This window comes from Rhodanobacter sp. A1T4, from assembly GCF_014207185.1.
Classification (GTDB): domain Bacteria; phylum Pseudomonadota; class Gammaproteobacteria; order Xanthomonadales; family Rhodanobacteraceae; genus Rhodanobacter.
Genome location: NZ_JACHCP010000010.1, coordinates 1 through 57,671, shown reverse-complemented (window position 1 = coordinate 57,671; position 57,671 = coordinate 1). Strand labels below are relative to the sequence as shown.

Here is a 57,671-nt window from a genome sequence, read left to right as displayed (position 1 = left end):
ACGAGGAAATCGGCGTGCTGCTGCTGATTGGCGCCAGCGGCGCATTCGTGCGCCGCCCCTATCTTTATGCGGGTATCTGGTATGGCCTGTTCAGCGGTATCCTCGCAGCCCTGCTGGCGATAGCGATCGAATTCGCCCTGGCCGATCCCGTGGCACAGCTGAGCCAGGCTTATGATGGCAAGCTGCAGGTCGGCGGTTTGCCGCTGTGGCTGCTGCTCGCGGTGCCGCTGGCAACGGCCGTGTTGGGCTGGTTTGGTGCGCGGCTGGTCAGCGCGTGGCAATTACGCAAGGCAGCTTGAAACGCATGCGTTTGGCAGGGTGGCGCGCGTCGCAGGTCATCGCACGGCATTCGGTACACCATCTCCAAACAAACCGTGGTTTAGGCCGGGCATGATTGCGCGCTATTAGCGGACATGCAGAGATAGTAGGGTTGAACGACGAAGTGGCGAGTAAGGCAAGTTGAATAACGCAATGAGTGCGACCATCAGCAATCGTCTCATCACGACAGCACCGCGCGTGCTCGTGGTCGATGGCTCGCGCGTGGTGCGGCAACTGCTGACGCGCGTACTGCTGGCCGAATTGCCCGATGTCGAGGTGATCGGCAGCGGCAGCGGTGCCGATGCACTGCAGCTGCTGGAAAACGGTGCGTTCGATTTCATCACTATCGCGCTGCGCCTGCCGGACATGGACGGGTTGGAGCTGGCACGTGCGGTGCGCGAAACCGCATCGCAGACCTATGTGCCGATCGTGGTGGTTTCCGGCGACGTTGACGATCGTCTGCACCGGCGTTCATTGGGCGAAGACGTCACCGATTACTTCGACAAGGCGTTGGGTTTGCAGGCGCTGGCCGAATTCATCCGCGGCTACGTCAGCCCGCAGATGCACGCCGAAGGCACCGTGCTCTACGTCGAGGACAGTCGCGTGGTGGCGTTGGCGACTCGCCGCATGCTGGAGAAGATCGGCCTCACCGTGCGCCACGTGGTCAGCGTGGAAGATGCGCTGGCGATGCTGGAAACCGATCGCGCACTCGGCTGGACTGGCGCCGATGTGGTGCTTACCGACGTCAGTCTGAAGGGTGAGCTGACCGGCGGCGATCTGCTCGAGCGCATCCGCAACGAATTCGGTTATGGCAAGGGCCGGCTGCCCGTGCTGGTGATGACTGGCGATGAAAACCCGGCCAATCAGGCCGCGCTGATCAAGGCCGGCGCCAACGACCTGGTCGAAAAACCGGTCGAGGAAAAACTGCTGATAACCAAGTTGCTGTTTCAGCTGCGCGTTGCCCAGCACTTGCGCAGTCGCGCGAGCGGGGCACTTTGAGCGCGGAGCCGGTCAAGCTGGAACATGTCAGATTGGAGCCGTCGTGGAAGATGCGTCTCGGCGAGATGTTGCTGAGTCCGCCGATGCAGTCGCTGGCGGCCTTTCTGCGCACAGAAAAACAGGCTGGCAAAAAGATCTATCCGCCCGGCCCGGAGATTTTCGCCGCTTTCGAGCACACGCCCTTCGACAAGGTGCGGGTGGTGATTCTGGGCCAGGATCCTTATCACGGCCCGGGCCAGGCGCACGGCTTGTGCTTCTCGGTGCGACCCGGCGTGCGTGTGCCGCCGTCGCTCGAAAATATCTTCAAGGAAATCCAGCGCGATCTCGGTATCGCGCGGCCCGATCATGGTTGCCTGACGTCATGGGCAGATCAGGGCGTGCTGCTGCTCAACAGCGTGCTGACGGTGGAAGATAGTCATGCCAATGCACATCAGGGGAAGGGTTGGGAAGATTTCACCGACAAGGCCATCGACGCACTGAATCGCGAGCGCGAGGGCGTAGTCTTTCTGCTGTGGGGTTCGTACGCCCAGCGCAAAGGACAGCTGATTGATACTCGACGGCACTGCGTGCTGAAGTCGGTGCATCCGTCACCGCTGTCAGCCCATCGTGGCTTCATCGGCTGCGGACATTTCTCGGCGGCCAATCATTACTTGGAAGAACGTGCAGCCGATCCGATCGACTGGTCGCTGCCGCCAAGAGCGGCATTGGTTTAATCGCTTCGTTGCAAGCCGCCGGGATTACGGGTGCTCCAAGCGGAGCAATAGACCGGAAGCGGCCATGCAACTGCGCCGATTCTGTATCTCGCACTGTGGCGAAATAGGGACACTTTGCGGCTTCGTGCTGCAGCTAGTCCGCGGCAAAAATTCTTTATCTCACTGATTGGATTGAGCTTTCACTTGGGACGCCTTTAAGCGCGCACGGTTGGCACGTCGCCTGCTCATAAACAGCATGCATCACCGCCAGCAGGGGCCGACATCAAAGGCTTTAACGGCACCGGCTTTCAACCGGATTTACGCCACCAAGGGAGTCGATTCATGACCAGCAAATCACTACGTACCGGGCTCTGTCTGCTTGTTGCAGGCTTCGGGCTCACCGCATCATCCGGCATTCTTGCCGACGACGAGTTGCAACAGATGGCGCAGGATGCCAATCACTGGGTGATGCCCGCCGGCAACTACACCGCCCAGCGTTACAGCGCGCTGGATCAGATCACCGCCGACAACGTGAAGAACCTGCACGTGGCGTGGACCATGTCGACCGGCTCGCTGCGCGGTCACGAAGGACAGCCGCTGGTGGTCGGCGACATGCTGTATGTCGAAAGCTCCTATCCCAATCATGTCTATGCGGTTTCGCTGAAGGACCCCGGCCACATCGTCTGGAACTTCACGCCGGACCAGAACAAGTTTGCGCCCTCGGTCGCGTGTTGCGACGTGGTCAATCGCGGTGTGGCTTATGGTGACGGAAAGATTTTCGCCAACGCGCTCGATGGTGGCCTCTACGCGCTCGACGCGATGACCGGCAAGGTGGTGTGGTCCGCCAAGAACGCCGACCCGATGATGGGCCAGACGCAGACGATGGCACCCATCGTAATCGGCAACAAGGTGATCACGGGTGTCTCAGGCGCAGAGTACGGGGTGCACGGTTACGTGACGGCCGACGATATCAAGACCGGCAAGCAGTTGTGGCGCGCGTACAGCACTGGTCCCGATGACCAGATCATGTTCAACCCAGACAAGACCATCGACGGCGCCACCCAGAAGGTCGTCGGCAAGGACTCGAGTCTGAAGAGCTGGCAGGGTGATCAGTGGAAGCTCGGTGGCGGCACGACCTGGGGCTGGTATAGCTACGATCCCAAGCTCAACCTGCTGTTTTACGGCACCGGCAATCCGGGTACCTGGAATCCCACACAGCGCCCGGGCGACAACAAGTATTCCATGTCGATCATGGCCCGCGATCCGGATACCGGTGAAGCCAAGTGGGTGTTCCAGATGACGCCGCATGACGGCTGGGACTACGACGGCGTCAACGAAAACATTCTCACCGACACCACGATTGACGGCAAAAAGGTTCCGACGCTCACCCACTTCGATCGCAACGGTTTCGCTTATGTGTGGGATCGCCGCAACGGCAAGCTGCTTTCGGCGAAGAAGTTCGATGACATCGTCAACTGGGCCAGTGGCATCGACATGAAAACCGGTCGTCCGATCGTCAACGCCGACAAGATGACCAAGGAAGGCGAGAACACCAAGGACGTCTGCCCGTCTTCGCAGGGATCGAAGGATCAGCAGCCGGCTGCCTATGATCCGGCCAGCGGCCTGTTCATCGTACCGACCAACCACGTTTGCATGGACTATCAGGCGTTCAACGTGAAGTACAAGGCCGGCTTCCCGTTCGTCGGTGCGCTGGTGAGCATGTATCCCTACAACCATGGCGAAGTGGGTGGCCGCTTCATCGCCTATGACCCGATGTCCGGCAAGACCAAATGGGCGATCAACGATCGTTTCCAGGACTGGTCAGGTGCACTGACTACCAAGGGCGGTATTGCCTTCTACGGCACACTCACCGGCTGGTTCCGTGCCGTGGATCTGAAAACCGGCAAGGTGCTGTGGCAGTTCAAGTGCCCATCGGGAATCATCGGCAACCCGATGACCTACACGCATGACGGCAAGCAGTACGTGGCTATCCTGAGCGGCGTGGGCGGCTGGGCCGCGATTGGTCTGTCGAACAACCTCAGCAAGGCGAGTGAAGGTCTCGGCGCGGTTGGCGCCACCGCCACCCTCAGCGACTACACCAATCTCGGTGGCACGTTGATGGTGTTTGCCCTCGACTGATCACAGGTCACGTTGACGCGATGTCTCGACAGGGGCATCGCGCCAATGACTTTTCTTTTCAGGGTTTTATTTATAGCGGCAGTGCGCGGAGAGCTTCATGAAAATCAGCGACGTAATGATCAAGACCCCCATGATGATGTTTGTCATGGGCGCACTGATGTGCACCACGGCGGCGCCAGCCGCGCATGCTGCGGATACGCCGAGCGGTGGCAAGCTCAAGGTGTGTGCCGACCCCAATTACCTGCCCTACTCGAATCGTGACGGCAGCGGTTTCGAGAACGATGTGGCCGAGTTCGTTGCGCAAAAACTCGGTGCAACGGTGGACTACACCTGGGCGGATTCCCGCGGCCACGGCGGCTTCGACGAATATCTGTCGCGCAATCTCGACAGTGGTCATTGCGACGTCGTGATGAACATGCCATACGGCAATCAGGAAGAGCTGACCACCGACCCGTACTACGTGTCCTCGTACGTCTTCATTTCCAAGAAGGCCAAGGGCTACGATCTGGATAGCCTCAACTCGCCGGACCTGCGCAAGCTCAAGATCGGCTTCGAGGCGGATACGCCGGTCGAGGACGGCTTGCAGATCCGTGGCATGGTCTCTACAGCCAAATCCTATGACGTGGGTGGTGATAGCGGCACCTCGCCGCGCAGCGTGCTGGAGGATGTCGAAAACGGCACCATCGACGTGATGATCACCTGGCAGCCGGCGATCGGCGCCTATCTCAAGGATTTTCCGGACCTCACCGTCAGCGCTCTGCCAAACACGCGCGCCACCGGTTCGCCGGAAATGTATTCGTTCCCGATGTCGATGGCTGTGCGCAAGGACGACCAGGCGCTTAAGGGACGTCTGGATGCATTGATCAAGAACAACGGCCCGCAATTGCACGCCATTCTGAAACGGCACGGCGTGGAAATCTTCGGCGAAGGCACGACCGGCACGCCAGGCGATACCGCCGGTTTGTGATGCCAGCTACCTGGACGTAAAGCCTCTTACGGAGTAATCGCGAATGTCCCATCTGTTGAAGCCATCCCGGGCCATGTTGGGCCTCTTTTTGGGTGTGGCCGCACCGCTTTTATTGCACGCTACTGCAAGCCAAGCCGCCGATACCAAGATGTCGGAAGGCGAAACCAAGGCTCGTGCCAGCAACTGCTTTTCCTGTCACGCCATCGATCACAAACTGGTCGGCCCGGCCTACGACGAAGTAGCCAAACATTATGCAGGCCAGGGTGATGCGATCGTCGCCACGCTGGTGAAGAAGGTAAAGATGGGCGGCGCCGGCAATTGGGGTGAGGTGCCGATGACGGCGCACCCGGAACTCAGCGATGCAGACGCCTCGCTGATGGTGAAGTGGATACTGTCGCTCAACGGCAGTGCTGCTGCCACGACTGGTAGGGGTACAAAAGCAGCCGCTCCGGCTGCCATGCACACCTACAGGGACACGTTCGGCAAGAGCGTGCAGACCGATGTGGCGGTGTTCACCGGTTCCGATCAGAAGAACGTAACGCCCGCCGTTTTCAATGGCTACGAGCAATACAACTCCTACTGCTTCCGCTGCCACGGTGGCGACGCGGTCGGCGGCGAGTACGCACCGGACTTACGCAAGTCGATGGCCAACGGCATGACTTACGAGCAGTTCCTGAGCACCGCAATGGCGGGCCGTCAGGACAAAGGCATGCCGTCATGGGCGGGCTTCTTCGAGGAGAAGGACATTCACGCAATTTATGATTACATCAAGGCACGCCAGCTCAATTTGATTCCCGAAGGTCGTCCACCATCGGGATGATTATGGATGTCTAGCCGTCTAAAAATTTTACGAACCACTTTTCAATATTTTGCAAGGAACTGTACGCATGAAGTCACGAGCCGCGGTCGCGTGGGAAGCCGGCAAGCCGCTAAGCATCGAAGAGGTGGACGTCGCTGGCCCGAAGGCCGGCGAGGTGTTGGTCCGCATCGTCGCCACCGGCGTCTGCCACACCGATGCGTTTACGCTGTCCGGTGCCGATCCCGAGGGGATGTTCCCGGTGATCCTGGGTCATGAAGGCGGCGGCATTGTCGAGGAAGTGGGCGAAGGCGTGACCTCGCTGAAAGTCGGTGATCACGTCATTCCGCTGTACACGCCCGAATGTGGCGAATGCGAATACTGCCTCTCCGGCAAGACCAACCTGTGCCAGAAGATCCGCGTGACCCAGGGCAAGGGCCTGATGCCCGACGGCACCAGCCGCTTCTCGATCAATGGCAAGCCGATCCTGCACTACATGGGCACCAGCACCTTCAGCGAATACACCGTGCTGCCGGAGATCTCGCTGGCAAGAATCAACCCGGCCGCGCCGCTGGAGAAGGTTTGCCTGCTCGGTTGCGGCATCACCACGGGCATCGGTGCGGTGCTGAATACGGCCAAGGTCGAAGCTGGCGCCACTGTGGCCGTGTTCGGCATGGGCGGTATTGGCCTGTCGGTGGTGCAGGGCGCGGTGATGGCCAAGGCATCGCGCATCGTCTGCATCGACATGAATCCCGACAAGTTCGAGATGGCCAAGCTGCTGGGCGCGACCGACTTCATCAATCCGAAGGATTATCCGGATACGCCGATCCAGCAGGTGATCGTGGACCTGACCAATGGCGGTGTGGACTATTCCTTCGAGTGCATCGGCAACGTGCATGTGATGCGCTCGGCGCTGGAGTGCTGCCACAAGGGCTGGGGCGAGTCGATCATCATCGGCGTGGCCGGCGCGGGGCAGGAGATCAGCACGCGTCCGTTCCAGTTGGTGACCGGTCGCGTATGGCGTGGCAGTGCGTTTGGCGGCGTGAAGGGTCGCAGCCAGCTGCCGGGTTACGTCGACCGTTATCTGAAGGGCGAGATCAAGATCGACGAGATGATCACCGAGGTGTTGCCGCTCGAGCGCATCAATGACGCGTTCGAGTTGATGCACGCCGGCAAGGTCATTCGCTCCGTGATTCAGTACTGAGCAATGCCACGCTTCGCGCCCGTGTTTGAAACCTGGCAAGCCGGCGCCAGCCAGATACTGGGCCGCACGCATCAGCGTGGCGATGGTGTCATGAACTTTTTATTTGTACGCAATCGATTCGCAATGGCATCGATGCCGGGAATGCCCGCAGGATTTTTGCATCGGATACACCGGTGGCAATTAACTGTCAGCCGCACCACCGCTGGCTCAAATAAATCAGGTCACTTCAAATCTGGCGACATCATTCGAGGAGACACACCATGACAACGCACATTCATCCCGCCGTCGATCAGGGCGTCAAGCAGGGCAAGAGCAACTTTGCCGGTGGCACGCTCACCTGCAAGTGCAGCGACAAACCGGTCAAGGTCACGGTCGGCGCACAGACTGCGCACAATCACGTCTGCGGTTGCAGCAAATGCTGGAAGCCAAAGGGCGCCACCTTTGCGCAGATTGCTGTTGTGGCGCGCGACAAAGTCAGCGTGCAGGAGAATGGCGACAAGCTCGCCATTGTCGATCCGAAAGCCGCCATCCAGCGGCACGCCTGCAAGGTGTGTGGCACGCACATGATCGGTCGCATCGAGGACACCGGTCATCCATTCCACGGCCTCGACTTCGTGCATACCGAGCTGTCGTCCGAGGAGGGCTGGTCGGCGCCGATCTTCGCTGCGTTCGTCTCATCGATCATCGAGCAGGGTTTCGATCCGAAGAAAATGGATGCCGTACGCGGTCGCCTGAACGAATTGGGCCTGCCACCGTATGACTGCCTGTCGCCGGTATTGATGGACGTCATCGCGGCACATGTGGCCAAATCCAAAGGTACAGCCTACGCCGGCTGAGGTGTGCCAATGGGTAGCAGCATCAAGCCAATGTTGAGGGTCGTCATTGCTGACGACCATGCCGTCGTGCGCGCCGGATACCGGCGATTGCTGGAGCTGGAACCGGGGCTGCAGGTTATCGCCGAATTTGCCGATGGCGAAAGCGCCTACCTGTGGCTCGTGGAACATCCGGCGGATGTGCTGATCCTTGATCTGTCGATGCCAGGCCAGGGTGGTCTGGCGACCTTGCAGCGATTGCACCAGCGACTTCCGCGATTGCGTGTGTTGATCTTCACCATGCACGACAGCCCGGCCTTGGCAGCGCAGCTGCTCAAGGCCGGCGCGAGCGGATACCTGACCAAGAGCAGCCCGCCGGAGTCATTGATCGACGCAGTGCATCAAGTCGCGGCCGGTGAGCAGGTGCTCTCTGCCGACATTGCAGCGGCGATGCGTAAAGGTGAAGGCGATCTTCCACATCAGCAACTTTCGCCGCGGGAGTTCGATGTCTTTCTGCTGCTTGCCCAAGGCATGGCGGTGGAACAGATTGCCAGTCAACGCTGCCTTAGCATCAAGACAGCCGCCAACTATCAGACCATCGTTCGCCACAAACTCGGCTTGAATAGCGCGCTTGAAATGTATCGTTACGCGCAGACCTGTGGATTGCTTACCCAGGTTTCCTGAAGCCTTCCGTTTGCAAATGCAGCCCGTTTACCAATGTAAAGGTAGGAGCGGAAGTGGTTCACGGTTCGGCGTGTCGATCTTCTGTGGATGTCGCCACTGACATGTCATGCAGTGGCAATCGCGCTCGTATGGACAAGCCTTGCCGAGTGTTGTCCGGATGGGTGGCAAACATCTCGATTTCGCCATGCAGTGCCCATACCCGTTCCCGCATGCCTACCAATCCACTGCCTCGATAGGCTGCTGGCCCCGGATCGGTCAGACCGTTGCCGTCATCGCAGACCGACCACTCAAGCCGGCCGTCCTCAAGCAACGCCAGCCGGATATCGACGCGCGTCGCCTGGGCATGGCGCGCGATATTGGTCAGAGCCTCCTGGGTCAATCGGTAAATGGTCAACGCAACGTCGCTCGCGATCGCATGTTCGTCGATGTCGATTTCCAGTACGAAACGCGTCTGCTGATCGGGTCGTTCACGCCAGCTTTCAAGAAGCTCCTGCAGCAGGCGATGCAACGGCAGTGGCTCATCCTCATCTTCATACGGCTTGCGCGCGTGCAGACGTTGCAGCAGGTCGCGCACCGCGTGTTGTACCTGCTCACAGTGGTCAGCGAGCGCCTCGGCGACATCGCGCAGTGGCGGCTGGCCAAGACTGCGGCGGATCAGCCATGCCGTATCGGCGCGCATCGCGGTGAGTCGCTGGCCGAGTTCATCATGCAGCTCGCGCGCCAGCTTGCTGCGTTCGTCCTCGCGCATGCTGCGTAGTTGCAGATCGAGCCGACGGCGCGCTTCCTGCGAGGTCGCCAACGTCTGCGCCATGTGGTTGAGTGCCTGTGCGATCGTGTGCAGCTCGAGCAGGCGTAGTGGCGGCAGCCGGTAGTCGTAGCGATCGCGCTGGTACTGGCCGATGGCGTAAATGATCTTGCGCATCGGCCGCAGTGCGAGTCGCAGCGCGACGTAAACAGCCAGCAGCGTCAGCGCGCCATAGCCGAGCAGGATGCCAAGCAGGCCGGCGATATCGGTCAGCGATTCGCTGCGTTCGCTGCCAGGATCGAGTAGCAGGGTCACGTGATAGCGCAGGCCATCAGCGCGTTGCAGATTCCATTGCGGCGTGTTCGGTTTTGCGCCGCCATAGGCTGGTGGTAGCAGCCATGCAAAGCCGCGGTGCAGCAGGGTTGGCACTGGTTGCACGACCGGCAGCAAGTCGTTGCCATGCATATCCTGCAGGCGCAGTTGCAGATGTCGCAGGCGTCCCTCACGGCTGATTTGGCGCAATGCGTCAAGGTGAGCGGGGATGTCTCCGGCTGACCCGCTTTCCAGGCCGTCGAGCTGGTCAAACAGATGCGCCGTTTCGGCGGCGCCCTGTTCCTCGCGCGCAATGTTGAGTCGTGCCTGCCACAGTGCCAGCAGCAGCGCGCACGCCATGATGGCGACGGAAACAGCCGCGATACGCCACATCAGAAATCGTGAAAGATGCATGCCGCGATCACCCGTGATCAGAGACTCATCGCATGGTAGCGGGTCGGCATTCGGGAGTTCTTCCCGTAGTCAGCGCACACTGCGCTGCTCTAGCTTTAGCGCTTGAATGATGGCGGTTTTGCGTTGCGCGTTATCGGAAAGGATTTGCCGGGAAAATCGATCGGCCGGGGTGTCAGACACGATGGATCATTTCAAGATGGATGGATGGAGTCGCTTGTGCATTCTCCCTCGGGCACTGCTGTTCGTTGCGCTCGTCAGTGCAGGGCTTCTGCATGCACAGGAGGCCCCGAACGCTGCCGAGGTTTCTCCTGCTGCGCCAGCGCCACAGGCAACAACGCAAAATACGCCCGTCAATGCCAAGCAGCTGGCGACCGTAGTGGTCCAAGCCACCGCCGTCCCGGGCGGAGCGGTGCTGGATGCCGACAAGGTTCCGGGCAATGTGCAAAGCCTGTCGGCGTCTGATCTCACGCGGAATGGCTCTGCGAGCATGACGCAAGCGCTGAATGCGCAGCTGGGCAGTATCAGCATCAACGACAATCTCGATGACCCGTTTCAACCCGATATTCTGTATCGCGGCTTCGAAGCTTCGCCGGTGCTCGGCACGCCCCAGGGTCTGGCGGTCTACCAGAATGGCGTGCGTATCAACGAGGCGTTCGGCGACACGGTCAACTGGGATCTGTTTCCCGACATGGCGATCAATCGCGTACAGGTCGTCAGCTCGAACCCCGTTTATGGGCTCAATGCGCTGGGTGGGGCCATCTCGGTCGACATGAAAAACGGCTTCAACTACACCGGCGGTGAGCTTGAGCTGTCAGGTGGTTCCTTCGGTCAGCGTTCCGCGGCCGCGGAGTACGGCGCCAACAACGGTACCTTCGGCATCTACGCTGCGGCCAAGACGCTGGACGAAGACGGCTGGCGCGACTTCTCCTCCGACTCGCTGCGCCAGTTCTATACCGACTTGAGCGCACGCACGGACCGGCTCTCACTCGACCTCAGTTACACGCATGCCGAGAACCAACTGGACGGTCAGGGCTCTGCGCCAGCGCAGGAACTGGCGATCAGTCGGAGACTCGTTTTCACGGGCCCACAGGCGAACGACAACAAGCTGAATTTCGTCGCCTTGAACGGTACCTACAAGGCGACCGATAACTGGTCAGTGCAGGGCGTGCTGTATTACCGGCAGTTCTCACAGAGCGTCGCCAATGGCAACACCACGGATTACACCGCCTGTACCAGTGCGGCTGCTTCGGGCTCCCTGTGCCAGTCCGACGGACTTACGCCGGTTACTAATGCGGCTGGGCAAAACCTGCCGGATATCTCCGATGGCGGAGCAGTTCCGATCGGCGAAAATGATTTCGAGACGATCAATTCCTATGGTCGCGGTGCGACCTTGCAGGCGAATAACGATCAGTCGATTTTCGGGCACGACAATCAGTTCGCCGTTGGCGCCACGTTCGACTACGCACATACGAATTTCTATTCGGGCGCGCAGATCGGTGTCATCAATGCGCAGCTTTCGGTGCTGCCATCCGACCTGATTGTCGACACGCCGGAGAGTTCACCTTTCGGTGCGGTGCCGGTGATTCTTGGCGCGAATAACAGGGAAGCCGGCGGTTACGTCACCGATACTTTCAACGTGACGCCGGACCTTGCACTGACTGCGAGCGGGCGCTACGACGTAGCGCACACCGATCTGCAGGATCAGCGTGGTACCAGTCTCACCGGCAACAGTCGCTTCAGCCACTTCAATCCCGCCATCGGCGGCACGTACAAGCTGACACCGACGCTCACCGCGTATGCAGGCATCTCTACCAATACACGTACGCCGACCGCAAGCGAAATCGAATGCTCCGATCCGACGAAACCGTGTCTATTACCGTCGAATCTGGCGGGCGATCCGCCGAACCTGCGGCAGGTGGTTGCGCATACGGCGGAACTCGGTTTGCGCGGAAAGATTCCCGATGGGTCCTCGGCCGGTGACGGTATTTCGTGGAACCTCGGCGCGTTTCGAACCAATTCGTTCGACGACATCTACGGCATTTCCACCTCGGTCAGCAGTGGCTTCTACCAGAACATCGGTTCGACGCGGCGCGAAGGTCTCGAGGCTGGTTTCAATTATCAAACCGATCGGTGGTCGGCTTACGTCAACTACAGCTACATCTACGCCACCTTTCAATCGGCCATCCAACTGCCCTCACCCTCGAACCCTTACCAGGATGCGGACGGCAATATCGAGGTGCGACCGGGTGACCGCTTGCCGGGCATACCGAAGAATCGCGTGAAAATCGGTGTGGATTACGCTTTTACACCGCAATGGAAGCTCGGCGCGTCGATGATTGTGGTCAGCAGCCAGTTTTATTTTGGCGATGAGTCCAACCAGAATCCGCAGATGCCGGGTTATCACGTCGTGAACCTGCACACCAGTTATCAGGTCGCCAGGAATGTCGAGGTATTCGGTTCGATCGACAACATCTTCAATGCCAAATACGCCACATACGGGATTTACAGCGACCCGACCGGCATTGGTGCCCCCGGTGTTCCGGGCGACGGCGTGACCAACGGTCCGGGCGTCGACAATCGGTTCTACAGCCCGGCCGCACCAACGGCGGTTTACGGTGGTGTGCGGGTTACCTTCTGATCACCCGGGCAGGGCGATATTGTGCTTGCGCATCTTGCGGTAAAGCGTATTGCGACTGACGCCCAGCGCACTCGCGGCGCGACTGATATTCCAGTGCAGGCGTTCGAGTTCGCGCAGCAGCGCATCGCGTTCGGCGGATTGCAGCGGTGCCGCTGCATCCTTGATTGCATGACTTGTGATTTGAGATGCACTGCCATCGGTGATTTCATGCGGCAGGTTGCCCACACGGATCATGCTGTCGCTGCACAGCGCGGCCGCGGTACGCAATGTGTTGCGCAGCTGGCGGATATTGCCTGGCCAGTGATAGTCCAGCAGCCGCTGCATGGCATCGTCGTGGATCACCGGGATCGGCTCGTCGTTATCGTCATCGGCCAGCAGGGCCTCGATCAGCTCGCGCTTGTCGGTGCGCTCGCGCAGCGTCGGCAACTGCAGGGTGATGCCATTGAGGCGATAATAGAGATCCTCGCGAAATTCGCCGTTCTGCACCATTTGCAGCAGATCGTGATGCGTGGCGCTGATGATGTGCAGATCCACCGGCACGGCCTGTTCGCCACCCAGTGGCACCACTTCGTGTTCTTCCAGCACGCGCAGCAAGCGCGTCTGCATGTGCAGTGGCATGTCACCGATTTCATCGAGGAACAGCGTGCCGCCGCTGGATTGGCGGATCTTGCCCAGATGACCTTCGCGTGCAGCGTCGGTGAATGCGCCACGGGTATAGCCGAACAGCTCGCTTTCGATCAGTGCTTCGGGAATCGCCGCGCAGTTCACGGCCACGAACGGGCGCTCCGCCCACGCACTGGCCAGATGCAGCGACTTGGCGAACGCCTCCTTGCCGGTGCCGGTTGCGCCCTGCAGCAGCAGTGGCACCTTGCGCCCGAACAGGTGGCGGCCGCAGTGGATGTTGTGCTGCATCCGCGCATCGGCGACCACGTGCTGCCGAGTGGTCGTCTGCACGCCGCTGATTTCTTTCTTCGGTGTGCGGGAGGTGGTGGTGGACTGCGCGGTGGGCGTGCGCACGCGTGCGAAGAATCGACGTCCGTAAGCAAGATCGCGTACCGGCCACAGCAGCGATGCATCCGTGGCGGCGCGACGTTCCACTGTTTCGAAGTCGAAGGGGAAAATCGAAGTCAGCGATTTGCCGACCAGCTGCGCGCGCGACATGCCCAGCTGCGCCATCGCGCTGTCGTTGACCGCGCGCACGATGCCATCGCTGCCAACAGCGAGCAGTGCTTCGTGCAGCAGGCCGACGAACTCCGGGCGGCTGTGGAATCGCAGTACCCAGGTGGTGGCGCATTCGCGCATGAAGCGGCAGCGCGAAATCAGATTGGCCGACATGTTCACCAGCGCCATCGTGTGGCGCTGGATCAGTCGCGTATCGCCGGCGTTGACGGTGGAGGCATCGAGTACGCCCAGCACCTTGCCCTGCGCATCCAGCACCGGTGCGCCCGAGCACGACAGCCCGGTATTGAAACGGCGAAAATGTTCGTCCCGATATACGGTGACCGGCACACCTTCGGCGAGGCAGGTACCCAGCCCGTTGGTGCCTTCGTACTGTTCGCTCCATATAGCGCCGATGCGCAGGCCGGCGTCGCGAAATTCGCGGGTGAGGCTGGGGTCGGTAATGGCACCGAGAATCACGCTTTCGGTATCGCTGAGAATGACTGCGTAGCCGGAACCGGCGATCATCTCGTACAGACTTTCCATCTCGGCGCGCGCCACATTGAGCAGTTCGCCGAACTGCTGCTGCCGTTCGCGTACGGCTTGAGCATTGAGCACTGGCGTATCGCGTACCGCGTCCGGTGCTGTGCCAAATTCGTCGACGCAGCGTTGCCAGGATTTGGTGACGTGTGGCGCCACTTCGCCGCGGCCCAACCGCTCCCGCAGCAGACCATCGACATGCGATACCGCGTGCGTTATCTGCAGATTGCTGCTCATGCTTGGCTCTCTCGACGATGGACTGCCGTGTCCCGTGGGTACGCCGTCAGTCCCCAGATGTTGGTCGTTTAGATGGTTGTCATTTAAGAATGGTCCCGGTGTCTGCGGTAATCAAACTGCAGCGCAACATTTGGCACGGACTGTCACCGACCTTTGTGCCAGAACAGCGACAGTGCATCGGACCGCCATCGCTGCAGCTGGCTAGGCATTGAGGCTGTGCCAGGCCGACGTCGTTGGCTCGGCTCTTGCCTGACTTTTCCGTAGCCTGTTTTCTAATCTGTCTGTTTTGAAACGGAGTCGACAGATCGGAAATGTCGATGACGCGCCTGGTGATTCGAAGGAGATAGGGACATGACGGAGGTGCGGGTCGTGCAACGCCTGGCCAACCCGGCCGATCTCGTGTGGGCCATGATCGGCGACTTTGGCGGTCTGCACCGCTGGCATCCGCAAGTGAGTAGGGTGGATCTGTCGTGGGAGGGACGTATCCGCACCGTGCATTACGTCGATGGCAGTCGTGCGGTGGAGCGGCTGGAAGCACGCAGCGATGCGATGCGCCGTTATGTCTACGTCGTGGTTGATAGCAAGGTGCCGGTCAACAATTGCCGGGCCACGTTGCATGTGCGGGATAGCGAAGGTGGGAGTGCGGTGATGTGGTCATGCGAGTTCGAACCACTGGGCGATGGTGAGGCCGGCGCTTGCAAGACGCTGCAGGCGCACTATCACGAAGGCCTGCTCGCGCTGGTGTCAGCGCTGAATGGCTGAGTTCTCGATGTAGCTATATGCGACTGATCGCTCGAGTAGCGGCTTCGACATCAATGCCTGGTCGAGGATTTTCCCGGATCGCCTAGCGCGCTGGCCGTCCAGTCGCCGCCCATGTCGCCGATGAGCGACACCGTGTCGAGCAGACGCTGCTGCTGCACGCTCAGTGCACTTTGCTGGGTACTCAACTTGGTTGCCTGCGCGGTGGCGGCGGTGGTGTAGTCGACCGTGCCGGCCTGATATTCATTGAATGCAATGTCGGCTCCGCGGCTGGCGTCACGCACGGCCGAGTCCAGCACGTCACCCTGCTGGGCGAGGATGCGCAGCCCGGAAAGATCATCCTCCACGTTCTGGAATGCCGTCAGTACGGTGCCTCGATAGTTGGCGACCGACGCCTCATAGGCTGCTTTGGCCGCAGCGACCTCGGCATGCCGTGCGCCGCCATCGAACACGGTTTCGCTGACGTCGGCGCCGAGCGACCAGATGTGATTGGCGACGTGCAGCAGGCCGGCCAACGGCGATTGCGAAAAGCCATCGGCGCCCGACAGCGAGAGGCTTGGGTAGTAGGCTGACACGGCGACGCCGATCGCCGCGTTTTCCGCGGCCATCTGCCGCTCGGCCACGGCGATGTCCGGCCGACGCTGCAACAGGGTCGACGGCACGCCAGCGGGTACCAAGGGTAGTGTGGGCAAGGTCGTGCTGTGCGGGATGTCGAGTTCTTCCGGATTTTTGCCGACCAGGACGGCAATGGCGTGCGCGTACTGCGCACGCGACACGCCCAGCGCGAGCAGACTGGACTGCGCATTCTCCAGCTGGGTACGCGCGCTGATGACGTCGGAGGGCGGTGTGGTACCAGCAGCGCCTTGATTACCAACCACGCGCAGAGACTCCTTGTACGCATCGACGGTTTTCTGCAGCAGGTCGATATTGGCGTCGGCCACACGCAATTCGATGACGGCGGTTGCCAGGGCGGTCTGCTCGGACAAGGTGGCATTGGCCAACGTCGCTTCACTGGCCTGCGCGGTCGCTTTGTTTTCTTCAATGGTGCGGCGGACCTTGCCCCACAGGTCCGGGGCCCAGCTGACGTTGCCTTCGAGCGAGCCGGAGTTGATCACGCTGCCGCGTGTGCCACTGGCCGCGCTCGTGCTTGAGCTGCCGCTGCGTTCGCGCGTGCCCGAGCCGGTAACGCCGATAGTCGGGAACAGCCCGCTGCGGGCCTGCTGCACTTCGGCCAGCGCTTCCTGGTAGTTGGCGTAATCCTGCCGCACGGTCTGGTTGGATACCGACACCATGGGTTCGAGTTGGTTGAGCAGCGGATCGTCAAAGCCAGTCCACCAGTCAGCCTTCGGCGCGGCGGCGGAAGGTTCGGCTACCGTCCACCCGGGCAGTTCCTTGTACTGGGTGGGTACGGCAACTTTCGGACGCTGGTAATCGGGGCCGACCATGCAACCGCCGAGCAACAGGGCCAGCGAAGAAGCGAGGACTGTGAGGGATATCTTCATGTTCATGCGCTTGCGTCCGATCGTCTGTTCCACGGCAGCGTTTCCGACCACCTGGCGAGCCTGGCCCGCAGGCGGTCGAGATAGAGGTAGATCACCGGCGTGGTGTAAAGCGTGAAGACCTGGCTGAGAATCAGGCCGCCCATCACGGTAATGCCCAGCGGCTGGCGCAGCGACGCGCCCTGACCAATGCCGATGGCCAGCGGCACGGCGCCAAGCACGGCGGCGGCGGTGGTCATCATGATCGGCCGCAGGCGCACGACGGCAGCGTCGTGGATCGCCCTCTGCGGTTCATAGCCTTCGTCGCGCTGCAGGTGAATGGCGACGTCGATCATCATGATCGCGTTCTTCTTGACGATGCCGATCAGCAGGATGATGCCGATCATCGCGATCACCGAGAACGGCGTGCCGAAGATCAGCAGTGCCAGCGTGGCACCGATGCCCGCCGATGGCAGGGTGGAAAGAATGGTGATCGGGTGCACGGTGTTTTCGTAGAGGATGCCGAGCACGATATAGACCGCCCCCAGCGCCGCCAGAATCAGCAGCGGCATGGTCGACATGGATTGCGCGTACACCTGTGCGGCGCCGGCAAAGCTGCCGTGGATCGATGCCGGCAGGCCCAGCTGCTGAGATACTTGATCGATTTCTTCGGTAGCCTTGCTCAGCGAACCACCGGGCGGCAGGTTGAACGAAATCGTGGCGGCAACCAGGCCGCCCTGATGGCTGACCTGCGTCGCGGTGTGATTGCTGACGTAGGTGGCCAGCGCGGGAAACGGCACCAGCGTCTCGGTTGAAGTGCTGTCCGCGCTACCGCTGGAGCTGCCGCCCTTGGCGTTCGAGATGGCGTTGGTGAGCTGGTTGGCCTCGGCGTTGGCGTTGAGCGCATTGGTGGACGAGGAACTTTGCGTCGATGTTTCCGCCGACTCGGCAGTCACGCCTGTCACTAGCGCGCTCGACATCTGTGTCTGCGCTGTACCGCTTGCATTACCCGCAGCGGTGCTGAATTTGATACGGTCGAGCATTTGCGGGTATTGCCAATATTTCGGTGCAACTTCCATGACGACGTAATACTGGTTGAGCTGATTGTAGACGGTCGACACGGTACGCTGGCCGAAGGCGTCGTAAAGCACGCTGTCCAGCTGATTTGGTGCAAAACCATACCGGGCCGACGTGGCGCGATCCATGTTGACGTAGATCTGCAGGCCGTTTTGCTGCAGGTCCGAGTTAACGTCCGACATCTGGCTGCGGTCTTTACCCAGCGCGGTCACCAGTTTGGGCACCCAGGTGAACAGCGCATTGGGGTCATCGCTGGTCAACGTGTATTGATATTCGGCCGCCGATGAGCGGCCGCCGATATGCAGATCCTGCGCCGCTTGCAGAAACAGCTTGGCGCCGGACACGCCATTGAGCTTCGGGCGCAGGCGATCGACCACTTCGGTCGCTGAGAGCTTGCGCTCTGCCAGCGGCTTGAGCTCGATGAAGACGTTGGCAGTGTTCAGCGCGCGCCCGCCGGTGAAACCGGCTACCGAGGCGACCGCAGGATCCTTCTTCACGATCGCCTGCAGCTGTGCGAGCTTTTTCTCCATCGCCTGAAACGAGATGCTCTGATCGGCGATGATCTGGCCTATCAGGATGCCGTTGTCCTGTTCCGGAAAGAACGTGGACGGCAGCAGCTTGATCAGGAACACGTTGAGCACGATCAGGCCGATCAGCGTCAGGCCGACCAGCAGCGCGTGATCGAGTACCGTGGTCAGCGTACGCGAGTAGGCGTTCTGGAAGCGCTCGAACTGCCGCTCGTACCACAGTGCCCAGCGTGCCTTTGAATGCAGCGTTTTGCGATTCAGTACGAAAGCCGCCATGGTCGGCGTGATGGTGAGCGAAATCACCAGCGAGATCAGAATCGCGATGGACAGCGTCACCGCGAATTCGTGGAATAGCAGGCCGACAATGCCGGGCATCAGCAGGATCGGCAAAAACACTGCGATCAGCGACAAGCTCATCGAGATCACCGTAAAGCTGACCTCTGCGCTGCCGACCAGCGCGGCCTCCTGTACATCCATGCCGGCCTCGACGTGGCGCACGATGTTCTCCAACACCACCACCGCGTCATCGACCACGAAACCGGTGCCGATGGTCAGCGCCATCAGCGATAGATTGTCGATGCTGTAGCCGAGCAGATACATCGGCCCGAAGGTGCCGACGATCGACAGCGGCAGCGCCACCGCCGGCACCAGAATCGCGCGCGGCGACTGCAAGAACACAAACACCACGCCGATGACCAGCAGCACGGCGATGAACAGCGTGCGTTCGGTATCGCCCACCGCCGCGTTCACCGACTGCGAGCGATCCACAGCGATGCCGACATGCACATCGTGTGGCAGCGTCGCTTCGATCGATGGCAGCACTTTGCGGATCTGCGCGACGGTCTTGACGATATTGCCGCCCGGCAATGGAAAGACGATCACCAGCACGGCGTCCTTGCCGTTGTAGAGGCCGGCGTTGCGGATGTTTTCGGCGGAATCCTCGACATCGGCAACATCGCTTAATTTCACCGCGGCGTTGTTGCGATAGGCCACGACCAGATCACGATAGGGTGCGGCCTTGTTGATCTGGTCGTTGGACAGGACCTCGAAACGCTGGTTGCCCTGATCGATATGGCCCTTGGCGCTATTCGCGTTGGCCGCGCTGATCGCCGCGCGCACGTCCTCCAGGCCAATGCCATAGCTGCTGAGCTGATCCGGCTGCAGCTCTACGCGTACCGACGGCAGTGCGCTACCGCCCAATGTGATCTGGCCCACGCCATCGACTTGCGACAACTGCTGCTGGATGACCGAATCGGCCGAGTCGTAGAGCTGCGCGCGCGTCAGCGTTTCCGAGGTCAGCGCCAGCACCATGATCGGTGAATCGGAAGGGTTGTATTCGCGATAGGTTGGGTTGTTGCGCAGCGTGGAAGGCAGGTCGGCGCGTGAGGCCTGAAGTGCCGCCTGCACGTCGCGAGCGGCGCCGTTGATATCGCGGCCGAGGCCAAACTGGATGGTGATCTGTGTCGAGCCGACCGAACTGGTAGACGTCAGTTCGCTGACATCGGCAATCGTGCCGAGGCGCCGCTCCAACGGTGCGGCGACGGTCGAGGCCATGATGTCCGGACTGGCGCCGGCCATGCTCGCCTGCACCACGATCACCGGAAAGGTAATGTTCGGCAGCGGCGCCACCGGCAGGCGAAAATATGCCAACAGCCCGGACAGCAGGATGGCAACACCGAGCAGGGTCGTCGCCACCGGCCGTTTGATGAAGACGCCAGGAATGCTCACGGCGACATACTCACGGCGTGTGCTCTATCGCCTGATCAGACGACGACCCTGAAGACGGCTCCGAACGCTTGCGCCGGAAGCGCAGCGCCATGCGATCGAAGAGCAGGTAGATCACCGGCGTGGTGAACAGCGTCAGCACCTGGCTCAAGGTCAGGCCGCCGATGATGGCTAGGCCCAGCGGTCGGCGCAGCTCCGAACCGGTGCCGGTACCCAGCAGCATCGGCAACGCGCCAAGCATCGCCGCCAGCGTAGTCATCAGGATCGGCCGGAAGCGCAGCAGCGACGCCTCGAAGATCGCTTCTTCCGGCGACTTGCCGTGTTCGCGTTCGGCCTCGAGTGCGAAGTCGACGATCATGATTGCGTTCTTCTTGACGATGCCGATCAACAGCACGATGCCGATAATGCCGATGACGTCCAGATCTTCGCCCGCAATCATCAGCGCTACCAACGCGCCAATGCCAGCCGATGGCAACGTCGAAAGAATCGTCACCGGGTGGATGAAACTCTCATACAGCACGCCAAGTACGATATAGACAGCGACCAGAGCGGCGATCAGCAGGTAGACCTCGCTCGACAGCGAATCCTGAAACGCCTGCGCGGCGCCCTGGAATGACGAGGTGATCGACGACGGCAGATGCACCGCCAGCTCGGCCTGATTGACTTCGTCCACCGCCTTGCTCAACGAGGCGTCCTTGGCCAGATTGAACGAAATGGTGACGGCCGGAAACTGTGCCAGATGGCTGATCACCAGTGGCGACTTGGTGACCTGAATCGCCGCGATGCCTTTCAGCTGCACCTGTCCACTGCTGCCGGTCTGGCTGGGCAGGTAGATGTTGCCGAGCGATTCGATCGTCGGCAGGCTTTCCGGTTTGGCCACCAGGATCACGCGGTACTGGCTGGACTGATCGAAGATCGTCGAGACGATGCGCTGACCGAGTGCATCGTAGAGCGCGTTGTCGATCGTCGCCGGGGTAATGCCGTAGCGTGCGGCGAGTTGGCGATTGACCTCGACGTTGACGCTGAGGCCGTTGTTGTTCAGATCGCTGGTGACGTCGGTGATCGACGAAATCTTTTTCATGCGCGCGACCAGTTGGGGCACGTACTGCGTAAAGGCCTGTTGGGTCGGCCCGCGCAGCACGAACTGGTACTGGTTCGGCGAGATGGTGGTGTCGAGGGTGAGATCCTGCTCGGGCTGCAGGAACAGCTTGATGCCCGATACATTCGTCACCTCGGTCTGCACGCGCCGGGCGATTTCGGCAGCGGTCGAGGAACGATCGCCGCGATCCTTCAAATTGATCAGGAAGCGGCCGTTGTTGAGCGTGGTGTTGGTGCCGTCGATGCCGACGTAAGAGGTGAGACCGGCGACATCCGGATCCTTCAAAATCGCCTCGGCCAAAGCTGACTGGCGTTCTACCATCGCGGTATACGACACCGAATTGTCGGCGACGCTGATGCCCTGGATCACACCGACGTCTTGCGTCGGGAACAGGCCCTTGGGAATGACGATGTAGAGGATCACGGTCAGCGCCAGCGTTCCAAGGAACACCATCAGCGTCAGCGTCTGGCGCGCCATGACAAAGCGCAGCCCACGTTCGTAGGCTGCCAGGGTCTTGTCGAACAGGCCCTCGCTGATCCGCTCGAAGCGGCTGGGGTGGCGATCCACCTGCGCTCTGAGCAGGCGCGCGCAGAGCATCGGCACCAGGGTCAGTGAGACGATGCCGGAGAGCACGATCGTCACCGCCAGAGTGACTGCGAATTCGCTGAATAGACGTCCAATCACGCCGCCCATGAACAGCAGCGGGATCAGCACGGCGATCAGCGAGATGGTCAACGAAAGGATGGTGAAGCCGATCTGCCCGGCGCCTTCGAGCGCGGCCTCCAGCGGCGTCCGGCCTTCTTCCAGGTAACGCACGATGTTCTCGATCATCACGATCGAGTCATCGACCACGAAACCGGTAGCGATGATCAGCGCCATCAGCGAAAGGTTGTCGATCGAGTAACCCAGCTCGTACATCGCCGCCAGCGTACCGATCAACGAGACCGGCACGGAAATACTCGGAATGATCGTGGCCGGTATGTTGCGCAGGAACACGAAGATCACCAGCACCACCAGCGCAATGGCCAGGATCAGCTCGAACGCCGCGTCTGAGACGGATGAACGGATCACGCCGGTGCTGTCCGACACGATCTCGACCTTCATGCCCGCCGGCAGCGTCGACTCCAGCTGCGGCAGCTGCTGCTTGATCTGGTTGACCGTGGCGATCACGTTAGCGCCGGGCTGGCGCTGGACGTTAAGCACGATGGCCTGGGTCTTGTTGTACCAGGCGCCTTGCTCGGTGTTCTGCGCGGACTGGGTCACGCGGGCGACGTCACGCAGGAAAACTGGCGCACCGTTCTGGTACGAGATGACCGTGCTCAGGTAATCCTTCGGATCCTGGATCTGGTCATTGCCATTGATCGTGTAATCCAGCTCCGGGCCGTCGAAGTTGCCCTTGGGCTGGCTGACGTTGACGTTGGCGATCAGCGAGCGCAGATCATCGATATTGAGTCCGTACGCAGCAAGCTTCTGCGGGTCGGCCTCGACCCTGACCGCTGGCACATTGCCGCCGGCCGGCGTGACCAGGCCGACACCCGACACTTCGGAAATCTTCGCGCCGAGCCGGTTGTTGGCGACGTCCTGCAGCTGCGGCAGCGACATCGAGGTGGATGTCACAGCGAGGGTGAGAATCGGCTGATCGGCCGGGTTGACCTTGGCGTAAGTCGGTGGCGCCGGCAGGCCGGTGGGCAGCAGACTGTTGGAGGCATTGATCGCCTCCTGCACGTTCTGCTCGGCGATGTCGAGATTGAGTGAGAGGTCGAACTGCAGGGTGATGACCGAAGCCCCGGCCGAGCTGTTCGAGGTCATCTGCTGCAGGCCTGGAATCTCGCCCAGCTGCACTTCTAGCGGCGCGGTCACCGTGGTCGCCATCACCGTAGGGCTGGCCCCAGGGTAAAAGGTCTGAATCTGGATCGTCGGGTAATCGACGTCGGGCAGGGACGAGACCGGCAGGAACTTCACCGCCACCAGACCGACCATCACCAGGGCGATCATCAGCAGTGACGTTGCCACCGGCCTGAGTATGAACAGGCGGGAAATATTCATCGGATCGCCTGCCTGCCGCTTACGAAGCGTGTGAGGCGGAGGCGGTGTCGTGTGTCCGCTTTCCGCGTGGCTGCTGCGCGCTGGTACCGGACGATGCGGGCGCGTCGGTGCTGCCAGCTTCAGCCGGCTTGGCGGACCTGGCGGACGCGATCTTGATCTTGGCGCCGTCGCTCAAGCGGTCCATGCCATCGGTGACCACTTGCTGGCCTGCCGAAAGGCCCGACAGGATCACGGTATTCTTGCCGTCGCTCGGGCCCTGCGTCACCTTGTGCACGGAGACGGTCTGGTCGGCGTTGACCAGATAAACGTAATCCCCCGGTGCGCCACTCTGCACCGCTGGCGTTGGCACCAGTACAGCGTTCTGCAGGGTATCGACCAGCAGTTTGACGTTGACGAATTCGCTCGGGAACAGCGCTTCATCATCGTTGGCAAAGGTGGCGCGCAGGCTAACCGTACCGGTACCCGTGGCCATCTGATTGCCCAGCGCATACAGCGAACCGGTCGCGATCTGCTTGGTGTTGTCGCTGTTGTAAGCCGTGACGGCCAGCTTGCTGCTGTTGCTATTGAATCGGGCGGTATTGAAGCGGGCCAGCACCTTGCTCAGCGCGTTTTGCGGCACGGTGAACTGCACCGTGGTCGGCTTCATCGTAGTGATGGTCACGATGCCCGGTGAGGTCGATTGCGTGACATAGTTGCCGGGATCGACCAGCCGCAGGCCAACCCGTCCGGCCACCGGCGCGGTGATATGGCAGTAGGTGAGATCGAGATCGTATTGCGCGATGCTGGCACGGTCAGACTGCACGGCGGCCTCGTCCTGCTGCACCGTGAACCTCTGGTCGGCGTAGGTCTGCTCGGCAATCGACTTCTGCTCGTGCAGCTGCGTGTAGCGGGCTAGATCGGCGCGGGCCTGGTTCAGCGTTGCCTGGTCCTTGGCCAATTGCGCCTGCGCCTGCTGCTTGCTGATTTCGTACTGGCGCGGATCGATCTGGGCGAGAAATTGCCCCTTCGTTACGTCCTGGCCTTCCTGATAACCAACCCCGGTCAGGTAACCGCTCAACTGCGGGAGCACATTGACAGTGGCGATCGGAGTGACTGTGCCGAGTTCGCTCAAGGTTTCCGGCATGCTGCCCAGGGTCGCCGTGGCGGCGCTGACCACCTGTGCTGGCGTGCCGACTCTCTCTTTCTTGCCGTTCAAGAGATGAAACACCACAAGAACCACCAGAATGACAATCACCACGATCGTGATGAGCCATCCGCGTCTTTTGTGGGGGTGATGACCGGCTGCGTTCGGAGTGACGGTGCTCATAAACAATCTGCTCGGGGTTCGTCACTCATTACTACCGTACTTTCATTAATCAAAACAGCATCATCCCGGACGGCAGTGCCGTCGTCAGCATCATCGGCAGAGTGTTTTCAACGGCTTCCAGGCCATGCGGTTGACACCGGCAGGATGATTTCATCAAAAGAATTTGCGAAATCGGTCTGGATGGCGCCGTGGCCATACATTCTTGGCAACGGCGCCATCAGCACATTGCCGGCGGCATCCTGATCTCGACTTGTTTCTCAGGCTATCGGACTCGCCTGCAAACCCGCTTGACGAGAATCCTGAAATCGGTATATTTCATAAAATATTGATTTAATTGATATTAATTTCGTAGGTTGGTCGGATAATGTGATTGCCATTGACTCGATTGAGGGGCTCCACACAGCTGAGCGTAGTTTCGTGCGCTGGCTGCCAATGGTGCGGGCGATGCCTTGATGCGGTAGCTGCGAGCCTCAGGCGATGAACGGCAGATCACTTTATTAGCTGTTTTCAGCTATGTGGACTCAGGCGTAGCGATAGAAAATTATTCATACCTGTAGGTTTCTACAGTAGCCCACAGAGGGCAAAGCATCTATCTATGTGATTCCCGGTGGCCGTCTGGAAGTGGCCAAGGAATTCATAGGACGTGTCCGGGAATGATTGAGCTTTGAAAGGCCGCCAGACGGATGATTTCATCCGTCTGGCGGCCTTCTTTTTTAATGTTTCAATCTCACAGCATCAGTCGCCGGCAGATTCAGGGCTCTCCGCGTGTGGTCATCCAATTCGATCCACAAGGCCAGGACGGGCTCGCCATCAATCATTTGAGGCGGCCCCACCCGATGCGCGTGCATGCCGATATTCCGGAGTATTCTCTCGACGCCAAGGGCTGTGAAGGTAATGAGTCGCACAGCACCTTGCGTGGTGGCAACCTCGACTACGGCCGCGAATAGCGAGCAGAAGCGTCTTCTCAGTTCTTCGCGCGATGGTGTGGAAGTTTGGTTCGTGGCCATTGTCGAAAATCGTGACAACTCCCAGACATCCGGGGCGTGCGGCGTGGGTGCGCCATTCATGAGGCTCGGAAAAACCTCGTCGAGCAAGTACGCTTTGGTGGTCGGCAACAGCCGTGCGCAGCCGCAAACGCTGCCGTTCACATCCCTTGCGATGGCATACAGCGTATCTGGCCGATCAAATTGATCGCGCTCTAACCCATTTTCGACAGGAAGCTGCCATTGCAGCGCGTCTATAAAAACCTCGTACCTGTAGACGGCAAGTGCCGTCTCAAGACCGGGAGGCAGTTGGCTTGCCGTGCCAGTCACAACTGTCAGCATGTGCCGTGACTCCGGGGATCGGGAATAACGGCATTGGAGAAGATTCCTTACCTATCGATAACTGGAAGCTTGTACAGTTGACGAAAGGAGTAATTTAGGTCTGCGGATCTGTCTTGGTGATGCTGAAAAGACGTATCGCAAGTCCTCAAGAAAGCGGTGGACGTACAAGTTCAGATATCGAGTGGTGTTGCTGAGATTGCCATTGTTCGGTGGACAGCCAGGTACTCAGTAACTCGCTTGTCCTTTCCATTCCGAGGTCGTAACGGTTTTGCGTAACGAGCATGACGTTACTGCTTATTCCTCCCGGAGCCATGAATTGTCGTCCGTCAGGAAGAGCAAACCAAGCCCAGCCGATGCTCACATGATGAGTTCCGCTCGTTGCCCATTCGCAATAGCCTGCACAAGAAGCCTGAATACCTTCTGGGATGAGGTTCTCAATGAGGTTATGGTCCTCCCAAGACAGCTTTCGAATAAAGTTCAATCTTGAAAAAACTTCAAACGTCATACGTATATAGCCGTCCAGAGATACCTGTGCAGCTTGGGAGGTTGTACGGGGCTGCGAGCTCATTGTGCTTCCATGGCAATGCGAGGTCTACACCGTAGCCCCAGTTTGTTAGACAGCAAACTGTTAGATTCCACACGGTAACGGAGGGGAATAAAAGTGAAGGCTTGGCGTGAAGATTGCTTGGACCAACTGTCTTCAGCGGCAGGGTCTTCGGCTGGAATTTTGAAAGCGCTTGCAGTCATTGTTGATCAGCTTGGCTTTGAATACTGCTCGTACGTTCTTCGTGTACCTTTCCCGGTCGCCAGTCCAGTCGTCACTTGGTCCAGCACCTATCCGGCCAAGTGGCTCGAACACTATTTTACGAATCACTATCTCGATAGCGACCCACTGATTCGGCAAGCATCCCGAGATTTATCCCCCGTTATCTGGGCGAGCGATCATTTCGAGAGTCAGCCTGCTTTTTGGGAAGAGGCAAATGCCCACGGCGTTCGGCACGGATGGGCACTAGCCACTCACGGCAAGCACATGACGACCGGAATGCTGTCTCTTGCACGGACGCACGATAAAGTGACGGCTTCGGAATTGGCGGACAAGGAGCCACAGCTGGTTTGGCTATCGCACGTCACCCATGGGCTGATCAGCGCCATAGAAACCAGGGACATCCGATCAGGTGAGGATTACCAATTAACCGCCCGTGAAATTGAAGTTTTACGATGGAGCGCAGGAGGAAAGACGGCGGATGAAATTGGCACAATACTGGGCATTTCCATGCGCACAGTCACGTTTCACATCACGAGTAGTCTAGCCAAGCTGAACGCAACCAATAAAACGCAAGCGGTTGCAAAAGCATTTCTGTTGAACATTCTCTGATTAAGCGACGTCGGCCTGCCATCAATTCACGATCGCTGAGCAGAGCACCGGCCAAGATAAGTTGAACAGTGCGCTAGACGCAGCAGGGCGGAGCCATATTTCGCCCTCTTAAAGTCATGAGTAGAGGTTACTGATACCGCCTGGCCGTTTACTGACCTGACTGAGTGACCTCGACATCTGGATATCCCTTGGTATTTGTTGTACCATCTAGTTCATTAAAGGCCGAGAACTTGTGCGGTCTTTGGCACTCATAGTAACCGAGTGCTAAATTGTCATCCTGTTATGGAGGTTCGACTCATGTCCCAGTCTTTGGTGACCGCTAGCCTGCCACTCCCCAGCGTCGTGGGCAGTCTGGATGCTTATATTTCCGCCGTTCATCGCATACCGGTGCTGAGTGTTGAAGAGGAGCAGGCGCTATCGCGTGATTTCCTCGAAGAAGCCAACCTGGCCTCGGCCAAGAAGCTGGTGATGTCGCACCTGCGCTTCGTGGTGCACGTGGCGCGTGGCTACAGCGGCTACGGCCTGCAACTGGCTGACCTGATTCAGGAAGGCAATATCGGCCTGATGAAGGCGGTGAAGCGCTTCGACCCGGATCAGGGCGTTCGCCTGGTCAGCTTTGCAGTGCATTGGATCCGTGCCGAAATGCACGAATTCATCCTGAAGAACTGGCGCATCGTCAAGGTCGCCACCACCAAGGCGCAGCGCAAGCTGTTCTTCAACCTGCGCAAGAGCAAGAAGCGCTTGGGCTGGATGAATGCCACCGAGGTGCGCACCGTGGCGCAGGACTTGGGTGTGCCCGAGGCTACCGTGCGCGAGATGGAATCGCGTTTGTCCGGTCGTGATATCGGCTTCGAAGCGCCGGCAGATGCCGACGACGATGCCAAGCCGGCACCGGCGGCGTTCCTGATCGACGACAGCGCCGACCCGTACGAGAACGTGTCCGATGCCGACTATGCCGACAACCAGATGCAGAATCTGACCGACGCCTTGGCTCATCTGGACGAGCGTTCGCGCCATATCGTCCAACGCCGCTGGCTCGACGATGACAAGGCCACGCTGCAGGATCTGGCCGATGAGTACGGTGTGTCTGCCGAGCGCATCCGTCAGGTCGAGGCTAATGCGATGAAGAAGATGCGTGGCCTGTTCGCCGCCTGAACATCCGACGCATGATTGACCACGAACGGCCTCCATTGGAGGCCGTTTCGTTATGCTAGTTGCTGTTTCTACTGGATAGATCCGCACCGATGCCGCGCATTCTGGTGATCGAAGATGACGACGTCACCGCCCGCGAAATCGCGGCGGAGCTGACGAGTCACGGCATCGACGTCGATCGCATTGCCGATGGCAGCGAAGGCCTGTTGCGTGCAGCCGATCCCTGCTACGACGCCATCACGCTGGACATGATGTTGCCCGGCATGGACGGCCTCAGCGTGGTGACCCAGTTGCGAGCGCAGGGCGTCGTTACGCCCGTACTGATGATCAGCGCGCTGTGCGATGTGGACGAGCGCGTGCGCGGCCTGCGTGCAGGCGGTGACGACTATCTGACCAAACCTTTTGCGCCCGACGAAATGCTGGCCCGCGTGGAGGTGCTGCTGCGCCGACACCGTCCGCAGGTACCGCAGACGGTGTTGTCCGTTGCCGATCTGGAGCTGGATCTGGTGCGGCATGTGGCGCGTCGTGCCGACAAGGAACTGTCGCTGTTACCGACCGAGTTCAAGCTGCTGGAATTTCTGATGCGCCATGCGGGGCAGGTACTCACTCGCACGATGATTTTCGAAACCGTATGGGGTTTTCATTTCGATCCCGGAACCAATCTGATCGACGTGCATATCGGCCGGCTGCGTCGAAAAATCGATGTGGCCGGACTGGCGCCGCTGATCCACACGGTGCGTGGCTCGGGATACAGCCTTGCGCAAACTGACTGACAGTTGGCGTTCCACCACCGCGCGCCTGATCCTGATCTACGGTACGTTCTTCGCGCTGTGGGGCGGCGTCGTGATAGGGCTGATCTACTGGCAGGCGGCCAGCTATCTGGGCCGCGTTTCCAATGACCTGATCGGTCGTCAGGCCACGTACTTTTCGATGCTCGACGAGCGCACGCGGCTGCATGCACTGAACGACTACGACAGGCTGGAAACGCGCCGCCTGAACGCGTGGGGCGTGTTCGATGCGCAGGGCAAGTATCTATCGGGCACGATCACGACGCTGCCGGCGATGGTGCCGGTCAACGGCCCGGTGGCGTTGTTGCAACGGGGCGTGGCGCGCAACGACAGCAGTAGTGATGAGCACGGCCGCGTGCGCGCCGCAGCGGTGCGACTGCAGGACGGCCGCATTTTGCTGATTACGCGCGATACCAGCATCGTCGACCGCATTGGCACGATTGTTTTGCAGGCACTGTTGTGGGGGCTTTCGTTGACCGTGATTCCTGGCCTGTTCGGCGGACTGCTGCTCAGTCGCGGACCCTGGCGACGCGTGCACGCGATCCGGCAGGCCACCATGCCGATCATGCAGGGCGATCTGGCACGCCGCTTGCCGGTGAGTCGCCACGGCGATGAACTCGACATGCTGGCCGGCATCGTCAACGCGATGCTCGACGAGATCGAGCGGTTGCTCGGCGAAGTGAAAGGCGTCTGCGACAATATCGCGCATGATCTGCGCACGCCGCTGACGCGGCTGCGCTCGCGGCTGTATCGCCTGCAGCAGCAGTTTGGCGAGGATAGCGACGAGACGGCAGCGCTCGACGCATGCATGGTCGACACCGATGCACTGCTTGATCGCTTCCGGGCGCTGCTGCGTATTTCCGAACTGGAAAATCAGCGCCGCCGGGTCGGTTTCGACAATGTCGATCTCGCCGAGATCCTGCGTGAAGTGCATGCACTGTATCTGCCGCTGGCGGAAGATCGCGGCCAGCAGCTGGCGCTGGATCTGCCAGCGCTTCCCTTCATCCATGCCGATCGACACTTGCTGCTCGAGGCGCTGAGCAACCTGGTTGGCAATGCGATCAAGTTCACACCGCCGGGAGGCCTGGTGGAAATTCGGGCGCGTACGGCCGACGATGGTCCGTGGGTCGACGTGAGCGACAGCGGGCCAGGCATTCCGCCGGATCAACGTGACGCGGTAACGCGTCGTTTCTACCGCACCGAGAGCAGCCGCAGCACGCCCGGTTCAGGGTTGGGGCTCAGCATTGTGAGTGCGATAGCGCGGCTGCACGGTTACACGCTGGAAATTGCAGGTAGCGAGCGAGGTGCCCGACTGAGTCTGCATTGCCTCGATGCCGCTGGCGCGTGAAAAGGTTCGATACAAAGTCGCTGTTACAGTATTGATTGTTTGGGTTATTTGTTGCCACAGGGGCTGTCTGACACACCACCGTTTTGGCGCATGAAAATATCTTCATGCGCCAAAACGGTGGTGCGATGGCGCGCCGTGGCAAAATTCGCTGCTACGCAACATTATCGCGGGATACTCCATGCAGGCCCTCGTGCGGATCGCGCTATCGCGACCCTACACTTTCGTTGTTCTGGCGTTGCTGATCCTGATCATCGGCCCCCTGTCGGCCATGCGCACGCCGACCGATATTTTTCCCGATATCAATATTCCGGTGATCGCGGTGGTGTGGCAGTACACCGGTCTGCCGCCCGATCAGATGGAAGGCCGCATCACATCGCCATACGAGCGTGTGCTGACCACCACGGTCAATGACGTCGAGCACATCGAGTCGAAATCCATCGTCGGCTTCGGCATCGTCAAGATTTTCTTCCAGCCAACGGTCAACGTCGCCACCGCGAACGCCCAGGTGACCGCTGTATCGCAGACGCTTCTGCGCCAGCTACCGCCCGGTACCACTCCGCCGCTGATCCTCAACTACAGCGCGTCGACCGTGCCGATCCTGCAGCTGGCGCTATCGGGCAAAGGGTTGACCGAGCAAAATTTGGGCGATCTGGCGTTGAATATCCTGCGTCCGCAGCTGGTGTCGGTGCCCGGCGCCGCGGTGCCTTACCCGTATGGCGGCAAAACCCGTCAGGTGCAGATCGACATCGACCCGTCGGCACTACAGTCGCGCGGACTGTCTGCCAACGATGTGGCCAACGCGCTGGCGGCGCAGAACCTGATCACGCCGATCGGCACGCAGAAGATCGGCAATTTCGAATACACGCTGCAGCTCAACAATGCGCCCGGCGAGCTGCAGGGGCTGGCTGATCTGCCCGTCAAAACTGTCAATGGCACCACCATCTACATTCGCGATGTCGCGCACGTGCTCGACGGTGCGCCGCCGCAAACCAATATCGTGCATGTCGATGGTGGCCGTTCGGTACTGATGAGTGTGTTGAAGAATGGTTCTGCTTCGACTCTGGCCATCGTTGCCGGTATCCGCCAGCGAATGGAAGATGCCAAGGCGACCCTGCCTGACAACCTCAAGATTGCGCCGATCGGCGACCAGTCGATCTTCGTGCGTGCGGCGATCACGGGTGTGGCGCGCGAAGGCATTATCGCGGCGGCGCTGACCAGTTTGATGATTTTGCTGTTCCTCGGCAGTTGGCGCTCCACCGTCATCATTGCGGTGTCGATCCCGCTGGCGATTCTCTCGTCCATCGCGGCGCTGTCGGCGATCGGCGAAACGCTCAACATCATGACTCTGGGTGGTTTGGCGCTGGCGGTCGGTATCCTGGTCGACGACGCCACGGTGACCATTGAGAACATCAACTGGCATCTGGAGCAGGGCAAACAGGTCGAGCGCTCGATCCTCGATGGTGCGGCACAGATCGTTACGCCGGCATTCGTTTCGCTGTTGTGTATCTGCATCGTGTTCGTGCCGATGTTCTTCCTCGAAGGCGTGGCGCGCTTCCTGTTCGTGCCGATGGCCGAAGCGGTGATGTTCGCGATGATTGCCTCGTTCATCCTGTCGCGCACGCTGGTGCCGACGATGGCGAAGTATCTGCTGCATCCGCATGTCGATGAGCATGGTCAGCACTTGGAAGTGAAGCCGACGCGCAATCTCTTGGTGCGCTTCCAGCGTGCGTTTGAAGCCCGCTTCGAAAAGGTGCGGGCGAGCTATCACGGCCTGTTGGCACTGGCGATGGAGCACCGGCGCATTTTCGTGATCGGCTTCATGACCTTTGTGGTGCTCTCGTTCGCGCTGGTGCCGATGCTGGGCCGCAACTTTTTCCCCGATGTGGATGCGGGTCAGATCCTGATGCACGTGCGGGCGCCGGTGGGCACCCGACTGGAGCAGAGCGCTGAGCTATTTGCGCGGATCCAGCAGAGCGTCAAACGCATCATTCCCGCCAGCGAGCTTGGCACCGTGGTCGACAATATCGGCCTGTCGAACTCCGGCATCAACAATACCTACAACAACACCGGCACGATCGGCGAGCAGGATGGCGACATCCAGATCGCGCTGAACGAGGGCCATCACCCGACCGCCGACTACGTGCGGCAGATGCGCGAAAAACTGCCGCACGAATTCCCTGGTGTGACGTTCTCCTTTCCGCCGGCCGATATCGTCAGCCAGATCCTGAACTTCGGTTCGCCCGCGCCGATCGCGCTGCAGATCCGTGGCCCAAAGCTGCCGGCCAATTTCAAATATGCCGACACGCTGCTACGTGAGATCAAGCGCATCCCGGGCATTGCCGATGCACGCATCCAGGAGTCGCAGGCGAACCCCGGATTCAACATCAACGTTGATCGTACCCAGGCGCAGTTGCTGGGCATCACCGAGCGCGATGTCACCAACAGTCTGGTAGTGAACCTCGCCGGCTCCAGTCAGGTGGCGCCGACTTTCTGGCTCAATCCTGCGAATGACATTTCCTACCCGATCGTGTTGCAGACACCGCAGTACACGCTGGATTCGCTCGCCTCGCTGCGCAACCTGTCGGTCACCGGCAGCAACGGCAACTCGCAGGTGCTGGGTGGATTGGCCACAGTCAGCCGGCAAACGACCAATGCGGTGGTCGATCAGTACAACATCCAGCCGGTGGTGCAAATTTTCGCGACCACACAGGATCGTGATCTTGGTGGCGTCTCGGCCGATATCCAGAAAGTGATTGCGGCACACGACAAAGAGTTACCGAAAGGTTCCCACGTCGAGCTCTTTGGTCAGGTCAAGACGATGAATAGCGCGTTCTCGGGTCTGCTGTTTGGTCTGCTCGGCGCGATGGTGCTGATCTATATGTTGATCGTGGTGAACTTCCAGTCGTGGAGCGATCCGTTCGTGATCATCACCGCCTTGCCTGCCGCGCTGGCTGGTATCGTGTGGATGCTGTTCGTCACGCACACGGCGCTGTCGGTGCCGGCGCTCACGGGTGCGATCATGTGCATGGGCGTGGCCACGGCCAACTCGATTCTGGTGGTGAGCTTCTGCCGCGAGCGCCTGCACGATCATGGCAATGCGCTGGAGGCGGCACTGGAAGGCGGCTTCGTCCGTTTCCGCCCGGTGCTGATGACGGCGCTGGCGATGATCATCGGTATGGCGCCGATGGCGCTGGGTCTCGGCGAAGGCGGCGAGCAGAATGCGCCACTGGGTCGCGCCGTGATCGGCGGCCTGATTTTCGCAACAACCGCAACACTCTTTTTCGTGCCCGTGGTGTTCAGCATCATCCACGCGCGCTATGTCCACAAACCTGATCCGGCGCCCGCCTCCGGAGAGCCTGCCCATGTCTGAGTCCACTTTTCCCAAGCCCACGCCACCCTCGCATCGCGGAGTTCGGCTGGCCGGGCTGATCGCTCTGGTGGTGGTGATCGTTGTCGTGATCATCGGCATCGCCACCCGCGTGGTCGAATCCAAAAATCTGAAAACCTGGACCAACGAACAGACGGTGCCGACCGTCAACGTTGCCACGCCCGAAAAGAACGGCGCCGGCTCGCCGCTCGAGCTGCCCGGACGCATTGAGGCCTACACGCAGGCGCCGATGTATGCGCGCGTGGCTGGCTATCTCAAGTCCTGGAAGGTCGACATCGGTGGGCGCGTCAAGGCTGGCCAGCTGCTGGCCGAGATCGACACGCCGGATCTGGATCAGCAACTGCTGCAGGCCAAGGCCGATCTGGCCAGTGCGCAGGCCAATGAGGCACTGGCCTCGACCACGGCCAAGCGCTGGCAGGCCATGCTGAGCTCCGATTCGGTTGCCAAGCAGGAAGTGGACGAAAAAACCGGTGACTTCACCGCCAAGCGCGCGCTCGCCAACGCGGCCAAGGCCAATGTCGATCGCATCGAGGCAACCAAGGCTTACGCCCGCATCGTCGCGCCGTTCGATGGTGTGGTGACTGCGCGCAATACCGATGTCGGTGCGCTGATCAACGCGGGCAGCACAGGTGGTGGTCAGCCGCTGTTCGTGGTGTCCGACGTCAGCAAGCTGCGCGTCTACGTGCAGGTGCCGCAGACTTTCGTGCCGTCGATTCCCGCGGGTGCCACCGCACAGCTCACCGTGCCGGAATATCCGGGTCGCACATTTGACGCCAGGGTCGACGCCTCGTCGCAGGCGGTCAATGCCAGCTCCGGCAGCACGCTGATCCAGCTGTCGGTCGACAACGCCGACGGCAAGCTGATGCCGGGCAGCTTCACCAATGTGCGCTTCAAGCTGGACGCCAATGCCGCCGGGCTGCGCGTACCGGCTAGCGCGCTGATCTTCAACGCTAGCGGTCTGCATCTGGCGACGGTGGACAGCGACAACAAGGTGACGTTCAAGACGGTGACGATCCTGCATGATTACGGCAAGACCGTGGAGATCGGTTCCGGTCTCGCCGCGGACGATCGCGTGATCGACAGCCCGCCGGATGGTCTGGTCAACGGCGATCAAGTCAAGATTTCCGAGCCGCAAGCCAAGAGCAAGCCCGATGACAAAGCCTGAGATTCCGGGCCGGCGTCGACTAGCGCAGTCGGCCTTGCTTTTGCGCAGTATGCCGCTGGCAATCGTCATTGCGCTCGCCGGCTGCTCTTTGGCGCCGGTATACAAGGTGCCGACCGTACCGGTTGCTGCGTCTTACCAGGACGCGTCTGATAACAGCCGTAGTCTCTGGCAGACCGCGCAGCCGTCCGATCAGCTGCCGCGCGATCAGTGGTGGCAGATCTATCACGACGCGCAGCTCGATCAATTGCAGCAGCGCCTGCTCGCCAATAATGCCGATATCGCCGCGGCGCTGGCGCATTACCGGCAGGCGCAGGCGTTCAATCTGCAGGCGCGTTCGGCACTTTTCCCGACCGTCAGTACCAACGCCAATGGTCAGCGCGATCGTGAATCCGATACCAAGCCATTGCGCGGCTCGCTGACCGGTCCCAATGCGTCGCCAGCAGATTACAACTCGTTTACTGTCGGTGCCGAGGTTGATTACGAGGTCGATCTGTGGGGCCGCGTACGCAATACGGTAGAAGCTAGCAAGGCCGAGACGCAGGCATCTGCCGCCGATCTGGCATCGGCGCAGCTGAGCCTGCAGGCTCAGCTGGCCGACAACTACATTCAGCTGCGCGGACTCGATCAGCAGATCGCATTGTTCCAGCAAAGCATCGACGCGTTTCAAAAGGCGTTGAAGCTGACCCAGACGCTGCACACCGGCGGCATCGTGTCAGGGCTGGACGTGGCGCGCGCGCAGTCGCAGCTGTCCTCGGCCAAGTCGCTATGGTCACAGGCGCTGGCACAGCGAGCGCTAGTCCAGGACGCAATCGCTGTGCTGGTCGGTGACTCGGCCAGTACGTTCAAGCTGGCTGCGCAGACTGATACGATCGCTCTGCCGCAGGTGCCGATCGGCGTACCGACCACCCTGCTGCAGCGTCGCCCGGATATCGCAGCGGCCGAACGCCGTGTTGCTGAGGCCAATGCGCGTATCGGCATTGCCCGCGCCGCGTATTTTCCGTCGTTGACGCTGAGTGCACAGGGCGGTTTCCAGAGCGCGCAATACCCAAGCCTGCTCACCGCGCCGAATCATTTCTGGGCGATCGGCCCCTCGCTGTTCGAGACGATCTTCGACGGCGGCAAGCGCAAGGCCGGCGTGCGCGCCGCCAAGGCTGCTACCGATGAAGCAGGCGCGCGCTATCGCGGTGTGGCATTGAATGCATTCGCGCAGGTCGAGGACAATCTGGCCCAGATCGATCACATCGGTGTGGCCAGAACCGATCAGAAAGACGCCGCCGATGCCGCCCAGCACTCCGTCGATCTCTCGATGGAACGCTACAAGGAAGGCGCTGTGGGTTATCTCGACGTGGTGCAGGCCCAGACCACGGCACTCGACGCTCAGCGTAGCCTGCTCACGCTCAACACCAACCAGCTACGCGCCAGCGTGCAATTGATCAAGGCGCTGGGTGGTGGCTGGTCGACCGCCGAACTGCCGGCTGGCAAGCGCTAGTTCTCATGGAGAGTGGCTCATGATTTAGCCGTTTGAACGGCTAAATCATGAGAATGCATAGCGGAGTTTTATCTCAGCGCCGCGAACTGGTCGCATGCCCCAACGCAATGCCCTTCAGCACATTAAGTGCTTGCGATAACGCGTAGTCACCGGTCGCCAGTTTGGCGTCATCGGCGCTGCCGTCGTTGTTGATGTCGTCGCCGGTGGTGGCATTTTCGTTGGCTAGGTGATTGGGCAGGTCGGATTCGGAGCTGATCAGCGAGGCAGGGCTGTCGGCTTTTTTCACCGTGAGGTCGGCTAGTGCGATATCCGGCTTGATACCTTCGGCCTGGATCGAGGTGCCGTTGGGCGTGTAATAGCGCGCGGTGGTGATCTTGACGGCGTGATCGGCGTCCAGCGGCAGCACGGTCTGCACCACGCCCTTGCCGAATGTGCGCTGGCCCATCAGCAGGGCGCGGTGATTGTCTTTCAGCGCGCCGGAGACGATTTCGGCGGCCGATGCGGTGCCGTTGTTGGTGAGCACCACCATCGATGCGCCGTTGAGCAGGTCGCCGGGGTGCGCGTTGAAGCTCATATTGGAATCCTGCAGCCGGCCGCGCGTGCTGACGATGATACCGCTATCGAGGAAGTCGTCGCTAACCGCGACGGCCGCCGTCAGCAGGCCGCCGGGATTGTTGCGCAGGTCGAGCACGGCGCCTTTTTGCGGGCCGTTCTTCTTGATCAGTTCGCCAAGTTTTTTGTCGAGATCTCCGGCGGTATCGTCCTGGAACTGGCTGATCCGGATATAGGCATAGCCGGGTTCGAGCTCACGCACCTTGACGCTGCTGACCGCAATGGTTTCACGCACCAGATGCAGATCGATCAACTTGTCGCTCTTGGCATGCACGATGGTGAGATCGATCTTGCTGCCCGGCTTGCCGCGCAGCTTGGCGTACATGTCGTCGATATTTTCCGAGTTGATCACGGTGCCATCGATCTTGACGATGGTGTCACCAGCCTGGATGCCGGCGCGCGATGCGGGGGTGTCATCGATTGGCGAAACGATCCGCAGCGCGCCGTCGTCCTGCAACACTTCGATGCCCAGACCGCTGTATTGGCCAGTCGTGTCCTCGTTGAGCTGGGCCAGGCCGTCCTTGTCGAGGTATTCGCTGTGCGGATCTAGCCCGCTGAGCATGCCGGTGATCGCGGCCTTCATCAGCGTCTTGTCATCGACCTTTTCCACATAGGCCTGTTTCACCACTTCGTAGACGCGGCTGAAATTGCGGATATCGTCGAGGTCGACCTGATCGGGGCTGGAGCTTGTACTCGCGGGCGCGGCGGTGGTGCCTGTCGATGCGGGAATATCGGCCGGAGATGCCACGCTGGTATCGGCGGCAGGCGCTGTCTGCGCTTGCGCAAAAGGTAGAGCCAGCAGCAGGGGTAGTGACGTCAGCAGGGCGATCTGGCCGCGGAAAGAACGACGCATGGAATGGCTCCGTGAAACAAATAAACGTCGTACCGCAGTCCGACGGAAAGAGAGTGGAAACTGAGATAACCCGGATTGAGACAGCTCGAGCCCGGTGAAATTCATCAACGGCAGCATCCTAGCCTGCGATAGCATGTTGTTGGCGTCAACGGCGCTGGCTCAACCAGCTACGCGGGTCCACCGGTTGGTTGTCCCGGCGCAATTCGAAATATACGCCGGTGTTGACGCCAGTCGTCGGGCTGGCGGTGCCAATCGCTGAACCGGCTTCGACCTGGTCACCCACCCCGTGCAGCAGGGTCTCGTTATTACCGTACATGCTGAGCCAGCCGTTGCCGTGGCTGACGATAAGCAGCATCCCGTAGCCACGCAGAAAGCCGGCATAGATCACCCGGCCGCGTGCCACCGCGTGGATTTCGCTGCCGCCCGCCGCCTTGATCAGCACGCCGTTGCCGAAGCTGTTGACCACGCCGCTGGCCGGCCATGGCAAATTGCCGCGGATATTGGCGGTCGCCTTGCCGACGTCCAGTGGCGGTGGCGGCAGGTTTTGCCCGGGATGCTTTTTACGCGCCGCCTCACGCGCGGCGGCCGCCTGTGCCTGCGCTTCGCGCGCGGCATCGTCGATTGCCTTCTGCAGTTTGGCGACCAGCTCGTTCAGCGCCTGTGCGTTCTGTTTCAGCACGGTCAGCTTCTGCGCTTGATCTTTGTATTGCGCGTCGGTTTCGGCGGCCAGCTTCTGCTGCGCGGCCCGCTGCTGGGCCAGCGTCTTGGCCTGCTGCTGTCGTTGCACGCGGGTAGCTTCCAAGGCCTGTTGTTCGGCACTGATCGCGGTTTGCAATTCCTGCAGCTTGGCCAGATCGGACATCAGTTGCTGAACACGCTGCACCCGATCTTGCTGAAAATATTTCGAGTACATCAGCGCGCGTGAGATGCGTGCCAGGTCTTCATCACCCAGCAGCAGGCGCAGGTCCGAACCCTGACCCAGCGCATAAGTGGCACGCAGCAGTTCGCCGATGGCAGCGTGCTGGCTATCCAGGCTCTGCTTCAGCGTGGCCTGCTGCTGCTGCAGATCATCGAGCTGTTTCTGCTTGGCGGTCAGTTCGGTGTCGGTCTGGTGAACCGCGCGGGCTGCCGTGGCCAGTGCGGTTGCCTGTTTGGCCAGTTCGGCATTGGCGCTGTCGCGACGGGTGGCGGTGTCGGCCTGCTGCTTGGCCAGCGCGTTCATCTTGGCCTGGATGTCGGCCAGTTTCTGCTTGGCGTCAGCCTGCTCGCTACCGGTCTTGCCATCTTGCCGTGCCTGCACGGAAGGTGCCGCGAGCGTGCAGCCCAACGCCGCGGCGACAAGCAGCACGGGGATGGACGATCGTTGGATGAACAGGCGGCGGGCAAAGCGGGTGATTGGCGGCATCTGGCGATTATCACCGAGCCGGGCGTGGGTGGCGAGCTACCGGGGAGCGGCTTCGCCAAACTGGTATGCCCACGCAGGCCGCATCAGCAGAGGATCTGTGCCGTTGTTAAAGAAGCGTAGCCTGCTCCCGATCGTCAAGATAAGCCGATCGCGCGACGGCAAATTGCTTCTCAATCGCACCATGTCAGCGCCATATGGCCGTCCAAATGCTTTGACGCTTAGCAGCAAGTGTGTTTTAGTCGGGATAACCCCGTTCGTAGCCAAGGCGCTTACCACCTCGCCGGCTTCGTGCGCTCAGTCATTCCATCTGCCGCGGAGGCCCGATGGCGCAGTCAGTTATTACCACGTTGTATGACCCGGCTTTCGAACACGACAGCTGCGGGTTTGGTTTGGTCGCGCAGATCGACGGCCACGCCAGTGCGTGGGTGGTCGATACGGCGTTCGAAGCACTGGCCAAGCTTTCGCATCGTGGTGGCGTCAATGCCGATGGCATCAGCGGCGATGGTTGCGGCGTATTGATTCACACTCCCGCGCCGTGGCTGCGCGCATTGGCGAAGGAAGCGGATATTCCCGTTGCCGAACGTTTTGCCGCTGGCCTGGTGTTTCTCGATCCGGCGGGTAGCAACGCTACGGCGGTGCTTGAGCAATACATCGTGGAAGAAGGACTGAGCGTGGCTGGCTGGCGCGAGCTGACAGTGAACGCTGACGCCTGCGGCCCGATGGCTTTTTCGAGCTGTCCGCGCATGCACCAAGTCTTCGTCAACGTTGGCGATGGCATGGACGATGAGAAGTTCGAGCGCGCGCTGTTCCGCGCCCGGCGTCGTGCCGAGACCGCTTTGGCGGAAGATGCGCAGTTTTATGTGGTGACGCTCTCCTCGCATGTCATTGGTTACAAGGCGATGGCTGCCCCTGGCCGCCTGCGTGACGTCTTTGACGATCTGCGTCACCCCGCACTGGTGAGTGACGCGGTGGTATTCCACCAGCGCTTTTCCACCAATACCTCGCCACAGTGGCGGCTGGCGCAGCCCTTCCGTTTGCTCGCGCACAACGGCGAGATCAACACGATTCGGGGCAACCGCCGCTGGATGCAGGCGCGCGAAGCGATCCTGCATTCGCCGCTGGTCGATCTGAGCGATATCGGCCCGCTGGTGCGACAGACCGGCTCGGATTCCGAGAGCCTGGACAACGCCTTGGAAGTGCTGCTGGCCGGTGGTCTCGACATGCTCACTGCGATGCGCGTGCTGGTGCCGCCCGCCTACGCGGCGCGCGAGGATATGGACGAGGATCTGGCCGCCTTCTACGAGTACTACGCGCTGCACATGGAGCCATGGGACGGCCCTGCCGGCCTGGTGATGTGCGGCAGCCATTACGCTGCCTGTGCGCTCGATCGCAACGGCCTGCGTCCAGCGCGCTGGGCGTTGTCGGACGACAACCATCTGATCGTCGCGTCCGAGGCTGGCCTTTGGGATGTGTCCGCGTCCAAAGTCGTCGGCAAGGGTCGGCTCGGGCCCGGCCAGATGCTGGCGGTTGATTTTCGCGCTGGCAAATTATTGTTCGATGCCGACATCGACGCGATCAACCGCAAACGCGCGCCGTTCCAGCAGTGGTTGCGCGAGGGCATCACGTATCTCGAATCCGATCTGATCGATCCCAGCCTGGCGGCCGAACCGCTGCCAGCCAACGAACTGCATCGCTGGCAGAAGCTCTACGGGCTCAGCCGCGAAGAACGCGAAACCGTGCTCAAGGTGCTGGCCGAAACCGAGGCCGAGCCAACCGGCTCGATGGGTGACGACACGCCGGTGGCAGCGATGTCGCGTCAGGTGCGGCCGCTATTCGACCGCTTCCGCGAAGGCTTTGCGCAGGTCACCAATCCGCCGATCGATCCGCTGCGCGAGCTACTGGTGATGTCGCTGATGACGCAGATCGGCGCTGAGGGCAACATCTTCGAGCTGTCGGCAAAAAACGCCAAGCAGATTTTGCTCAATTCGCCGATCTGTTCGCAGCGCAAACTGCGCCAGATTCTGGCGTTGCCGCAGTATGTCAAAGGCACCGTACAGGTCGACCTTTGCTATCCGGTCAGTGAAGGGCTCGAAGCGGCGCTGCGGCGGTTTTGTCGTGAGGCCGAAGAGGGCGTGCGCGCTGGCGCCGGCATGGTCTTCATCACCGATCGCTACCCGAACAAAAAGACCCTCCCGGCGCATGCGCTGCTCGCGGTGGGAGCGATCCACGCGCACCTGACGGAGAGCGGCCTGCGCTGCCAATGCAATCTGCTGGTGGAGACGGCCACGGCGCGCGACGCGCATCAATTCGCCTGCCTGATCGGTTTCGGCGCGACCGCCATCTATCCATGGCTGGCGTATCAGAGTCTGTTCGAGCTCGGTCGTGATGGGCACATCCATCGCGGCGACAGCAACCAGCGTGAGATCGGTCGCAGCTATCGGCGCGGCATTCGCAAAGGCCTGCTGAAGATTCTTTCGAAGATGGGCATTTCCACTGTCGCCGGTTATCGCGGTGCGCAGCTGTTCGAAATCATCGGGCTGGCGCCGGAAGTGGTGGCGCTGTGCTTCCCCGGCACGCCGTCACGCGTCGGCGGCGCGGGTTTTGCCGAACTGCAGAACGATCAGCGCCTGCTCGCGGCCGAAGCATGGAACGAGGCCAAGCCGCTGCACGCCGGCGGCCTGTACAAGTTCGTCTATGGCGGCGAGTACCACATGTACAACCCCGACGTGATCGATACCTTGCAGCACGCGGTGCGCACGGGCGAAATGGCCGACTATCGCCGCTACGCGCAGCAAGTCGATTCACGACCGCCATCGGCGTTGCGTGACCTGTTATTGCCGCACGGTATTGGTGAGCCGATTCCGCTGGACGAGGTCGAGCCGGTCGAGGCGATACTCAAACGTTTCGATTCCGCCGGCATGTCACTCGGCGCGCTGTCGCCCGAAGCGCACGAGGCGCTCGCCACGGCGATGAATCGCCTCGGCGGTCGCAGCAATTCCGGCGAAGGTGGTGAAGATCCCGCGCGCTATGGCACCGAGCGCATGTCGAAGATCAAGCAGGTGGCGTCGGGTCGTTTCGGCGTCACGCCGACCTATCTGATCAATGCCGAAGTGCTGCAGATCAAGATCGCGCAGGGCGCCAAGCCCGGCGAAGGCGGTCAGCTGCCGGGCCACAAGGTCGACGAGACCATTGCGCGGCTGCGTTTCGCCAAGCCGGGCATCGGCCTGATTTCGCCGCCGCCGCATCACGACATCTATTCGATCGAGGATCTGGCCCAGCTGATCCACGATCTGAAGGAAGTGAATCCGACTGCGCTGATCTCGGTAAAGCTGGTGTCGCACGCGGGTGTTGGTACCGTCGCCGCCGGTGTGGTGAAAGCCGGCGCGGATTTGATCACCATCTCCGGCCACGACGGCGGCACCGGCGCCAGCCCGCTCACCTCGATCAAGTACGCCGGGACGCCTTGGGAGCTTGGCATGGCCGAAGTGCAGCAGACGCTGCGCCGTAACGGCCTACGCGGTCGCGTGCGCTTGCAGACCGACGGCGGCCTGAAGACCGGCCTCGACGTGATCAAGGCGGCGATGCTGGGCGCCGAGAGCTACGGCTTCGGCACCGGCCCGATGGTCGCGCTGGGCTGCAAATATCTGCGCATCTGCCATCTCAACAATTGCGCCACCGGCGTGGCCACGCAGAACGAGCGGCTGCGTAAGGATCACTTCATCGGCCTGCCGCAGATGGTGATGAACTACTTCCGCTTCGTCGCCGAAGACGTGCGCCTGCACATGGCTGCGCTCGGCGTGCGCAGCCTTGGTGAGCTGGTTGGCCGCAGCGATTTGCTGACCCAGGCCGAAGGCAGCACGGCGGTGCAGCGCCAGCTCGATCTGTCGCCGCTGATTTCCAATGACGGACTCGGCGTCGATGTCGACAGCGCCTGCGTGATGGCGCGCAATCCGATGCGTGATCCGGCCGCACTGGCCTCGCGCATCAGCGCCGACGCGGACGAGGCGGTGACCAGCGGACAGAGCGCGACCTTCAATTACGCCATTGCCAATACCGATCGCGCGATCGGTGCGAGATTGTCTGGCGACATCGCTCGCCTGTATGGCGATCACGGCATGGACGCGACGCCGATCATCTTGAAGCTCGATGGCGCAGCGGGCCAGAGCCTCGGCGCGTGGAATGCCGGTGGCGTGCAGATCGAACTCACGGGCGAAGCGAACGACGGCGTCGGCAAGGGCATGACCGGTGGACGCATCATCGTGCGGCCGCCACCGGAGTCGCCCTTCGCCAGCCAGGATGCATCGATCCTCGGCAACACCTGCCTGTACGGTGCCACCGGCGGCGAACTGTTTGCGGCGGGACGTGCGGGCGAACGCTTCGGTGTGCGCAACTCCGGTGCGCTGGCGGTGATCGAAGGCGCTGGCGACCACTGCTGCGAATACATGACCGGCGGCGTCGTTGCTGTGCTCGGTGCCTGTGGCCTGAATTTCGGCGCGGGTATGACTGGCGGCTTCGCCTACGTCCTCGATCTACAGCGTACCTTCGTCGATTGCTACAACCACGAGCTGGTCGACATCGTGCGTATTTCGCCCGAGGGCATGGAGCATTACATGCAGCATCTGCGTGGTCTGATTGCGCAGCATGCCGAACATACCGGCAGTGCCTGGGCCAGACATTTGCTGGTTGATTTTCGCGGGGTGTTGCAGCGTTTCTGGCTGGTCAAACCCAAAGCCGCCAGTCTTGCTGCCCTGGCCGACGAACTGCGGAGAGCCGCGTGAGCCACAAGCTATTCCGTTTCATGGATCTGCCGCGACAGCCGCCGCGCACCGTACCCGTGGCCATCCGTGTGCTCGGCTACGGCGAGATCAGCGGCGACTTCGCCTCGACCGACGCCAGCACGCAGGCCGGACGCTGCATCGACTGCGGCAACCCGTATTGCGAAAACGCCTGCCCGGTACACAACTACATTCCGAACTGGCTCAAGCTCGTTGAGGAAGGTCGGCTGTTCGAAGCGGCCACCTTGATGCACGAAACCAATCCGCTGCCGGAAATCTGCGGTCGTGTATGCCCGCAGGATCGTCTATGCGAAGGTGCCTGCACCCTGGAGCAGGGCGACTTCGGTGCGGTCACCATCGGCAGCATTGAGCGTTCGATCACCGATGAGGCGTTCCGCCAGGGCTGGCGGCCTGATATGTCGCACGTGGTCGAGAGCGGCCGACGCGTGGCGGTGGTCGGTGCCGGCCCGGCGGGCCTGGCCTGCGCCGATCGCCTGCGTCGCGCGGGTATCGCCGCGGACGTGTTCGATCGTCAACGCGAAATCGGCGGCCTGCTCACGTTCGGCATCCCTCCGTTCAAGCTCGACAAGGGCGTGGTGCGCACGCGTCGCGATGTGCTCGAGGGCATGGGCGTGCAATTCCATCTTGGTGTGGAGATCGGCCGCGATATCGCGTTCGAGCAATTGCTCGCCGACTACGATGCGGTTTTCGTCGGTACCGGTGCCTACACCTTCGTGGATGGCCAGCTGCCGGGAGCGGAACTCGATGGCGTGCACTACGCACTGCCGTTCTTGATCGCCAACGTCGACCGCCTGATCGATGAGCAGCCGGTACCAGCCGCACTGGATCTCAATGGCAAGCATGTCGTGGTGCTTGGCGGTGGCGATACCGGCATGGATTGCAACCGCACCGCGATACGTCTGGGTGCAGCCTCAGTGACTTGCGTTTATCGCCGCGATGAAATGAGCATGCCCGGTTCGCGTCGCGAGGTCGGATCGAGCCGTGACGAAGGTGTGCAATTCCTGTTCAATCGCCAGCCGACAGCTCTTATAGGCGACGACAATAAAGTGCGCGCGGTGCAGGTCGTCACTACCGAGCTGGTCGACGATGGCAAGGGTGGCGTGCGGTTGCGCAACGTCGAAGGCAGCGAGAAGGAGCTGCCCGCCGACGTGGTGATTCAGGCTTTCGGCTTCCGCGCCAGCCCGCCGGCGTGGTGCGATGCATACGGCATCGAACGCGATCGCAGTGGCCGCATTCTTGCAGGGCACGACGGCCGGCTGCCGTTCCAGACGAGCCACCCGAAAGTGTTTGCCGGTGGCGACAATATGCGCGGCGCGGATCTGGTGGTTCGCGCGGTTTACGACGGTCGCGAGGCGGCATCGTCCATTGCGCTTTTATTCCAGCAGCCGCATTTTGCAGAGGATGCACTTCAAATCGGCGTCGTTTGACTGTTCTGCAATATATTTCGACATTCGAATTAATGAGTTGCGACGTAATTTCTCGCTTATGGAAATCAAGCCGCAAATAGTGCAGTTTGAATTCGTCGATGTTGCGAGTTGAGCGAGTTCCATCAGCGTGCGAAACGACTGCCTCAAATTTTCGACTGTCGGATCAGTAACGTGATGTCCAATGGCACATTTCCGTCTGAGGGATATGCAACGGCAAGGGCTGATTACAGATTTCGCTTCATGCTATTCATTGCCTGCTTTCGGTGAGCGGGCTTCACGATATCCATATCATGAGTAAACTCGATACCGCTCAGGCAAGCGACACGACATTCAGGATATTCACTACTGTCAACACCGTGCGCGTCGGGTTGTGGCAGGACGCCCGACGGGCCTGCGACCAGGCGCTGGCGCAGGGGCTCGCGTTCGTGGTGATCCTGTACGAGGCGAGTGTATTTGCCGACGAACGCCTGCTTGCGGATGAGGATCATCAGCGCGCTGAGCGCTTTCGACGAGCCCGTGATCGCCACAACTTCGTCCTGGGCCGTACGATCATCCACCATCTTGTTCGTCCGATGGGCGTTTCGCTGCCGTCAGCCTTCTCACTTGGTCGCCATGGCAAGCCATTCCTGCCCGGTTGCCCGTCCTACAATTTGTCCCACTCGGGTAGTTGGGTTGCCTGCGCCATCAGTCGGAGTGCACTAATCGGTATAGACGTTGAAACCTTCGAGCACCTGCAGGATTATCGCGATTTGCTGGCTATCACGACCCACCCAGCCGAACGCCAAAGCATCGACCAGGCGGCCCCTGACCGGCAGCTGGCATTGTTCAAGCGGTGCTGGACGCGGAAGGAAGCCGTACTGAAGGCGACTGGCCAGGGACTGAGCGACGATCTGGGCTCAATAGACGTTTGCTTGGCCGAAAGCGAACCTGTGCTGAGCTACCCGGCTTCGCTGCGCTTGGTTGACCTGCTGGTGGACGATGATCGGGTGACGATCTCACTGGCACTGGATACTTTGGTGCCTGGTGTGGTGGTAATGCTTCTACTGTGAGCAACGGCGGACTCGTCGTGATGCAACATCAAGACAAGAATCTCGACCATCTCACGGTTGCTGCCCGGCTGCTTGAGCAAGATGACTTTTGAAGCTCTCGGGCAATGAGGCGAACGGTGCAGCGTTGCGCAGGATAACCGGCTTGCATTGCACCGCACACAAGTAATGCCGTTAGTCGTAGATCGTGTAGCTGCTGGCGTGTTCGCGATCGAAGTGCGGGATGTTCGGCAATGACCTAGCCTTTCGGCAGCGATCACCACGCGCTGCGTGTAGACATGCACGCCAGGTTGGGCTTCCCGTCACGCTAGGGGATTGCCGTGCAAGCGGAGAAGATACATGCGGATGGAACACGATCGCTCCGTCCACTATTCGGTACGACGGTGCTCATAAGTATCGCCACGTGCGCGGCGATTTTGCGATAGCTGCCAAGCATGCGCACGAGGTTGCCTGAAACGGTTGGAATTGCGCTTTGCTAGCGAAATTACTTGCGTCAAGTATTTTCTCGCGGCACTTCAATCAGCGCAAAGATCGATGCAGTATCTCGCTGATGAATCACAGCCGCTCCTTGCTCGAAACGTTGGCAGACGCGTGTAAAGTGCCGTTCAAGAATTTGTCGTGCCACTGGTGACTCACTTAGGTGCGGTCGAGTTTGATGGTTGCAACGAGGAAATTCTGACCGAGCCGATTGAGCTGGTGAAGAATTTGAAGCGTGAGTTCTCACGTTTTCTGAGTCTTCATCGCATCGGAAATGCTTTCCAGCAGTCTCAGCGAGTTGCACTTCCCTATGATAGATTCAAGACTCGGTCGACAACCCAACGCATGATCGCCTCATGTCAGAAGGTTTGGCGATAGACGAAATTGCATTGGATTGGACGGATGCAAGCGTCGGTCGAAGCAACATGTGTTGGGGAAGATGAAGGAATAAACACACTCATTAGCTCACGAGGCGATGAGTGCTGCTGAGCCAGGGGTTCGGGTTGGAGCAACACATGGAGAAGGTGGGTGTTAATTCGTCGGCAGCTTCAGGATTGTCACGCTCGGTGCAGCGGAAACGCGGACAGTCAGTTCGTTTCCGGCGTTGCACGGATGGCAAGTTGTGCTCCGGGTCGGGCCACGCAGCAATGGCACGTGGCGGGGTGAGCTGCGACTCAAGCGAACAAGACGGGACATTCCTTCGAACGCGTCAACGTCTCGGCGAAATGAAGTGTATCCGGCATTCCAAGTCGCCCTATATCCAGGATCCCTCCGCCACTCGATATGTATTGTCGTCGCTCGGCGTCAGTTTCGCGACTTACGCACCGAGATCGTGGACGTCATATGGAGTAAGGAACAACTCTGGGTGAATTAAGTTAAATCCCAAATCGCATGGGTTGGTCGGTCCGCAACCAACGCTTTGTACGAGTCATCTTTTTCATGCTGTGAGCGTTAATCGTTAGTCGAAATGTAACGACGATCGCACTTTTCTTTTTGCGGGGGAACATTCATGTCCATCAGCTCGAGTCAGTCAGAAGCGATGTATGAAGTGGTTGTAAACCAAGATGGGCAATATTCGATTTGGCCAATGAATAAGGCCGTGCCACAAGGGTGGGAGAAAGCAGGCAAGCAGGGTTCAAAAGAATCCTGTCTTGAATTCGTTCGCGACGTATGGACCGATATGCGCCCACTTTCGCTGCGTGTGCGGATGGAGTCCAGCCAGTCCAATTAGCCGCGTTGCGAGCGGCGAAATGAAATAAAACAACGGCATCTTATCCTGGGTAATTGACATGCTACTAGATGAGCATCGGATGTTCCTTTGCGCGTGTTTTTGCACGTCATGCGCCAGTTTGCATGCACGCCTCAGGCGGCTGTTTGCAAGGTCCGTCATATATTTTCAATTCGCCAATTCATTTATGCAGGGGCGGGTCGCGTGATTTCAAGGCGGAATGATGGCCCGGCATCTGTGTGCTGCATGGCACGCACGAGCCATGGGATCTCTTCGCGTATGCGCAAATGAAAACCGTATTTCTTTTTTCAGGACAGGGCTCACACCATTTTCAAATGGGCCGGGAGCTATTTGAGCGCGATGCGTGCTTTCGGGCCACCATGCAACACGCGGATCGCGTGTTGCGTGAACGTTGCGGCGAATCGGTATTGACCACGCTGTTTGCAGAACGCAACAACAGAGAGATCCCTTTCACTCGCCTTTTGCACAGTCACCCCGCGATCTTCATGGTGGAATATGCGCTGGCGAAGTCGCTGATCGACGCTGGCGTGCAACCCGACATGGTTCTTGGCGCGAGCCTGGGTACATTCGCAGCGGCTGTCGTGGCAGGTTGCATCGATTCGGATGACGCGTTGCTCACAGTGATCGAGCAGGCGATTGCGCTGGAAGCGCATTGCGAACCTGGATGCATGATCGCGGTGATGGGTGAACCGGAGCGCTATCTCACACCTGAATTGCTCGCGCTCTGTGAGCTTGGAGTGCGCAACTTTGCTACCCATTTGGTGATCTCGTTACCGGAACCGAACGTGGCAGTGGTGGAATCCTATCTCCGCCAACATGGCATGGCGTTCCAGCGACTCGCCGTCAAGTTCGCCTTTCATTCACGCTGGATTGACGCCGCTGAGCAGCCTCATCAGCGATCCCTGCGCACGCTTCAACTTCGGCATGGCAATGTTCCCATCGCTTGTTGCGCTACCGGCAAGCTGTGGCACTCCTTGCCTACCAGTCACTTCTGGTTGGCCGTGCGCGATCCGATCCTCTTTTTGCAAACTATTGGCCTGATCGAATCACAGGACAGTTACCGCTATATCGATGTCGGTCCGGGTGGAACGATGGCGACCTTCCTGAAATATGGGTTACCGGTCGATTCACCATCCCGGATTCATCCAATCATGTCGCCGTTCGGTGGAGACATGGACCGGTTGACCAAATTAACGGCGATGTCTCAGCCGCCAGCGCGGCAAATAGATCGAGACATGGGCTCGGCGAAATCGGGCCATCAAGACAACCACGCACGGAGCAAGCGCAGCATGGAGTCACGCAACATGAAGGCCATCATCTTTCCAGGCCAGGGCTCCCAGTTTAAGGGGATGGGTAAAGATCTCTTTCCACTCTTTCCGGAAAAGGTCAAAAGCGCATCGGACATCCTGGGCTATTCGCTGGAGGATTTATGCCTGAACAACTTGCAAGGGCATTTGTCGCAGACGCAATACACCCAGCCTGCCTTGTTTGTGGTCAATGCTCTGCATTACTACCGGCAGCGAGAGCTGCAGATCGCTGCTGAAACCGATTGGCAGCCAGATTTCCTCGCTGGGCATAGCGTCGGTGAATACAACGCCTTGCTCGCGGCGGGCGTGTTCTCCTTCGAAACGGGGCTACGCCTTGTCAAGAAGCGGGGAGAGCTGATGGGGGCGGCCAGCGGTGGCGGGATGGCCGCGGTGCTGGGCATTTCGGCCAACGACGTCAGGGCAGTGCTGAATGACAATGACCTTGATCAGATCGACATCGCGAACTTCAATACCCCCACACAAACGGTGATTGCTGGCACGAAAGACACACTCGCCGCGGCGGCTGAACTATTTGCGCGAATGGAATTGCGCTGTGTGATGTTGAATGTCAGTGCAGCATTCCATTCCCGCCACATGCAATCGGCACAAGCCGAGTTTGGCCAATTCCTGCAGCAATTCTCCTTTGCGACACCCGAGGTCACGGTGATCGCGAATGTGACGGCACGTCCTTACGATCGATCGCGTATAGCGGAGACGCTAGCCAGGCAAATTGCAGCTCCGGTGCAGTGGGTGGATTCGATTCGCTATTTGATGGGGAGAGGCGAGGTTGAGTTCCATGAAATGGGAGCGAACGTACTTTCGAAAATGGTGTTGGAGATACGAGCCAAGGAGACACCGATTGTTGACGATGCGTCGATTACTCAGTCTGCGGATGACTTAGATACAAGTAAGGTCATACACGGTGAAGGCGAGACGATGCGGAACGCGAGCGGCTTGGTGGCGAATGCAGCAGAAGCGTTTCACGAGATAGATTCAATAGCGAGTAGCGAGGTGCCGCTTCGGGTGGCGGCGACGGCGCTGGGCAGCGCGGTGTTTCAACGGCGCTTTGGTTTGAAGTACGCCTATATGGCGGGAGGGATGTATCGCGGCGTGGCCTCCGCCGACTTGGTGATCAAGATGGGCAAGGCGGGCTTCTTGAGTTTTTTCGGCGCGGGCGGTCTGTCGCTCGCCAAGATTGAGGCGAACATCGTTCGCATCCAAAGCGAGCTCACGGCCGGTCAGCCCTATGGCATGAACTTGTTGGCGAACTATGAATACCCCGCGCAAGAAGATGCGGTGGTGGCTCTGTATCTCAAATACGGGATCAAGAACGTCGAGGCCGCCGCCTTCATGCAAATGACCCCGGGGCTGATCCGGTTTCGCTTGCAGGGGTTGCGTATTACTTCGCACGATAAGATCGTTTGCGACCATCGCGTCGTAGCCAAGGTATCGCGCCCTGAAGTAGCAAAGGCGTTTATGAGTCCGCCGCCAGTCGCCATGGTGCAGAAGTTGCTCGAGCGACAGCTGATAACACCGCAGCAGGCCGAGTGGTCGCAAAAAGTCCCCCTCAGTCACGACATCTGCGTCGAAGCCGACTCCGGCGGTCATACCGATGGGGGCATCGCCGCGGTGATGCTGCCGCCGTTACTTCGGCTTCGTGACGAGATACAACGGACGTATGGTTATGCGGAGCCAATTTGCATGGGGTTGGCCGGCGGCATCGGCGGGCCGGAAGCGGCGGCCGCGGCATTCCTGCTTGGCGCGGATTTCATCCTGACCGGCTCGATCAACCAATGCACCGTGGAAGCGGGTATGAGCCCGGACGGAAAATCGATGTTGCAGGAAATGGATATCCAAGACACCGAATATGCACCCGCGGGGGATATGTTTGAACTGGGGGCACAGGTTCAGGTGTTGAAGAAGTCCGTCTTCTTTCCTGCGCGGGCGAATAAATTGCTCTCGCTTTATCGCCATTACGACAGTCTGGACGATATACCAACGCGTACCCGGAAGCAGTTGGAAGGCACGTTCTTCAAGAAGACATTTGATGAGATCTGGCACGAGACAGCAAGTTATTTCAGATCGGTAAATCTTGAGCACGAAATTGCGAAAGCCGAGGCAAATGCGAAGCACAAGATGGCATTGGTGTTTCGCTGGTACTTTGCCTACAGCACTCGTATTGCCATGGAAGGCAAAGGCGACGATCGTGTGAATTATCAGATCCAGACAGGCCCGGCATTGGGCTCGTTCAATCAGTGGGTCAAAGGGACGGAGTTGGAGCATTGGAGCAAGCGGCACGTTGATCACATTGCGATCAAGATCATGGATGCCACGGCGGAGCATTTGACACGGTCCTTTGCCCGTTTCCTCGATGGCTGAAAAGGCAGTTTGGAATGGGCTGGCCTGATTAGCGTCGAACCTCAATCGTCCATGGTGTGATCCCGGACGATCAAGGCGTTGGTGGCACGTATCAAGCACTCAAGCAGACGCGGCACTTCAAGCTGCAGCGTTTGCTCCATTCCACCATGGCACGTCCGTTTTTCCAGGCGCTACGTTTGCGTCAGGCCAGAAATTCTCAAGGTAGTGAGATTAGAAGCTCATCAGGTTGGTTGAAGCAGCATCCGAAAGAACACACCACAGGATATGCACGATCATGAATGCCGGTCAGATTCTGCCCCAGGAAAGCCCATCGCAATCTGTTGGTGAAGGAGGGAATGATCCTATTGCTGTCGATCATCGCGACAGCGAGGATATGGCCATCATCGGGATGGCTTGCCGTTTTCCCGGCGCCGACAACTATGGCCAGTTCTGGGAAAACCTGTGCAACGGTCTGTCCAGCATCGGCGAGATCCCAGAAAACAGATGGGACAAGGATGCTTTTTATTCGGCCGATGTGCGGGATAAAAACAAGTCCATCAGCAAGTGGGGCGGATTTATCCATGGCGTAGAGCATTTCGATTCGGATTTCTTCGGTGTCTCGGCACGCGAAGCGGAGGTGATGGACCCGCAGCAGCGGATCATGCTGGAGCAGGCCTGGGCATGCATGGAGGACGCTGGCTACGACCCCAAGACATTCAGCGGTACCAACACCGGTGTCTATATCGGTGTGTTCAATTTCGACTATGAAGATCATCTGAGACATGCGCTCGATGCGATCGAGGGGCATGTCTCCACCGGGACGCATACAGCGCTCATTCCGAACCGGATCTCGCATTTCTTTAATTTGCATGGCCCGAGCATGCCGATCGATACCGCATGCTCGAGCTCGTTGGTCGCGCTGCACAAAGCGGCCCATGCCGTCCGTCGCGGCGAGTGCGACTACGCCCTGGTGGGCGGGGTGAGCGTGTTGTGCAGCCCCACCCATTTCATTTCATTTTCCAAGACCGGCATGTTGTCGCCGGACGGCAGTTGCAAGAGCTTTGACGAGCGCGCCAACGGCTATGTCAGAGGTGAAGGCGCGGCCATGGTCTTGATCAAACCACTCGATAAGGCGATTCGGGACAAAGACCGAATTGCCGCAGTATTGCGCGGCACGGCTGTGAATCACGGTGGCCGCGCACGCACGGTGACCTATCCGGGATCTACCGCACAATCGAACGTGATCGCCGAGGCCCTGCGTCAAGCGAATGTGCCCGTCAGTACCGTCGGTTATGTTGAGGCGCACGGGACAGGTACGCCCAAGGGTGACCCGATCGAAGTGGAAGGCCTGAAAATGGCGTTCGCTCGCGTTGCCGCCGATCGTGGGGAGGTATTGAACGAACATTCCTGCGGTATCGGCAGCGTCAAGACCAATATCGGTCACTTGGAATCGGTCGCTGGCGTGGCGGGCTTGATCAAGACGATTTTGTGCATGCAGCACCAGGCCTTTCCGCCGCTCGTGCATTACCAAAAGCTCAACCCACGCATTACGCTGGATGACAGCCCGTTCTTTATTGTCGACACGGCGCAGCCGTGGCCGGCATTGGTCGATGAACGCGGACAGGCCATCCCTCGTCGCGCCGGTGTCAGTTCCTTTGGCTTTGGTGGCGTGAACTCCCACGTCGTGGTCGAGGAATATGTCGAAGCTGAGGGTGAGACATCCCGTGAGGGCAACGGCCTAACGGCTGTGCCCTCACCCGATCAGTCGCCTGTGCTGATTGTGCTGTCAGGCAAGACGGCATCGGTGCTGCGCGAACGCGTGCATCAACTGCTTGCGGCTATTGCGTCGCCTGATGTTCGCCGTGCCGATTTGGCGGATATGGCCTACACCCTGCAAGTCGGACGGCAGGCCATGGCAGCGCGTCTGGCGCTGGTGATCGACTCCTTCGAAACGCTGCAAGCACGGCTTGAAAACTGGCTGGCCTCATCATCCGCGTCGAGTGACATTTTTACCGGACAGCTTTCGGCCGAGGTGTTGGCGCAGGCAGCCGATGTGGCGGAGCGTGATAGCTCGCTGACCACGCCGCTTGTCAGCGGAGATCTCCAGGCAGTCGCCGCAAAATGGGTCGAAGGACACGCCTTTGATTGGACCGCTTTGCACGAGGCGGGCAAGCGCCGCCGGCTTGCACTCCCGACCTATCCATTCGTCAAAGAAAAACATTGGGTAGAGGCGAAGCCATCAGCCGAATCGACTTCATCGCAAGCAGCCATCCATCCGCTCGTGCATCGCAATACATCGAACGTCTCTGGGCTACGGTTCAGTAGTCGCTTTACCGGGAAGGAATTTTTCCTCGCCGACCACGTCGTGCAAGGAGAGCCTACCCTGCCGGGTGCGGCACAACTGGAAATGGCGCGCTATGCGGCAGAGCAAGCTGTCATCGGCACGAGTCAACACCGTTTGAAAGACATCGTGTGGCTGCGGCCTATCGTGGTCGCGTCCGAACCGAAGGACATGCATATCGCGCTGTTCCCGGAAGGCAACGGCGAATTCAGTTTCGAGCTTTATGACGATGCGGGTGGCGACGAGGGCACGGTGTATAGCCAAGGCTCGGTAGTTACCGTGGCGGATGCGCAGTCGAACGTAGCGGTGGTGCACGATCTTGCCGCGATGCGTCTGCGCTATGCGCCAACGCGGCTAAGTGCGGAGGCATGTTATGCCGCGTTTGACCGGATGGGCTTGAGCTATGGTCCTGGCCATCGTGGCTTGAGTGAGCTGTTCATCGGAGAGGGACAGGCACTGGCACGGATCACACTGCCGGATTCGCTGAAATCGCTGCAAGAAGGCTACGTCCTTCATCCCAGTATGCTCGATGCGGCGTTGCAAGCGGCTATCGCTTTTCAAGCCGAGGATGCAGGCGGATTGGGTGAAGCCGGATTGATGCTTCCCTTCGCCTTGAAATCGCTGGAGGTACTGGTTCCCTGCACCGAGAACATGTGGGCGGTGATACGGCGCAGCGCCGGTAATGCGGCAGGGGATGCACTGCAAAAATTCGACATCGACTTGTGCAACGAAACCGGATTGGTCTGTGTACGCCTCGGCGAGTTTTGCGCGCGCGCCGCTGCACAGACGGAATCCGGCGAGCCGGTACGCACAGCACTGTTCCACCTCAATTGGACTGCACAGCCGGCGGTCGCTGGCGGCGCGTCAGGCTATGCGCAACATCTCGTATTGCTATGCGGTGGATCGGAAAACCTCGGTGCGACGTCAGTCGACGTCCAGGCGGGGCTGTTGAGTGCCGTATGCATTGATATCGACACGGGCGACTCGTTGGCGCAGCGCTATGAATCAGCCGCTGGCACCTTGCTGGAGCAGATTCAATCACTGAGCAGCCAACCGGGACGGCATCTGATCCAGTTGGTTGTGCCAAGCCATGGCATCGACCAGACGATGGCGGGATTGGGCGGCATGTTGCGTACGGCGCAACTGGAAAATCCGCGCATCGTTGGTCAGGTGATCAGCGTCGAGTCCGGTCAGAACGTGGTGCAGGCGCTATTGGAAAACCGCGACAGCCCGGCGGCGTCCGTCCGTTACGCCGCCGGTGTGCGTAAGGTGGGCGCTTGGGCCGAACGTCCATTGTCGCTCGATGTTGCGTCGCCGTGGAAAACACAAGGCGTGTACCTGATTACTGGCGGCGCGGGCGGCCTCGGTCTGATCTTCGCTCACGAGATCGCACGCGAAGTCAAGGGTGCAACCCTGATTCTGACCGGGCGCACAGCACTGAACGAAAACATTCAGACCGGCATGCGCCAACTGGAAATACTGGGCGCGGCGGTGCGCTACCACGCGATCGACGTCACCGATGTGGTTGCTATGACGCATCTTGTGCAAAGCATCCCGGAAGAGTTTGAAAACCTCGACGGCATCATCCACTGCGCTGGTGTCTTGCGCGACAGCTTCATCATCAAGAAGACACGGCAGCAACTGCATGAGGTACTCAGCGCCAAAGTGGCCGGCACACTGAATCTGGATGAGGCCAGTCGCGACATGGCACTGGATTGTTTCATCTGCTTCTCGTCCACATCAGGCGCGCTTGGCAACGTAGGTCAGGCCGACTATGCGGCGGCCAATGCTTTCATGGATGCGTTTGCACACCACCGTGCTGAATTGGTGGCGCAAGGGCTACGCCATGGGCGCACGCTGTCGGTGAACTGGCCGCTGTGGGAAGAGGGCGGCATGCAGGTTGATACCGCTACACGTCAAAGCATGACGCAGCAGAGCGGATTGATTCCTCTACGCGATGCCAGTGGTCGTGCTGCTCTGGTGCAGGCCGTGGCGAGCGATCTACCTCAGGTGCTGGTGGCCGAGGGCGTGATACATCGTTTTAAGTCCGGCTTGTCTGTTGTGGCGAAGCCCATCGCCGTAGTGGCCAAACTCGAGCATGCGGCATCGAATGCACCGTCTGACGAGCTGCAAGAAAAAGCCATACGCTATTTCGTTCGATTGTTGTCGGGCACGCTCAAACGTCCCGCTCACAGCATCGATGCGCGGGTGCAGATGGAGGCCTATGGCATCGACTCGATCCTGGTGATGGATTTGACCCGAACCTTGGAGCAAGTGTTCGGCCCACTGTCCAAGACATTGCTTTTCGAGTACCAGACCATTGCGGCGCTGGCTGATTATTTTCTGGAGAGTCACCGCGCCCACTTGAGCGAGGTGTTGGGCGAAACGCTGCGCGATGTTCCGGAAGCACCACCATCACGTGATGAAGAATCATCTGTCATTTCCGTGATGACGAGCCGTCGTCCTCGCTTTGGTGTGAGCCATCGCAGTCTCCAGGACATGAGCGGCCAAGCCGGTGATGGCGAACGCTTCAATCGGAGGATGATAAGTAGTGATGTCGTTGAAATCGCGATCATCGGCGTGTCGGGTCGTTATCCGCAGGCGGGCAACCTTGAGCAATTCTGGGCCAACCTGAGTGGCGGCAAAGACAGCATCACCGAGATTCCCACCGAACGCTGGGACTACAGCCTCTACTACGACAAGGACCGCACCAAGCCGGGCAAGACCTATGGCAAGTGGGGCGGCTTTATCGAGGGTGTCGATCTGTTCGATCCGCTGTTCTTCAATATCTCGCCGCGCGAAGCGGAGTTGATGGACCCGCAGGAAAGGCTGTTCCTGGAATGCGTGCATGCCACGCTGGAAGACGCGGGCTACACCCGGGACAATGTGGCCGAGGACAGCAGCGTCGGCGTCTACGTCGGCGTGATGTACGAGGAGTACCAGCTGTACGGCGCGCAAGAGCAAGCCAGGGGAAACAACCTTTCGATGCTCAATAGCGCGGCGTCGATCGCGAACCGTATTTCGTACTACTGCAACTTCAACGGTCCAAGCCTGGCCCTGGACACGATGTGCTCGTCGTCACTGACGGCGATTCATCT

At 59.9% G+C, this 57,671-nt stretch carries 35 protein-coding genes and 1 pseudogene (1 of these 36 running past the window's edge); 25 read left to right on the top strand and 11 right to left on the bottom strand.

All coding sequences use genetic code 11. The annotated features are described in order from the left end of the window. The 10 genes from ftsX to HDE80_RS18575 all read left to right on the top strand — a co-directional run. A protein-coding gene (ftsX, locus tag HDE80_RS18620; protein WP_184601074.1) for a permease-like cell division protein FtsX crosses the window boundary here: on the top strand, positions 1-299 show its end. It extends 652 nt beyond the left edge of the window; only the last 299 of its 951 coding nucleotides appear in the window; its start codon lies off the left edge, out of view; its stop codon occupies positions 297-299. Between the two features lie 172 nt (positions 300-471). Further along, positions 472-1,317 (top strand): response regulator, encoded by an 846-nt coding sequence (locus HDE80_RS18615; RefSeq protein WP_184600364.1) that lies wholly within the window; start codon positions 472-474, stop codon positions 1,315-1,317. Continuing rightward, positions 1,314-2,030 carry a uracil-DNA glycosylase gene (gene ung, locus HDE80_RS18610; RefSeq protein WP_184673375.1) on the top strand — a complete coding sequence of 239 codons (717 nt, stop codon included), beginning with the start codon at positions 1,314-1,316 and terminating at the stop codon, positions 2,028-2,030. The genes HDE80_RS18615 and ung overlap by 4 nt, the downstream gene beginning before the upstream one ends. Positions 2,031-2,351: 321 nt before the next feature. Continuing rightward, a complete protein-coding gene (locus HDE80_RS18605) occupies positions 2,352-4,148 on the top strand; it encodes a methanol/ethanol family PQQ-dependent dehydrogenase (protein ID WP_184600366.1) in 1,797 nt (598 codons plus the stop codon). A gap of 97 nt (positions 4,149-4,245) precedes the next feature. Further along, on the top strand, positions 4,246-5,115 hold the full coding sequence (locus HDE80_RS18600; protein WP_184673373.1) for a transporter substrate-binding domain-containing protein: 870 nt from the start codon (positions 4,246-4,248) through the stop codon (positions 5,113-5,115). A gap of 43 nt (positions 5,116-5,158) precedes the next feature. Beyond that, positions 5,159-5,935, top strand: a complete 777-nt coding sequence (locus tag HDE80_RS18595) for a c-type cytochrome (RefSeq protein WP_221437717.1) — start codon at positions 5,159-5,161, stop codon at positions 5,933-5,935. 67 nt (positions 5,936-6,002) lie between these two features. Further along, positions 6,003-7,115 carry an S-(hydroxymethyl)glutathione dehydrogenase/class III alcohol dehydrogenase gene (locus HDE80_RS18590; protein ID WP_184600368.1) on the top strand — a complete coding sequence of 371 codons (1,113 nt, stop codon included), beginning with the start codon at positions 6,003-6,005 and terminating at the stop codon, positions 7,113-7,115. A gap of 21 nt (positions 7,116-7,136) precedes the next feature. Then, positions 7,137-7,379 carry a hypothetical protein gene (locus HDE80_RS18585; protein WP_184673371.1) on the top strand — a complete coding sequence of 81 codons (243 nt, stop codon included), beginning with the start codon at positions 7,137-7,139 and terminating at the stop codon, positions 7,377-7,379. Continuing rightward, positions 7,376-7,951: an S-(hydroxymethyl)glutathione synthase gene (gfa, locus tag HDE80_RS18580; protein ID WP_184673369.1), complete on the top strand. Its 576-nt coding sequence runs from the start codon at positions 7,376-7,378 to the stop codon at positions 7,949-7,951. The genes HDE80_RS18585 and gfa overlap by 4 nt, the downstream gene beginning before the upstream one ends. A 9-nt stretch (positions 7,952-7,960) precedes the next feature. Continuing rightward, on the top strand, positions 7,961-8,611 hold the full coding sequence (locus tag HDE80_RS18575; protein ID WP_184673367.1) for a response regulator transcription factor: 651 nt from the start codon (positions 7,961-7,963) through the stop codon (positions 8,609-8,611). Between the two features lie 58 nt (positions 8,612-8,669). Here the strand turns inward: HDE80_RS18575 and HDE80_RS18570 are convergent, their stop codons facing one another. After that, on the bottom strand, positions 8,670-10,082 hold the full coding sequence (locus HDE80_RS18570; protein WP_184673366.1) for a histidine kinase: 1,413 nt from the start codon (positions 10,080-10,082) through the stop codon (positions 8,670-8,672). A 181-nt stretch (positions 10,083-10,263) separates the two neighbouring features. Between HDE80_RS18570 and HDE80_RS18565 the strand changes: the two genes are divergently transcribed. Beyond that, complete coding sequence (locus HDE80_RS18565) at positions 10,264-12,720, top strand: TonB-dependent receptor (RefSeq protein WP_184673364.1); 2,457 nt, start codon at positions 10,264-10,266, stop codon at positions 12,718-12,720. On the opposite strand, the gene HDE80_RS18560 is transcribed toward HDE80_RS18565, so the two are convergent. After that, a complete protein-coding gene (locus HDE80_RS18560; RefSeq protein ID WP_184673362.1) occupies positions 12,721-14,655 on the bottom strand; it encodes a sigma-54-dependent Fis family transcriptional regulator in 1,935 nt (644 codons plus the stop codon). Between the two features lie 351 nt (positions 14,656-15,006). Between HDE80_RS18560 and HDE80_RS18555 the strand changes: the two genes are divergently transcribed. Further along, positions 15,007-15,417 (top strand): SRPBCC family protein, encoded by a 411-nt coding sequence (locus tag HDE80_RS18555; protein WP_184673360.1) that lies wholly within the window; start codon positions 15,007-15,009, stop codon positions 15,415-15,417. Positions 15,418-15,467: 50 nt separating this feature from the next. Here the strand turns inward: HDE80_RS18555 and HDE80_RS18550 are convergent, their stop codons facing one another. The 6 genes from HDE80_RS18550 to HDE80_RS18525 form a co-directional block, all read right to left on the bottom strand. Next, positions 15,468-16,949 (bottom strand): efflux transporter outer membrane subunit, encoded by a 1,482-nt coding sequence (locus tag HDE80_RS18550; protein ID WP_345776478.1) that lies wholly within the window; start codon positions 16,947-16,949, stop codon positions 15,468-15,470. Beyond that, positions 16,919-20,224: an efflux RND transporter permease subunit gene (locus HDE80_RS18545; RefSeq protein ID WP_184673358.1), complete on the bottom strand. Its 3,306-nt coding sequence runs from the start codon at positions 20,222-20,224 to the stop codon at positions 16,919-16,921. The genes HDE80_RS18550 and HDE80_RS18545 overlap by 31 nt, the downstream gene beginning before the upstream one ends. Before the next feature lie 10 nt (positions 20,225-20,234). Next, positions 20,235-23,366: an efflux RND transporter permease subunit gene (locus HDE80_RS18540; protein ID WP_184673356.1), complete on the bottom strand. Its 3,132-nt coding sequence runs from the start codon at positions 23,364-23,366 to the stop codon at positions 20,235-20,237. A 19-nt stretch (positions 23,367-23,385) separates the two neighbouring features. Further along, on the bottom strand, positions 23,386-24,672 hold the full coding sequence (locus HDE80_RS18535; protein ID WP_184673353.1) for an efflux RND transporter periplasmic adaptor subunit: 1,287 nt from the start codon (positions 24,670-24,672) through the stop codon (positions 23,386-23,388). 713 nt (positions 24,673-25,385) lie between these two features. Beyond that, the gene (locus HDE80_RS18530) at positions 25,386-25,997 is read right to left on the bottom strand and encodes an acyl-homoserine-lactone synthase (protein ID WP_184673351.1); all 612 of its coding nucleotides are present in this window, start codon (positions 25,995-25,997) and stop codon (positions 25,386-25,388) included. 145 nt (positions 25,998-26,142) lie between these two features. After that, positions 26,143-26,565 carry a DUF4902 domain-containing protein gene (locus HDE80_RS18525; protein ID WP_184600379.1) on the bottom strand — a complete coding sequence of 141 codons (423 nt, stop codon included), beginning with the start codon at positions 26,563-26,565 and terminating at the stop codon, positions 26,143-26,145. 117 nt (positions 26,566-26,682) lie between these two features. Between HDE80_RS18525 and HDE80_RS18520 the strand changes: the two genes are divergently transcribed. The 7 genes from HDE80_RS18520 to HDE80_RS18490 all read left to right on the top strand — a co-directional run bounded on the left by HDE80_RS18520 (position 26,683) and on the right by HDE80_RS18490 (position 36,702). After that, positions 26,683-27,372: an autoinducer binding domain-containing protein gene (locus HDE80_RS18520; RefSeq protein ID WP_184673350.1), complete on the top strand. Its 690-nt coding sequence runs from the start codon at positions 26,683-26,685 to the stop codon at positions 27,370-27,372. 297 nt (positions 27,373-27,669) lie between these two features. Further along, on the top strand, positions 27,670-28,527 hold the full coding sequence (rpoH, locus tag HDE80_RS18515) for an RNA polymerase sigma factor RpoH (RefSeq protein ID WP_184673348.1): 858 nt from the start codon (positions 27,670-27,672) through the stop codon (positions 28,525-28,527). 89 nt (positions 28,528-28,616) lie between these two features. Continuing rightward, the gene (locus HDE80_RS18510; RefSeq protein WP_184673346.1) at positions 28,617-29,297 is read left to right on the top strand and encodes a response regulator transcription factor; all 681 of its coding nucleotides are present in this window, start codon (positions 28,617-28,619) and stop codon (positions 29,295-29,297) included. Continuing rightward, positions 29,281-30,660: a HAMP domain-containing sensor histidine kinase gene (locus HDE80_RS18505; protein ID WP_221437716.1), complete on the top strand. Its 1,380-nt coding sequence runs from the start codon at positions 29,281-29,283 to the stop codon at positions 30,658-30,660. The genes HDE80_RS18510 and HDE80_RS18505 overlap by 17 nt, the downstream gene beginning before the upstream one ends. Before the next feature lie 178 nt (positions 30,661-30,838). Then, complete coding sequence (locus HDE80_RS18500) at positions 30,839-34,030, top strand: efflux RND transporter permease subunit (RefSeq protein WP_184673342.1); 3,192 nt, start codon at positions 30,839-30,841, stop codon at positions 34,028-34,030. Continuing rightward, a complete protein-coding gene (locus tag HDE80_RS18495) occupies positions 34,023-35,213 on the top strand; it encodes an efflux RND transporter periplasmic adaptor subunit (RefSeq protein WP_184673340.1) in 1,191 nt (396 codons plus the stop codon). The genes HDE80_RS18500 and HDE80_RS18495 overlap by 8 nt, the downstream gene beginning before the upstream one ends. Beyond that, positions 35,200-36,702, top strand: a complete 1,503-nt coding sequence (locus tag HDE80_RS18490) for an efflux transporter outer membrane subunit (RefSeq protein WP_221437715.1) — start codon at positions 35,200-35,202, stop codon at positions 36,700-36,702. Before HDE80_RS18495 ends, HDE80_RS18490 begins: the two co-directional genes overlap by 14 nt. A 73-nt stretch (positions 36,703-36,775) precedes the next feature. Here HDE80_RS18490 and HDE80_RS18485 read toward each other — a convergent pair whose 3' ends face one another. After that, entirely contained in the window at positions 36,776-38,167 is a 1,392-nt protein-coding gene (locus tag HDE80_RS18485; RefSeq protein WP_184673338.1) for a S41 family peptidase, read from the bottom strand. Positions 38,168-38,312: 145 nt separating this feature from the next. Beyond that, the gene (locus HDE80_RS18480) at positions 38,313-39,572 is read right to left on the bottom strand and encodes a peptidoglycan DD-metalloendopeptidase family protein (RefSeq protein WP_184673336.1); all 1,260 of its coding nucleotides are present in this window, start codon (positions 39,570-39,572) and stop codon (positions 38,313-38,315) included. Between the two features lie 323 nt (positions 39,573-39,895). Here HDE80_RS18480 and gltB point away from each other — a divergent pair, with 323 nt between their 5' ends. From gltB to HDE80_RS18465, 3 genes are all read left to right on the top strand, one after another. Continuing rightward, on the top strand, positions 39,896-44,350 hold the full coding sequence (gltB, locus tag HDE80_RS18475) for a glutamate synthase large subunit (protein WP_184673334.1): 4,455 nt from the start codon (positions 39,896-39,898) through the stop codon (positions 44,348-44,350). Continuing rightward, positions 44,347-45,795, top strand: coding sequence for a glutamate synthase subunit beta (locus HDE80_RS18470; RefSeq protein WP_184673332.1), 1,449 nt, complete (start codon positions 44,347-44,349; stop codon positions 45,793-45,795). The genes gltB and HDE80_RS18470 overlap by 4 nt, the downstream gene beginning before the upstream one ends. 290 nt (positions 45,796-46,085) lie before the next feature. Beyond that, the gene (locus HDE80_RS18465) at positions 46,086-46,844 is read left to right on the top strand and encodes a 4'-phosphopantetheinyl transferase superfamily protein (protein ID WP_184673330.1); all 759 of its coding nucleotides are present in this window, start codon (positions 46,086-46,088) and stop codon (positions 46,842-46,844) included. A gap of 2 nt (positions 46,845-46,846) precedes the next feature. On the opposite strand, the pseudogene HDE80_RS22270 reads toward HDE80_RS18465, so the two are convergent. Continuing rightward, positions 46,847-47,030, bottom strand: a pseudogene (locus HDE80_RS22270) (IS21 family transposase); the annotation flags it as partial. A gap of 1,297 nt (positions 47,031-48,327) precedes the next feature. On the opposite strand from HDE80_RS22270, the gene HDE80_RS18460 reads away from it, so the two are divergent. From HDE80_RS18460 to HDE80_RS18450, 3 genes are all read left to right on the top strand, one after another. Next, positions 48,328-48,549, top strand: coding sequence for an MbtH family NRPS accessory protein (locus HDE80_RS18460; protein ID WP_184673328.1), 222 nt, complete (start codon positions 48,328-48,330; stop codon positions 48,547-48,549). Between the two features lie 284 nt (positions 48,550-48,833). Further along, entirely contained in the window at positions 48,834-52,253 is a 3,420-nt protein-coding gene (fabD, locus tag HDE80_RS18455; protein ID WP_184673325.1) for an ACP S-malonyltransferase, read from the top strand. A 274-nt stretch (positions 52,254-52,527) separates the two neighbouring features. Continuing rightward, positions 52,528-57,671 (top strand): SDR family NAD(P)-dependent oxidoreductase (locus tag HDE80_RS18450; protein WP_184673323.1); only part of this gene is annotated, 5,144 nt, incomplete at its 3' end.

Bases quoted from the DNA above. Each gene is read 5' to 3' on its own strand.
- HDE80_RS18460 (WP_184673328.1), top strand. From the start codon at position 48,328: ATGTCCATCAGCTCGAGTCAGTCAGAAGCGATGTATGAAGTGGTTGTA.
- HDE80_RS18535 (WP_184673353.1), bottom strand. From the start codon at position 24,672: ATGAGCACCGTCACTCCGAACGCAGCCGGTCATCACCCCCACAAAAGA.
- rpoH (WP_184673348.1), top strand. From the start codon at position 27,670: ATGTCCCAGTCTTTGGTGACCGCTAGCCTGCCACTCCCCAGCGTCGTG.
- HDE80_RS18540 (WP_184673356.1), bottom strand. From the start codon at position 23,366: ATGAATATTTCCCGCCTGTTCATACTCAGGCCGGTGGCAACGTCACTG.
- HDE80_RS18500 (WP_184673342.1), top strand. From the start codon at position 30,839: ATGCAGGCCCTCGTGCGGATCGCGCTATCGCGACCCTACACTTTCGTT.
- HDE80_RS18510 (WP_184673346.1), top strand. From the start codon at position 28,617: ATGCCGCGCATTCTGGTGATCGAAGATGACGACGTCACCGCCCGCGAA.
- HDE80_RS18590 (WP_184600368.1), top strand. From the start codon at position 6,003: ATGAAGTCACGAGCCGCGGTCGCGTGGGAAGCCGGCAAGCCGCTAAGC.
- HDE80_RS18570 (WP_184673366.1), bottom strand. From the start codon at position 10,082: ATGCATCTTTCACGATTTCTGATGTGGCGTATCGCGGCTGTTTCCGTC.
- HDE80_RS18485 (WP_184673338.1), bottom strand. From the start codon at position 38,167: ATGCGTCGTTCTTTCCGCGGCCAGATCGCCCTGCTGACGTCACTACCC.
- HDE80_RS18615 (WP_184600364.1), top strand. From the start codon at position 472: ATGAGTGCGACCATCAGCAATCGTCTCATCACGACAGCACCGCGCGTG.
- gfa (WP_184673369.1), top strand. From the start codon at position 7,376: ATGACAACGCACATTCATCCCGCCGTCGATCAGGGCGTCAAGCAGGGC.
- HDE80_RS18490 (WP_221437715.1), top strand. From the start codon at position 35,200: ATGACAAAGCCTGAGATTCCGGGCCGGCGTCGACTAGCGCAGTCGGCC.
- gltB (WP_184673334.1), top strand. From the start codon at position 39,896: ATGGCGCAGTCAGTTATTACCACGTTGTATGACCCGGCTTTCGAACAC.
- HDE80_RS18565 (WP_184673364.1), top strand. From the start codon at position 10,264: ATGGATCATTTCAAGATGGATGGATGGAGTCGCTTGTGCATTCTCCCT.
- HDE80_RS18465 (WP_184673330.1), top strand. From the start codon at position 46,086: ATGAGTAAACTCGATACCGCTCAGGCAAGCGACACGACATTCAGGATA.
- HDE80_RS18560 (WP_184673362.1), bottom strand. From the start codon at position 14,655: ATGAGCAGCAATCTGCAGATAACGCACGCGGTATCGCATGTCGATGGT.
- HDE80_RS18530 (WP_184673351.1), bottom strand. From the start codon at position 25,997: ATGCTGACAGTTGTGACTGGCACGGCAAGCCAACTGCCTCCCGGTCTT.
- HDE80_RS18495 (WP_184673340.1), top strand. From the start codon at position 34,023: ATGTCTGAGTCCACTTTTCCCAAGCCCACGCCACCCTCGCATCGCGGA.
- HDE80_RS18480 (WP_184673336.1), bottom strand. From the start codon at position 39,572: ATGCCGCCAATCACCCGCTTTGCCCGCCGCCTGTTCATCCAACGATCG.
- HDE80_RS18525 (WP_184600379.1), bottom strand. From the start codon at position 26,565: ATGAGCTCGCAGCCCCGTACAACCTCCCAAGCTGCACAGGTATCTCTG.
- HDE80_RS18595 (WP_221437717.1), top strand. From the start codon at position 5,159: ATGTCCCATCTGTTGAAGCCATCCCGGGCCATGTTGGGCCTCTTTTTG.
- HDE80_RS18555 (WP_184673360.1), top strand. From the start codon at position 15,007: ATGACGGAGGTGCGGGTCGTGCAACGCCTGGCCAACCCGGCCGATCTC.
- HDE80_RS18575 (WP_184673367.1), top strand. From the start codon at position 7,961: ATGGGTAGCAGCATCAAGCCAATGTTGAGGGTCGTCATTGCTGACGAC.
- fabD (WP_184673325.1), top strand. From the start codon at position 48,834: ATGAAAACCGTATTTCTTTTTTCAGGACAGGGCTCACACCATTTTCAA.
- HDE80_RS18600 (WP_184673373.1), top strand. From the start codon at position 4,246: ATGAAAATCAGCGACGTAATGATCAAGACCCCCATGATGATGTTTGTC.
- HDE80_RS18605 (WP_184600366.1), top strand. From the start codon at position 2,352: ATGACCAGCAAATCACTACGTACCGGGCTCTGTCTGCTTGTTGCAGGC.